The organism is Desulfofustis glycolicus DSM 9705, assembly GCF_900130015.1.
Lineage (GTDB): Bacteria > Desulfobacterota > Desulfobulbia > Desulfobulbales > Desulfocapsaceae > Desulfofustis > Desulfofustis glycolicus.
The window spans coordinates 1-49000 of record NZ_FQXS01000031.1 but is presented as its reverse complement, the minus strand read 5'-3'; the positions used below and the strand labels follow the sequence as shown (position 1 = coordinate 49000).

The window sequence follows — 49000 nt, the reverse complement described above, 5'->3', positions numbered from 1 at the left end:
GCGGATATTGTTTACGATAGGCAACGATCCTCTGTTCAATTGTCTCTGGGGTCTTATTTGGTTGAACGTGCGGTGCACGATTCAACTCGTATAACCCCTCAATTCCTTTTTCCTGGAATCGATTAATGTATTTGTATGCTGTCGTTCGGGATATACCGAATGCTCTGCACAACTCGGTGATGGCGAATTGTCCTGAACGCCATTCGGTAATGAATTCAATTTTCTGCTCCATCGCTGTCGTTTCCTTCCAGGGCATGGCCACCTCCTTGGTTAGCGGATGACCATATCCTAAAAGTGTCAGCGATGTGACGCTACAACTGTAAGCGATGTCCTGCTACTGTACCTTTGAATACATAACGTGGCCTTCACCGGTGGCAATGTAGCGCAGCGGAATTGCCATCCGAGTGAAAGGCATGGTTACATGGTCCTATCTAATTTTTCGTAGAAGATACTTAACAATCTCATCAGCAAAATGAAATACTGGTATCACATGATGCTCATCCATGAACGGCTTTGCTTGGGTTTGGATCATAGGGCTATTTTCTGCCTCAATATCAACAACTTCAACTTGGCCTGTCTTCACATTAAGCCGTTTTACTTTCTGTGCCACCACATTTTTAGTGATCTTTTTAATATTGAAATGATTGTAAGGGTTACGGATCGTCGTCCTAAAGGAATGGAGCCTCTTCGCCAATTTTGAATCCAACAAACCAGCCCTTTTGGCGCGGTTGATGGCAGGTGAAAGTTCCATTTCCTCAAATTCATCCCATTTATCGGGCTCAGCACCGCTATGCCCGCCGGACTCCTTGATATGTGTTGCATATTTGATTGCGTATTCGATTAAAATTGAGGACATCGTGATAGCGGCCCCATTTAATCCGAAAAATATACATTCTCTTATTTCTTGATATAGCGCCTGGATAGATGGTGGCAAACCTTCAGGCAGAGTTGGCAACCGAGGGGCATTTTCTTTCGCTTTAATTCTTCGTTGTTCAAACAATTCATCTATTGTTGGAGAGGGAACAACATCGAATGGAATCCCTTGATTTTTTAGCTCTTCAAGCGTTTCTGGATTGACAATGATTCTGTCAGAGCCTTTAGCAAGTTCCTCCATTATTTTTTCGATATCATTCTTCATGCTTTTTGGGATGCCTGTATTTTTAGATTGCCATGTAACGTTAATTAGGCGAATTCGCGGTTAGTACTTATCTGGCATTGATTTCGTTTTCTTGGCCACCAATCAAATGTTCATTCTTGCCATACGTGATCTTCGTCAAAGGACAATCTCTTCCTAGGGTCAATCAATATTCATCTGAAATTAAACGATAAATGTTCGTTCTGTTTCGTTGTTGGATTCGGCGCAACGATCATTTGTGCCATCTGTTATGTGCCAATGATTACAAAATAACTGCTTATGCGTCAGTCGTATAATACGCAAAATCTCTTATTTCCATGGCTAGATCAGGAAGCCCTCGGTTATCGTTAACGCGATGATCTCTTAAGATTTTAGTCCGCGATTCTTCCTTTCTCTTAGTTTATAGCAGTACTCTCGTCATGCTGTTATGTCTGTGTTGTCTTTTACGTGCTGCATCGATCGGTAATTGATCTGGCTTCAGGATAGGTGTTTTGATAACAACGCAGAGGATTCGTCATTGTGAGAACCGGGGGAATGGCATGAAACGGTGGACAAGTGGCAGATGCCTGCCAAGATATTAGACAGTGTGCCAAATGATTGTAGTTCCGTCAAGAATATCTTGTGAGGTGTCGCGGTAGATGAGTAGTTTGCGGTTTGGTGGGTGGGGCGATCAACGAGCATCTGCCCTCGCTGGCAGGTCCCGCGGTAATGGTTATTGTTGTCAGGATAAGGGGCCGCGGGAGTATTGTTGTGCTGCTGGCCTTGACCGATCGGGCGATGGTCTTCCCGTTTTCGGGTTCACTTATTTGCGGGCTTGAATGGCAGGGATTGTTGTCGGGTCACAGTGGGATATGAGAGGTTTGCTGATGATATTTGTGAGACGTATTCTTTTATCTGTTGTTCTTATTGTGATGACGGGCATCCTTTCCGTTTCGGTGCAGGTTTCATCGGGCCGGGAGTTTGGCGGGGCTGATGGGATGTCGACCAATGACGCCTTGTATGTGCGGGGCCTGATCAGTTTTGTCTCCGTGCCCGAGATGCGGATAGGGATTCGGCCGGTGAAGGGTGAACGGGTCGATGTGAGCATCGGTCCGGATACCGAGCTTGAAGGGTTCGGGGTCCTTGATGAACTGGCCCGGAGGCAACAGGTCGAAGTCTGGTATATCGTTGACGGCGATGAAAAACGGGCGCTCCGGATCGTGCAGATGATGGAGCTTGGCTGCTGACGGAGGAACGGATATGACGGCGATGATTCGTTGTGCTGTGCTTTGTGTCTTTGTTTTTGGTGGTATGGTGTCGGCCGAGGCGGCACAGTTTGATAATGCCAGGGCGCTGTCCGGGGTCGACCGGGTCGGCATCTATTTTGACGTCAATGTCGCTGATGGTGATCGGTTGGCGCTGCGCATGCGCCTGATAGAGCAAACGATTGACCAAGTGAAGGAAGCAGGGATCGAAACGGATGTGGTTATTGGAATCCGCGGCGGAGCAACCTCGTTTATGACCAGGGATGATCATTATGTACTGGATGACGAGGTCGCTGCAAAACAAGTGATCCGGGAACACCTCAGGGCCTTTACGGCCGGTGGCGCGGTGATCGAGCAGTGCGCGATTGCCGCCGAGCTTAAAGATATTCCGCCTGCCGATTTCGTCGACGAGGTGACTTTTGTCGCCAATGGTTATGTCTCGCTGGTCGGCTATCAGGCCCGGGGCTATGCCGTCGTGCCGATGGATTGAGTCGCCGGTTCCCTATTTCCCCGTTGTTTAAAATGTTTCGTTGAACAGCCAGACGGTTGTGTGGTTACCGGCGTGGACTTCGCAGAGCTGCTCGGGCACTTCGATCAGACAGTTCGCCTCGGCGATTGCCTGCAGCCGGGGACGGGTGGTCAGCGGCCGGGCCACGAGAGAGGATTTTGCGTCAAGGCAGCCGGCATATCCGTAGATGAATTGCGTCCAGCCGGCAGGGCCGCTGATGGTTTCGGTGACGGGGGCGGTGATTCTCCCCGGAAACGGATTGTCGCAGCCGAGACGCCTGCGGATGCCTGGCAGGGCCAGTTGCCGGAAGGCCACGTGGTTTGAGGGCGGGCCGCCCGGCAGATTGAAGACCAGAGTATCGCCGGCCAGCGCCATCGAGATGCCCTTGCCCGGTCCGATCCGCACCCGGTGAAAGAGTTGGCGCACACCGCAGCGCTGCATGGCGCGCAGGGTCAAGTCCTTGTCGCCGTCCAGCACGCCGCCGCAGGTGAGCAGAATGTCGTAGTTTTGCAGTGCGCTGCTGAATACCTCTTCCAGGTTGTCGAGGTTATCGCGCAACAGGGCGGTGTCGACCGGCAGGCCAAGCGATTTGAGCTCGGCCTCGACGGTGATCATATTGCTGGCCGCGACCTGGCCGGGGCCGATCGGCTCGCCGGGTGCAACCAGCTCGCTGCCAGTGGCGATCACCATGATCGATGGCCGTCGATAGATTTGGACTGCGGTGACGCCGGCAGCCGCGAGCAGACCGAGATGGCCGGCGCCGAGGCGGACGCCCGGCTCGATGATAATGGCGCCGGCGGTGATATCGGCGCCCCGGCGCAGCACGTTGCGGCCGCAATGGGCGTCGGCCCGGGCCTGGACGGTGGTTGTCCGCTCTTCGGCAAACTCCGAGGCGAGTACCGCATCGGCCCCGGCCGGCAAGGTGCCGCCGGTCATGATGCGGACCGCCGTGCCCGGCAGCACCGCGGTTTGGTCAGAGCCGCCCGCGACCACGGTGCCGGCAAGTTGGAGGGTGACCGGGGTGGTGCGGCCGGCACCGGCGACATCGGTGCTGCGTACGGCGTAGCCGTCCTTGAGGGAGGAGTCGATGGTCGGACAGTTCGCCGCCGCGAGCACCGGCCCGGCAGTAATGGTCCCGAGGGCTCCGGACAGAGGAACGTGCTCGACCGGCAGCGGGGGAAGGGCGCCGACAATGGCTCTCGCCTCGCTGAACGAGATAAGGTGGGTACGGTGTGTTTTCACCGGGTGCTCCGCAATGGTAAATGACGCCGGTCTGACGCGGATCGGCGTATATCGGCAGAAAATTAGCTTACTCCGCCGGTCATCTTCCTTCAAGCGTTCAGTTGAGTGGTTCGTTGTTTATGCCTGTTATTTCGAGCCTTCCGGCCGCGGCGAACCGGGTTGAGCGGTTGTTTGACGCCGGGGTGGCGGTGGGCGACGAGGTGTTGGCCGGTGCCGAGCTGAGTTTTTTCGTGTTTATTTCGTTGCAGAACGCGAAGAAGCGTATTATCTTCCAGTTTTACTTATGTAGGAGGAGAAACCTTCATTTCCTTATGCCCGCGTTTTTTCTATCGTATTTATCGTCGATGAAGTGTCTGCTCCCCACCTGGATCAATCACCCGGAATCCACATCGACTATATAATCATTTAAAATAGGTAACCGATTACCAGTGCGATCAGCCTCCGCTGCAGGCCCGCGGCCGTTTGTCGGTCGGGCGCCGCCGGATAACAGGCGCATCGTATCTGGTTATTAAGAGGTCCGGTCGAAACATCACATGATGCCTCGGCTCTACCACAAAAGGGGTTCACGAAAGAACCCTGCAAAAAGGAGTAATTCAACATGGCTGAAGGCACAGTAAAGTGGTTTAACGATGCGAAAGGTTTTGGTTTTATCGAGCAGGATGGCGGCAAGGATGTGTTCGTGCACCATTCGGCCATCCAGGCTCAGGGCTTCAAGTCCCTGACCGAGGGTGCTCGCGTATCCTTTGACGTTGTCGACGGCCCGAAAGGACCGGCGGCAGCCAACGTCGTCCAGCTCTAAGAGCCGGATACGGTTGTTGTGGACCCCGCACCCTGGGTGCGGGGTTTTCTTTTTCAGCAGTTAGCAACAGAGAAGGGGTGACCTTGGCTCGAACAAACTATTCATTCGAAAAGCGTCAGAAAGAGTTGGCAAAGAAAAAAAAGAAAGAAGAAAAACTCCAGCGCAAACGCGAGAAGCAGGAAGCGCAGATCGATAAAACAGAAGACCAGGCGCCGGCACTACCGGAAGAAGAGTAGTAGCACGCCGTTGACCGCCGACCAGAGCAGTACCCCGCCGGTGACAATAATGCAGAGAGTCCCCAGGAATTTGTGCCTGATCGTTTCCGCTATTCGCTCCTGGTAGCCCAGAGCGGCACCGATGGCCGCGCCGGCGAGCATCCCCCCGCCATGTCCCCAGTTATTGATGCCGGGGATCAGCAGTCCGAAGATAAAGATTCCCACCGCCCAGCCGCCGATCTGGCGGTAAACGGCATGCCCATACGTTCCGCCGCGGCTTTTCCCATAATACAGGGCGGCGCCGATCAGGCCACAGACGGCGGCTGAAGCACCAATGGTCAGCCGCACGCCGAACAGCGCCGAGATGAGGTATCCGCCGATGCCGCTCACCGTATAGATGACGATCGTCCTACTCACCCCGTATTCACGGATGATCAGGGGGCCGAGCTGGTGCAGTGCGATCATGTTGAAGACGATGTGAATCAGGCTGCCGTGCAGATAGCTCGCCGAAATCAGCGACCACCAGTTCTGGTAGTGGAAGAGCGGTACGCTGCCGGTGGCGCCGAGTACCAGCAGGCTGCCGTTGCTCGGTGTGAGAAAGCCGAACGGGTGGCCGGAAAATGATGTGGCCCGCGGATCGATCGCCAGCGACAGCACGAACATGACGATGTTGGCGATCAGGATCAGTCGCAGGATCGATGTGTCGTCACCGCTGACTCGGGTGAAAATATTATCCTTCCAGATAGATCCTGGTTTCTTCAGCCCGCAATAGGGGCAAGCCGGTGCCGAGCGGCTGACCAGTCGTCGGCAATTGGGGCAGAGCAGGGAGTTTCGCTTCTGAGGTGCGTTCATGTGGGCGGGCCGTTGCGTAGCGCCGGCCGGCCGGTACTGGCTCCTGCTGAACATCACCCGGCGGTGATGTTTAGCAGGAGCCGGATCGGGCCGGGCGGCAATAAACCGATGTTCCTGCAGCCGTGCCGGGAGTAGCTGGAATTTCCTGCTGCCGGGAACGGTGCGCTATATCGATGTCGTCGCCGTCAGGAGTCCTTCCTCGTCCATCAGGGCGATGCCGTAATCAATGGCGACAGCATACGAGATATTGGTGTTTGAAGCAACCGTGCGACTGCCGTCGGTATATTCCTTTGCCGCTTCCTGCGGATCGAACCGACCGTTGATGATGCCGACGACCACCCCCTCGTCGACGCTGACCAGTGGTCCGCCTCGGTCGCCGTCGTGGACCATGGAGTCGAAGAGCAGCAGTTTGCTGTCATTGTGGGAGAGGACCCGGGCGCTGACGATGGCGTTCATGGCCACCAGCGCATGCAGTGCCTGGTGCCCGAAGGCGTAGCCGAGCGCCATCACCCTGCTGCCGATATGAACGTTTTCCGCTGTGCCGAGGAAGTAGTCGGGCAGGCGCATGTCCACCGGTTGCATCATTTTCAGCAGGGCGATGTCCCGATCCTTGTTGCGCCGGGCGACGGTGACCGGGATCGAGGTCACCGTTTCCTGGCTGACCGGGGTGAATTCGTTGCTCATCGACTCGCCGGGCACGACGACCAGATCCCCTTCGCTCGGCAGGACGTGGGATACGCTCAGCAGGTAGCCGCTGTCATGAACGAGAAAGGCCGTGCCGAGGAATTGTACTGTCTCGCCTTCGCGGCGGAAGACCATCAGGCAGCCGTTATTGAATTTGTTGAAAACCGATTCGGCCATGGGTCTGCTTGCTCCTGTGTTGTGGTGACGTGCGCTGTCCGTTTACTCGCCTTCTGCCAGCCACTGCCGGACACGGTCGGGGTGGTTGCGCAGCCAGCGCCGGGCCTTTTCGTATGGATAGAGCCCGTGGTCATTCTCGTTCCAGATCATGAATAAGGATGCCTCTTCCGGCGTCCAGCTGAATCGATCGAGTACGGCATAGACCGCCGGCATGTCGTCGTGCAGGCCGGGGCGCACCATGGTGTGAATCCGCTCGGTGGTGCCGAACACCCCTTGTGGATCGTCGAGAAATTTCAGATTCCAGCGGGCGAACATCCAGTGCGGCGTCCAGCCGGTGATGACGACCTGGCGTTTGTACCGGATGGCCTGGGCCAACAATTCGGTCATCGTTTGCTCACTGCCCTCGATCAGCCGGAAGTCGTCCAGGTCGTAGCTGGCCATTGCCTCCCTGGTGCGGGCCATGATTCCGGCCTCGGGGTCGATGCCGATGATGTTGCGGTGAAAGACATCGGCATGGCGGGGGAGATCGCTGATCGATTCGAGCGTGATCGGCGAGCGGGCTCGCTTTCCCTGGGCTCCGACCTGGCGACCGGAAGCGATATCGGGGACGACCAGTCCGATGCGGGCGCCGATGAGGTTGGGGCCGAGGTCTTCCAGCCGGTCCCGGTAGGTCTGCAGGTAGTGCTCATGGGTCGTCGGCAGCCAGGCCGACAGCATTGCATCGGCCGTGCCGTCGGCGACGAGTTGCCACATCTCCTCGGCATCGGTGAGGATCATCTCGACATGATAACCAAGTTCTTCCTGCAGCACCGCTTGCATGACATGGGCGCCGGCGATCGATGAAGACCAGTTTGTATAGGCGATTTTCACCGTTTCCCGGGACGTTGCGTCGGTAACCGCCGCCGTCGCCAGAACGGCAACCAACAAAACCATGAGGAGAGCCTGTTTCACGAGTTTTTTCATATCGTATCTCCCAAGAGTTCAGGTTGGCACCACTGCCTACCAGAAGCGACGTCGACCGAACGTCGGCAGTTTCACCGAGGGCCTCGGGCGCAGCTCCCTGGTCTTGGTGTCGCCGATGTTCAATTCGAATGATTGCCCCTCTTTGTATTCGGCGAGCCCCTTGTGTAGGGCGAAACACATCCCGAGCAAGACCAGTGAAAAGGGCAGGCCGGTGGTAATGGCTGCAGTCTGCAGCGCCACCAGGCCGCCGCCAATCAGCAGTACCGCGGCGACCACCCCCTCGAGAATGGCCCAGAACAAACGCTGCAGCACCGGCGGATCGGGATTGCCGCCGGCGGTAATGATGTCGATGACCAGCGAGCCGGAGTCCGAGGAGGTGACAAAGAAGGTGACGACCACGACGATGGCCAGTATCGATGTCAGCGACTGCAGGGGGTAGTGCTCGAGCAGTTTGAACAGGGAGACCGGGACGTTTTCCTGAACGGCCCGGGCGATCCCGCCGGCTCCGAACATCTCCAGGTTGATAGCGCTGTTGCCGAAGACGGTGATCCAGGCGAAGGTGATAAAGGTCGGCACCAGCAGGACTCCCTTGATGAATTCACCGATGGTCCGGCCATAGGAGACTCGGGCGATGAACATGCCGACGAACGGCGACCAGGAGATCCACCAGCCCCAGTAGAAAATGGTCCACGATTGCTGCCAGTCAGTGGCCTCGTAGGTCTCGTTCCAGGTAGCCAGTTGCGGCAGGTTCTGCAGATAGAAGCCGATATTTTCCATCAGCGCTTTCATGATGAACAGTGTTGGTCCGAGCAGCAGGACGAAGAGCATCAGGCCGCCGGCCAGGTAGACGTTGATCTGGCTGAGCAGTTTGATACCGGCACTGATCCCGCGGACCACCGACCAGGTCGCGATGGCGGTGATACCGCCGATCAGCAGGACCTGGATCAGGGTCGATTGCGGGACGCCGAACAGGTGGTTGAGACCGGCGTTGACCTGCTGGACGCCGAGTCCCAGTGAGGTGGCCACGCCGAACAGGGTGGCTACGGTGGCCATGATGTCGATCAGGTTACCGATGGGGCCGTAGATCTTTTCGCCGAGCAGTGGATAAAAGACCGACCGGATCGACAGCGGCAACCCTTTATTGAACGAGAAAAACGCCAGCGACAGGCCGACGATGGCATAGATCGCCCAGGGGTGAAGCCCCCAGTGGAGAAAGGACAGGTCCATCGCCACTCTGGCGGCCTCGGCGGTGCCCGGTTCGACGAGCGGGGAGGCGACAAAGTGAAACATCGGTTCGGCCACCCCGTAGAAAAGCAGGCCGATGCCCATGCCGGCCGAAAACAGCATGGAAAACCAGCCCAGGGTAGTAAATTCCGGAGTCGCCTCGGCACCTCCCAGCCTGATGCCGGAAAAGCGCCCGAGCAGCAGCGATATCACGTAGACGAGAATAATGTTCATCGTCCAGACGAAAAACCAGCCGGTATACGTGCCGATCAGCGTTTGCAGCGTGGAGAAGAAATTGTCCACCTTGGCCTGGAAAATCAGGGTCATCGCGACGAAGAGCAGGATCAGGCCGGCGGAGATGAAAAAAACGTACGGGTGGACATCGAGATGGAACCAGCTGCGATTCTCCGGCTGCACAGGGGTGTTGTTTTCCATACAATACCTCCGGGATAAAGGGAGAGAACGACTCGCGGACGGTTTTACGGCGGCGGGTGCACCGAAATGGAGGCACACCATGACTCAGGCGGGGCCGTTGCCGTTCCCGAGCAGTTCTGAAAATCACTACGCAAGAGATGGGATTCGGCTGTGGCTCTATTCTAGCACCATCAGCGCGGGAAAAGCAACCGGGGGAGGCGCTGACGTCGGAGGAGAAGCACCGGCAACTCGGTAACCACGGAGCCAACGGCCCGTTACCGCGGACATGGCAGCGGCAACGGCGGTGGGATTAAGGGCGGAATCGCCGTCAGATCATACAGGTGCTCATGACCTGTTTGACATCGGTCTTGCCGGCAAAGATGAGGTGGATTCCTTCCTGCAGCAGGACCGTCATGCCGTCGTCGATCGCCTCGATCTTGATGTCCTCGGCGGGCGCTTTTTCGATGATCAAACTCTTGATCTTTTTGTTGGCCATCAATAGCTCGAACAGGCCTTGGCGGCCTTTGTAACCGCTGTCGTTGCAGTTTTCGCAGCCGCGGGCGCGAAACAGCGTGAGATCTTTGGAGTAGGGGATGTTCAGGTGTTCAAAAAACATTACACCGTAGTGATGGACCAGGTTGTCGTATTCTTTCTGCGTCGGGTTGTAGGGCTCCTTGCACTCTTCGCAGAGGGTACGCACCAGCCGCTGGGCGAGGACGCCGAGCAGCGAATCGGAGAAGTTAAACGGGTCCATGCCCATTTCGATCAGTCGAACAATGGTTTCCGCGGCCGAGTTGGTGTGCAGGGTGCTGAAGACAACATGCCCGGTGAGCGAGGCCTCGATGGCCATCTTGGCGGTTTCCTGGTCACGCATCTCGCCGATCATGATGATATCCGGGTCGGCCCGGAGAAAGGCCCGCATGGCCGCGGCGAAGGTATAGCCGATATGCGGCTTGACCTGTACCTGGCGCAGACGGTACTGGGTGATCTCCACCGGGTCTTCGGCGGTCCAGATTTTTTTTTCCGGGGTGTTGATATAGTTGAGCACCGAGTGCAGGGTGGTTGTCTTACCGGAACCGGTCGGTCCGACCACCAGGAACATGCCGTAGGGTTTGGTGATGCAGGGGATGAGCCGGTTGAGAATGCGTTCCGGGGCCAGTTTGTAGAGCGGGATCGGCTTGCTGTCGGCGAGAATTCGGAGCACCACATCTTCGTTGCCGTCGGCGGTCGGCAGGGTGGCAACGCGCAGTTCGACGATGTCGGCGCTCATTGTCGTGAACTTGATTTTGCCGTCCTGGGGTTTGCGGCGCTCGGAGATGTCCAGGTCGGCAAGCACCTTGATGCGGGCGATAATCGATTTGACGTTGGCCCTCGGGATGTTCAGTATATTGGAGCAGGAGCCGTCGACACGAAACCGGACTTCGGCATCCTGTCTGGTGCCGTAGGGCTCGATGTGGATATCGGAAGCGCCGGCCTTAACCGCATCTTCGATCATTTTGTTGACCAGCTGCACGGCCGGGGTATTGTCGACCTCGACATCGGCCGGCTGATCTTCGATCTTCTGATAGATTTCGGGGATGTAATTCTCTTCATCGGGGACTTCTTCAGCCCCGTTCATGGCCGTGATGTCTTCGGCCGGAGGGGGCACGATAGAGTTGATCAGTTCCCGGATATCGTCGCCGAAGGCGAGCATCACGCTGATGCGCGGTGCCTTGAAAAAGTTCTTGACCTCCATGATGCCGCTCTGGTTGGCTGGGTTTTTGGCGGCCAGGACCATCTCGCCACGTTTTTTCTCGAGCGGTACGATCAGGTGCTTGCGCAACAGCTCGACGGTGTTCGGGGTAACAAACGAATCGGCGGAGAAGCGCTCGGCCGCGAGATCGACAAACCCGGTCTTATAGACAAAGGCTAGAGCGTCGCCAAGATCGGCCTTGGGGATCATGTAGTTTTCCATCAGCACGGTCTCAACCTCTTTCTCCTGCTGCGTGGCGATAACCATGGCCCGTTCCATTTCCTGCGGTGAGATGATCTCCCGGTTGACCAGCTCTTCATAGCGCATCGGGATTTTTTTGCCGCTCTTGTAGTGATTGAACAGCGCTATGGCAAGCGTGTCGGCCAATTCCTTGAGGCGGCTTTCGTCTGTCGGGTTGAAATCGGCGCTGTTTCGTTTGTTGATCAACTCGATAACGCCCATCAGGTTGGCATTGTGGACCACCGGTGTTGCGAGCACCTGCCGGGTTTTATGACCGGTTTTCTGATCCCATGACGAGTCGAAGGCCAGCGACGGATCGATGCCATGCAATTCGTCGGTGTCGTAGACGTTCATGATGTTCAGCGTTTGCCGGGTTTCCGCAACGAATCCGGTAATGCTGGAGCGGTTGATGTCCATCCGGATCTTGCTCAGCGAGTCGCCGGGCAGAAGCACCCAGGACACGAGCTTGTTGTGTTTTGCGTCGATCAGGAAGATGGTCGCCATCTCGACGTTGTAGATATTGAGAATCTTGTTGCGCAGCCCGACCATGATCGCGTTTGGCGACGAGGCCGAGTGGATCTCGTTGACCAGTTTTTTGAAGCGTTCGTCGTAGACGCGCTGGGAGGCTGTTTGTTCGGCGGATGTGGTTGCTGATGCGGTCATGGCTGTCGATGATTTCGGTTGATGGGATGGAGGGGCGGCGTCAACCGGTAACCGAAGACCGATCAAGACCGTTTTCCGTCATGCGCTGACAAAAAACATCGAAAGTATAGCATGCTATGATGGTGATGGGAATGGCTAATTGTCTGATAAGTCCTTTTTTTCTTTCCGGATAATTGTTTGATGCCGCAGGGATTCTGAGGGGCGATGTCATCGCCGTTTTGCGGCAGGCGGCCGATCATAATCATTCTTCCGGTTCGGTGAAGCCAAAGGTTCGCACCATGTGGTCGTGGTGCGAGCCGCGCCAGTAAAGACGACCGCAGCTGCCGCATTGGTGGAAACGATGATAGTAACGAATGGTCAGCGGTTCGAGACGATCCAGGATGTCGGCTTTGTCCACAGGATGCAGGACGCCGTTGCAGGCCATGCAGCGGGAAAACGGATGGTAGAGGGAAGGAAGGTTGAAAAGGTGGCTGACTTCTATGAATTGCCGGGTCGGGTCCTGGCTTCGGATCAGCCGGCCGAAGACCACCGAACGAAGCTTGAGCAGGTCCCTGTTGCGACTGAGCAGAATTCGCCCATCGGTTGCACCGTCGGCGGCGATGGCTTTGATCGACTGATTCTCGAGTGCTGCAGTCGCGTCCAGGCCGGCCATACGGAGTAATCTGACCAGCTTTCCGACGTTGACATCGACCAGAAAGCGGATTTCGTTAAGGGACTCGGGGCGTAGTGTCGAGGGCCTGGTCGGCGGGTACAGCGGCGAAAGGGGTTCTACCAGCAGCCGTTCGCTGCCGGCGGGTACAAATGAAAAATCCAGCTCCTTCCGGTTGTACGAGAGCCGGCCGATCTCGGTATGCGGAATACCGAGCGATTCGACAATGTCTTTGATCGATGCCCGGCGCAGCAAGGGGTAGTGATAGACGTACGACGAGCCGCCGCTGTCTTTGAAAAAGTCGAGCAGGTCGCCGGAAAAGACAAGGGTTACGGCAGGTATGCTGCTGTCAGGAATGGCATCGTTCATGCTGCAGCCGGGCAGGGCCCCTGTCGGCGGGCTCGGGGATGAGCCCGCCGGCAAGGTTGGTTTGGCTACGGCTCAGGCAACGGTTTCAAAGACCTTGCCGAGAGCGCCGCAGATCGGGCACTTCTCAGGCGCGGAACCAAGCTCGATATAGCCGCAGATAGGGCACAGATAAAAGTCGCTGACATCCATATCGACGCCCTTTTCCACCGCTTCCAGCGCCCTGGCATAGATTTCCGCATGGACCTTCTCGGCACCGAGAGCAAACCGGAACATGGTCTTTGCTTTGTGCCCCTCGGTGTTTGCCAACTCGGCCATCGGTGGATACATTTCGGTATATTCGTAGGTTTCGCCTTTGATGGCGGACTTGAGATTGTCGGCTGTGGAGGCGATCAGGTCAAGGGCCTTGAGGTGTCCTTCGGCATGGATCTTTTCTGCCTCGGCTGTAGTCTTGAACAGCTTGGCGATATTGACGAAGCCGTCCCGTTCGGCTTTCTTGGCAAAAGCGCTGTATTTCTGAAAGGCCTGGCTCTCGCCGGAAAACGCGTCGTGCAGATTGTCGATGGTCGAAGACATGGGGTTCCTCCTGATTGTCGGTGTGCTGAACGGTGGGCCCTGTGCTCAATGCCTGTATTGGGCACAGAACAGTATGGTGGTCAAGGTGATGCAAAACGGTAACGGAAGGCGACGTAGCGCGATCCCGCCTTACTGTTGACTATACCCGATGACGGGTAAAGTGAAAACAGGGAAGCGGCTGTTGCCGGGTTCTGCACGGCACAGGAAAAAAATCATGCCCGACCGCCCGCCGGTATGCTAGAAAGTGGTGTAACCAAAACGCAACGGCAGACGGACAGGGGAACAATAATACAAGGAGAGACCATGAAAAGGGGCTGTGCGATAACGATGGTGGTGGCCGGGGTCTTCTGCTGGTTTGCCCAAGGAGCCGGAGCGGAGGAGTTCGAGCGTTTCAAAGGCGGAGTCGGCCTAGGGCTGATGGCTTTTGATCGGGCCGATAACCTGGATCCGGATGGCTCGAAACGACATATCGACAGCCTGGATGAAAAGGCAGAGCGTGAGTTGACGGTCATTCCTGTACTGGCGCCCTTTTTCAGCTATGACGTCGGGGCTCCCGGCGGCGGCGTCGTGCAATTCATGGTGCGGCCGCCGATCGAGGAGGCCGGAGGCCTGGTGGTCAACCTAGGCGCCACCTATTATCTGCCCGCAGGGGGGGCAGTCGAGTTGAACGGATTGGTCGCGCCGCTGGAAGAGGTGTGGGAGAACCCCTATCTGGTCGGGGAGCGGCGCTCTACCACCGACAGTCCGAAGTATGGCCTGCACCTGGCCTGGAAAGAGATCGGCACCACCGGGCTGTCGCTTCATGTCGTCTACCTCCAAGACGATGTGGACAACGACCGGATCGGCGAATTGATGCCCCAACTGGCCAGGGATGGGTCGGTTTACGCGCTGGCCGCGGAATATCGGCTGCCGGTTTCCAAGGCTTTTGAACTCAAGACCAGAGCGAGCTATGTGCAGGGAGATTACGACGGGGAGAGCTCCTCGTTTTCCCGGTATCGGATCAGGGTGCAGGCAAGTTATCGACTCGGTGCGGTGACTCTGAAACCGGAAATCTCCTATCGGCATACCAGCTACGACGAGATCGATCCGGTGTTCGGTAAGACCAGGGAGGAGGATGCCTACGGCATCGACCTGACGGTCCAGTACCAGGCGCCGTTCGGGTGGCAAGGTTGGGCCTTGCAGGGCATGGCGGGCTATGGCCGAGGTGATGACGACATCACCTTTTACGAGACCGAGACAGTGCGTTTCGGGTCGTTGCTTACCTATTTTTTCTAACCCACATGACAGAAAGACACAATGAACAATGAAAATCGGCGTCATGGTCGGAGGAGCTGAACTGCCCTGCCTCCGGCTGCCGCAGGCGGTTTTATTTTACCCCACAACGATAAGGAGTTGTCCTTTGGGAGATATCGAGATGGAAGCTAACTGGCTCTACCCGTATCGAACGGTGCGGCAACCGGTGCTGGCCGCAAACGTGGTGGCCACGTCCCAGCCCCTGGCCGCCCAGGCCGGTCTGTGCATGTTGCAGGAAGGCGGTAACGCCGTGGATGCGGCGCTGGCGGCGGCCATCACACTGACCGTGGTCGAGCCGACCGGCAACGGTATCGGCGGCGACGGTTTCGCCCAGGTCTGGGATGGCAGGCAGTTGCACGGCATCAATGGTTCGGGCCGCTCGCCGGCCGCTTGGTCTCCCGAGCGGTTTGCCGACGGTGAAAGCATGCCGCTCTTTGGCTGGGACGCGATCACGGTTCCCGGTGCGGTATCGGTCTGGGCGGCGCTGTCGCAGCGTTTCGGCGTGCTGCCGTTTGCCACGTTGTTTCGGGCGGCCATCGGCTATGCCCGCCACGGCTTCCCGGTGGCTCCGATAACTGCAACGCGGTGGCGGGAGATGGCCGATAGTTTTCGCGGATTTCCGGAATTCTGCCGGGTCTTTCTGCCCGGCGGCCAGCCACCGTTGCCCGGCACGGTGGTCCGTTTTCCGGAGATGGCCGAAACGCTGGAGGAACTGGCGGCCACTGACGGCGAGTCGTTGTATCGCGGTTCACTGGCGCAGCGGATCAGCAGGTGCGCCGAGCAACAGGGAGGATTGCTGAGCAGCGATGATCTGGCCGCTCACCGGCCCCTCTGGGTGTCGCCGCTAGCCGTCAATTATCGCGGCTACACACTGCACGAGCTGCCGCCCAACGGCCAGGGGCTGGCAGCTTTGTTGGCGCTCGGCATCCTCGAGCGGTTCGATCTGGCTGCAGAACCGGTCGACTCGGTGGGGTCCGTTCATCTGCAGGCCGAGGCGCTGAAGCTGGCCTTTGCCGATGTCTTCCGCCACCTGGCCGATCCGGAGGTGATGCGCATCGACGGTTCGAGGCTGCTCGATCCCGCTTATCTGGACGAGCGGGCCCGCTTGATCGACCGACGAAAGGCGTCATTTCCGGGGCCGGGACCGATGGCCGAACCGGGTACGGTCTATCTGGCTGCGGCCGATAACTCGGGCATGATGGTCTCCCTGATTCAATCCAATTACTTCGGGTTCGGTTCCGGTGTCGTCGTGCCGGGCACCGGTATCAGCTTGCACAACCGCGGTGCCGGTTTCAGTCTCGAATCCGGACATCCCAACCAGGTGGCAGGCGGCAAGCGGCCGTTTCATACTATTATCCCGGCCTTCGTCACGAAAGACGGGCAACCCGCCATGGCTTTTGGCGTCATGGGTGCGCATATGCAGGCCCAGGGGCACGTGCAGATGATGACCCGTGTTTTCGACTACGGGCAACATCCCCAGGCGGCTTCCGACGCACCGCGCTGGCAGGTTAATCATGACCAGTCGCTCAGCATCGAGGATGGCTTTTCTCCGGATACGGCCGGGCAATTGGCTCGGCTCGGCCATCGCATCGTCAGCGGAGTGCCGACCCATGTTTTTGGCGGCGCCCAATTGATCCGCAAAACGGCGGACGGCTGCTATCTGGCCGGCTCGGATCACCGCAAGGACGGACAGGCGGCGGGATTCTGAGATGGAGCAGTCGCTGCCTGTCATACCGCGCCACGCAGAAACCGCCGAGACCTATAGCCGGTTGCTCGTCGATGGCGTGCCGCTGATCGATGTCCGGGCGCCGGTCGAGTTTGCAGCCGGGGCGGTGCCTGGGGCGGTCAACCTGCCGCTGTTGACGGATGATGAACGGCATCGCGTCGGTTTGTGCTACCGGCAGCAGGGAAGTGATGCGGCCCACGCCCTCGGTCGTCGACTGCTCCGTGGTCAGCGACGAGAGGAGGCGCTGGTCGCCTGGCTCGATCATCTTGAAAAGTTTCCCGAAGCCCGTCTCTATTGCGCCCGCGGCGGGAGTCGTTCGGCCATTGCCGCGCAGTGGATTGGAGCGGCGACCGGTCGACTACCGCCCCGTCTGGTTGGCGGATACAAGGCTTTCCGCGCGTTTCTACTCGGCCAACTCGTCCCCGCGGCCATTGACGCCGTGCCGATCGTCCTCGGCGGCCGGACCGGTTCGGGAAAGACGTTGCTGCTGCGTCGCCTGGCCAACACCATCGATCTCGAAGCTCTGGCCAATCACCGCGGCTCGTCCTTCGGGCAGTTCCTGACGGTGCAGCCCAGTCAGGCAGACTTTGAGAACCGCTTGGCCGCCGCGCTGGCCATTCATCGTTTCCACCGGTATGCCACCCTGGTCGTTGAGGACGAGGGGCGACACATCGGCAAGCGGTTTCTGCCCAAAGAGCTGGCCGACATATTCGCCGGTGGTGTATTGATCGTGCTGGAAGCGCCGCTAGCCGAGCGCATTAATACTATTTCGGCTGAATATGTCGATGAAGCCCAGGCAGTTTATCGCAGCTCGTTCGGCGACGAGGCCGGACCGGTCCGCTGGCTGGCCGATATGGAGGCGAGCGCCGATCGATTGGCCAAACGGCTTGGCGCCGCCCGGCTGGTACGGGTCAAACAGCTGCTGAACCGCGCCTGGCAGCGCCAGCGTACGGAGGGAGACCACCATGGCCACCGGGACTGGATTAAGATCCTGCTGCAGGAGTATTACGACCCGATGTACGATTACCAGATCGACAAAAAAAAAGAACGGGTCGTCTTTCGCGGTGGGGTGGAAGAGGTGCTTTCCTATCTTCGGGAGCGGGAGGAAACCGGTGAGACGACCGGCAGGGCCGCCCCTGCCGGTCTTTCGTAGCCGAAAACGGCGGGTTGTTTACCAGCCGATGGTCAGATAATCGTGGATTGAGTCGGCGGCCTGCCGCCCGGCACCCATGGCCAGGATAACGGTGGCGGCGCCGGTGACGATGTCGCCGCCGGCCCAGACCCCTTTCTTTGTAGTCTTGCCGGTTTTCTCCTCGGTGACGACGTAGCCCCACCTGTTCAACTGCATGTCCGGTGTTTCACTGGTGAGCAGCGGATTGGCGCCGGAACCGACGGCGACGATACACAGGTCGCAGTCGATGGTGAATTCGGAGCCCTTTATCGGCACCGGACGCCGTCTGCCGGAGTCGTCGGGTTCGCCCAGTTCCATGCGCAGACATTCCATGCCGATCAGCCGGCCGTTGTCGTTGCCCAGGTAACGGGTCGGATTGGTCAGCAGGAACATCTCGATGCCTTCTTCTTCGGCGTGGTGGATTTCCGCCTTGCGGGCCGGCATTTCTTCGCGGGACCGCCGATAGACGATCTTGACGTTGTCCGCCCCGAGACGCATCGCGGTGCGGGCCGCATCCATGGCCACGTTGCCGGCGCCGAGCACCACTACCTGCTTGCCGATTGGAATCGGCGTGTCCACTTTCGGGAATTGATAGGCCTTCATCAGGTTGGCCCGGGTCAGGTACTCGTTGGCCGACAGGATACCGACCAGGTTCTCGCCGGGGATGTTCATAAAGCGCGGCAACCCGGCGCCGACGCCGACGTAAACGGCGTCGAATCCCTGTTCGAACAGCTCATCCAGGGATACGGTCCGGCCGACGACGGCGTTGACCTCGATCTTGACGCCGAGCCGTTCGAGAAAGTTTATTTCCTGGGCGACAATCGCCTTGGGCAGCCGGAATTCGGGAATGCCGTAGATCAGCACGCCGCCGGCCTTGTGGAAGGCCTCGAAGATGGTGACATCGTGGCCTTTGACGATCAAGTCGCCGGCCACGGTCAGACCGGATGGCCCGGAACCGACCACCGCGACTTTCTTGCCGGTCGGTTTCTGTTTCGGCGGCAGTTCGCCGGTGCCGTGCTCGCGCTCGTAGTCGGCGCAGAACCGCTCCAGGTTACCGATGGCCACCGGTTGACCTTTTTTGCCGACGATGCACTTGCCTTCGCATTGGATCTCCTGTGGGCAGACACGGCCACAAACGGCCGGCAAGGCGTTTTTAGACCATAGGTTACGGACTGCCCCGGTCAGATCGCCTTTGCTGAGCAGGCTGATGAAACCGGGAATGTCCACGCCCACCGGGCAGCCTTCGACACAGCCGGGTTTCTTGCACTGCAGGCAGCGGGCCGCTTCTTCCTGCGCCATCGCAACGGTATATCCGGTGGGAACTTCGAGAAAATTTCGAGCCCTGACCTGCGGGTCCTGTTCGGGCATCGGCATGCGAGTGCGTTTTTCTGGTTTGTCGGCCATTATTTCCTCCGTTGAATTCGCCGAATTCAGTCTGGTGAATGGGAGCGACGCATGGTCTGTCAGCGTCGTTGTCCGTCAGCGGGCATCACGAATGGTGCAATATGATTCGTGGCACTTTTTTTCGTCTTCCTGATAGGCCCTGAGCCGCATCATCAATTCATCGTAATCGACCTGGTGACCGTCGAACTCCGGGCCGTCGACGCAGGCGAATTTGGTGGCGCCGCCGACGGACACCCGGCAGCCGCCGCACATGCCGGTGCCGTCGACCATGATCGGGTTGAGGCTGACCATGGTCGGGACGTCGTAGGTCTTGGTGATGGCGCTGACCGCCTTCATCATCGGTACCGGACCGATAGCCACCACCTGTTTGACATCGCCCTGCTCGAGAATTTCCTTGAGGACCTCGGTGACGAACCCGTGATGGCCGTACGAGCCGTCATCGGTGCAGATCCGCAGGTCATGGGAGGCATTTTTCATTTGCTCTTCAAGGATCAACAGGTCTTTCGTCCGGGCGCCGATGATGCAGGTGACGTCGTTGCCGATTTCCTTGAGGGCCCGGGTTATCGGGTGGAGTACCGCGACGCCGGTGCCGCCGCCGACGCAGACCACCTTGCCGACCTTTTCCAGATGCGTGGCTTTGCCGAGCGGGCCGATCACGTCCTGGTAGCCGTCGCCGACTTTGAGGTCGCGAAACAGGGCGGTGGATTTGCCGACCACCATATAGATGATGGTGATGGTGCCCTTCTCGGGGTCGGTCTCAGCCATGGTCAGCGGTATTCGTTCACCCTCTTCATTGGCCTTCAGGATCACGAATTGCCCCGGCCGGGCTTTCCTGGCGATCTGCGGTGCCTCAATCTCGTTGAGAATCACCGTTCCGCCAGCCATTTCTTCACGACGTACGATTGTAAACATGTTTTCCTCCGGACATAAAAAAGACCATTAGGTGAACAGGTGGACCGAACTCCGGCACCGTGCGTCAACCGGGACGCAGGATGCCTTCGAGGACCGCCGTCGGGTCGGGTCGGAACATGCCGGGCGGCTGTCTCGGCAACCGAGCCGGCAACAGGACGAGGGTACCTTTTTTAAGTATTCTTTTCAACGAACATTTCCCGGTGTTGCCGGCAGCGCTCAGTGGTTGGAACGGCGGCCCGAAACAGCCGTCGATGCTGCCGGCAGCGGTCCTGGGCCGCTTGCGGCGGTCGAGTTACAGTGATCCGAGCAGGGCGTCGAGTCCCGCCTGGGCCACTTCCTCATCCTGGCCGGGGCTACCGGAACTGCAGCCGATACCGCCGACCGGCTGATCATCGATGAAGATCGGCAGGCCGCCGGCAAAGATCATGAAACGGCCGCCGATACTGGTGTTGATGCCGAATGCCGGTTGGCCCGGCCCGCTGACCTCGCCGTAGGCACGTGTCGATTTGCGCGCAGCAGCGGCGGTGAAGGCCTTGTCGATGGCGATGGTGATGCTGGTGATACGGGCGTTGTCCATCCGTTGAAAGAGCAGCAGGTGGCCGCCGTCGTCGACGATGGCGATGTCCATGTCAACACCGATCTCGACGGCTTTCTTCTCGGCGGCGGTCATCATCAGCCGGGCGTCTTCCAGGGTGAGCTTGGGAGCGATTTTCATGGCGGTTCTCCTTCTGGCGAGATGGAAATTAGTATTTCCGGGTTGGTCGGTTGCGCCGGTTCCTTCATTGTGGACTTGCTGTGCCGCGTATAGTATAGCCACAAAATAGCAGGTGAGGCCACCTTGATTTGACAGAAACACGCGTGAACCGATCGCCCGGAAGCATAGTGGCGTGGTGTCCGCACAGTCAGGAGAGAACAATGCAGATGGTCAGCGAACTAACTGATTTCATGGGTTTTCAGGATTTGCTGGAAGATGAGGAAAAACTGGTCAGAGAGACGGCCCGGGCCTTTGTCAACGAACAGGTCATGCCGATTATCGACGAGCATGCCCAGCAGGAGACGTTTCCCCACCACCTGGTGCCGGCCATGGGACGGCTCGGCTTCTTCGGGCCGACCCTGCCCGAGGAATACGGCTGCGCCGAATTGTCGTATGTTGCCTACGGCCTGCTGATGTATGAACTGGAGCGGGGCGATTCGGCGTTGCGCTCCATGGCGTCAGTCCAGGGCTCGTTGGTCATGTACCCGATTTTTTCCTATGGCAGCGAGGAGCAGAAGCGCTTCTGGCTGCCGAAGATGGCCGCCGGCGAGGCGATTGGCTGCTTTGGTCTGACCGAGCCCGATTTCGGCTCCAACCCGGGTGGCATGCGGACCCGGGCCCGGCGGGAAGCGGGCGGCAGGTGGCGCATCAACGGAGCAAAGATGTGGATCACCAACGGCAGCATCGCCGACGTGGCGCTGGTCTGGGCGATGACCGATGAAGGCGTGCGCGGTTTTCTCGTGGAAAAAGGGACGGCGGGCTTTTCCGCTCCACAGATGAAAAACAAATGGAGCTTGCGCGCCTCGGTGACCTCGGAACTGGTTTTTGACAACGTCGTGGTCGACGAAGAACGGAGCCTATTACCAGGAGTCCTGGGCCTGAAGGGCCCGCTCAGTTGTCTGACGCAAGCCCGCTACGGGATTGCCTGGGGGGTGCTCGGCGCCGCCGACAATTGCTACCAGACGGCGCTCGATTATGCGCAGCACCGAGTACAGTTCGACCGGCCGATTGCCGGTTTCCAACTCCAGCAGAAAAAACTGGCGGAGATGGTTACCGAGTTGACCAAGGCGCAATTGCTCGCGCTGCATCTTGGGCGCCGTAAAGACCGGGGGGCGGCGACGCCGCAGCAGGTATCAATGGCCAAGATGAACAATGTGCACTGCGCCCGGGAGATTTGTCATTCCGCCCGGACCATACTCGGCGCCAACGGCATCATGGGAGAGTATCCGATCATGCGTCATGCCGCCAATCTCGAATCGGTCTACACCTACGAAGGCACCCATGACATTCACACGCTGATTATCGGTGAGCAGGTGACCGGCCTGGCCGCCTATCGCTAAATCACAAATAACGGCGGGACAATCACAACCAACGGGGGACAGGTTTCAACCTGTCCCCCGCTCACTATGGATGATTCCCGCTCACGACTGGAATGAAAAGGCGACCCCGGCGGCGTGTGATTTATTCACGCCAATCCGATTCGTATGGTAATGGCCCGTCTTGCTCTTTGAAGGGAGCGGTGGCATCGCCGTGGATAGAGTCGAGCAGCGCCTGCGGGTTGTGCTGGAAATTGTGTTTGACGGTGTCGTCGAAGTGGAATCGGTCGTCAAATGACGTGATCAGGTTCTGCTGGCTCCAGCGCTGCAGATAGTACCTGAGGATGACCGGCAGCCTGGAGTAGACGGTTTCTTCCGGAAACGGATCGACAAAGCTCGATTCAGCCAGACGGCGGCAGGAGAGGGTCTGGGTCCGATAAAAAGCACCGAGAAACATCAATTCCGGCGGCAGCGTCGCCTTCATGCCCAGCCGGGTCAGCAACCGAAGAATCACCCGCACACTGTTTTTCCCGGTCTTGGCCAGAGCATACGGAACGAAGATCTTTTTCGGCCGTTTCAGGTGCAGCTGATTTCTGATGGTCAGGATGAGGTCGGCCAACTCCACCGGCTGCGGATCGACGAAATGCAGGGTCCTGCCGCTGAATTCCGCGCGGTTTTCCAGCATGTGCTGGACCAGATACGGCAATTTGCGGACATTGGAGTAGGAATGTCTGGCACCTCTGGTGGTGAAGAGGCATGGCATCGATTCGTCGGCGACGGAAAAAAGCAGCCGATGAAAGCCCTGGATCTTATGGTCGTGCCGCCCGTAAACGATGGACAACCTGATGCAGGAGTAATCGAGTCCCTCGTGCTGGTGCATGTAGGCCAGTGTTTTTTCCGCCATCAATTTGGACTTGGCGTAATTGCTCAGAGAGGCGGAAATCTCCACCTGATTCTCTTCCCGCAAGTTGTTGCCCTCGGGCAGCGTTGCTGCGGAACTAAAGAAGATATAGGGGATTTTCAGTCCGGCCGCCGCCCGGGCGATGTTGATCGCCCCGACATAGTTGACCTCGAAGGTGAGCTGGCTGCCGGCGTCGATATTGGTGATACCGGCGTTGATGATAAAATCCGGCCGGATGCTCATCAGGTAGTTGCGGATGTCGACGCAATTGCCAAGTGAAACCTTTTTCGAACTGGGTGCCAGGATCTCCGCCAGGCCGGGGCGTCGCTGCTTGTAAAAATTGACCATGGTGCCGCCGACCAGGCCGGAGCCGCCGAAGACCACACCGATCTTTCGCGCCCGTTCTTTGGTGAGGAATTCGGTCATTATCCGTGTCCCGTCAGATGGTTAACTGGTCTGCCGCGCCGATTTTCAGCAACAACAGGCCGTTCGCACTTATGGCTATTCGCTCGCCGGCCGGCAACTGGCAAGCAATAGTGCCGGTAACCGTAAGCTGCCCAACGCGTCGAATGTTTCCTACTACCGAGCCATTTGTAAAACAATCTTTTCGCCCAAACTCTGCGTTATGCTCAAAAATTTTATCCTCGGAATATCAACTATATGCCTGTGGTAAAATTTTTCGCATGCCTTGATTTTGAACGAAAATCTAAGTTTTGCAAAAGGCTCTACCGTTAAAATATATCAAATTTTTTAATCAATGCCAAAAGGCCAGATGATGCGCCGTGTTCTCTTTTGATTTTTCACGGTTTTTCGTGGAACTGTCGGAAGTGACGAAAAATAAGTCGGAAATAATTTGAATTTGGTGGTGGGAAAACATAGACTGCAAAGAAACTGCCTTGCCACCCGGACGTTGATGGGCCGTGTAGCAGGAAGACACTAAAAAGAGAGGAGTAACTTCATGTTTTCACGATTCACTCGGGTCCGGTTTACGACCAAGCTCTTTGTGGCAATGATCGGGGTAGTGGTTTTGTCGATCCTGATTACCTCCGGCAACGCAATCAGGATGTCGAAGAACGGGCTGTATGAACTTGGTGAAGGGGCGGTACAGGATATTCACCAGTCGCTCTACAATTCGCTTGCCGCCATCGATGATAATATCCGCCAAAAATTGGATGGCGACCTGCTGATCCTGGATAAGGAGTTGCGATTGACCGGCGGACTGCTGCTTGACGACAGCACCATGGAGGAGGAGACTCTGGTCAACCAGGAAACCGGTGAGTCGGTGACCATGGAGATCCCGAAATTCCAGGCCGGTATTCAATACGTCAATCACAAGTTCGATATCGTCGATCGAGTCGAGTCCATTACCGGGGCCTCGGCAACGATCTTTCAGCTGGTCGACGACAAGCTGCTGCGTATCTCCACCACGGTGAAGAAGACCGATGGGGAGCGTGCCGTCGGCACCTATATCCCGTCAGATAGCCCGGTATTTCAGACCATTATGAACGGCGAAGAGTTTCGCGGCAAGGCCTATGTCGTCAATGACTGGTACCTGACGGCCTACCAGCCGGTGCGCGACCTGGAAAATAAGATAATCGGCGCCGTCTACGTCGGTCAATTGATGCTCTCCGAGCAGGTCAGAAAACTCGTCGGCGAGACAAAGATCGGTCCCGGCTACTTCTTCATCTACGACGAGAGCGGTTCCCCGCTCGTCCACCCGACGCTGACGCCTGATAATAACGTTTACGAATTGTATCCGATCTTCAAGGGGCACCCGGACGGCTTTGTCGATTATGAATATCAGGGAGCCCAGAAGGTCACTTACAAGAAATTTATCGACGAGTGGGGCCTTACGCTGGCCGTCGGTATCGACCGCCAGGATATCGTTGCCGGACTCGATGTGCAGATGCTGCGCAACAACCTGCTGGTCGGTCTGCTGGTGGTCGCCGGCGGTATCGTGCTGACGGTATTTCTCGTTCGCTCGATCAACAACCCGCTCAAAGAGTTGGCCGAGAAAGCGGTCAAGGTCGGCGAGGGCGACTACACTATCGCCTTTTCCTCCCAGGTCGATGACGCCATCGGCCAGTTGACCAATTCGCTCGGCGTCATGGTGGAAAAGGGCAAGGAGATGATGCGCGATATCGTCTCTTCGTCCCAGTCGCTGTCGGCATCGTCGACCGAACTGGCGACCATCTCCGACCAGATGGTCGGCAATGCCGAGTCGACCACCGATATTGCCGATCAGGCCTCGGGCAACGCCCAGGAAGTCACCGCCAACATGCAATCGGTTTCCGCCGCAATGGAGCAGTCGGCGGTCAACCTGGACATGATCGCTTCGGCCTCCGAGGAAATGGGCACGACGATCAAGGAGATTGCCGAAAACAGCGCCCGGGCACGGCAGACCACCGAGGAAGCGGTGGCCAACACCAAGCGCTCGCACCAGACCATTGTTGAACTCGGCGAAGCGGCTCGGGCCATCGGTTCGATCACCGAGACCATTACCGAGATCTCCGAACAGACCAACCTGCTCGCCTTAAATGCCACCATCGAGGCGGCCCGGGCCGGTGAAGCCGGTAAAGGCTTTGCCGTAGTCGCCAATGAGATCAAAGAGCTGGCCAAGGAAACGGCTGAGGCGACCGGCAAGATCAAGGAGGCGATCTCCGGCATCCAGGGCAAGACCGGTGACACGGTCAAGGATATCGAGGCGATCACGAGTGTCATCAACGATGTCAACGAGATCGTCAACGGCATCGTGACTGCGGTCGAGGAGCAGTCGATCACGACCAACGAGATCGTCAACAACGTCAGCCAGGCGTCGCAGGGAATCACCGAGATTAACGAGAATGTTGCCAGCAGCAACCAGATGACCCAGCAGATGAACGAGGCGGTTGGTCTGGTCAAAGAGCGCTCGGTTGAGGTCAAGCAGAGCAGCCAGCATGTCCGTACCTCTGCCGACGAGCTGTCACGGCTCTCAGAAAAGCTGACTGAACTCGTCTCGAAGTACAAAATTTAACGTCGTGTCCGGCATATGATCACCTATCTTTACTGGTTTGCCGTCATCGCTTTGATCGGCGGCGTGATTTTCGGTCTCGGGGTCAAGGCGCAGCAGTGGAAGGCTGCCCTGGCCCTGGCCCTGGTTTTGGCCCTGGTAGCCTGGGGCACCTATTACTTCCGGTTGCAGCAGGTGTTCGTCAAGCGCTACGGCGGGGTGATGACCATCTCCGTGCCCGAGGGACAGCGCCACTTGGCGGCGACCTGGAAGGACGATAACCTGTGGGTCGAAAATTACGATCCGCAGACGAATACCTGCATCTTCAGCGAATACTCGAAGGGCAATCTGTTGCAGGGCAGGGTCACTATCAAAAACTGCAATCCCTGGTCAGCCGCACGCTAGGGCGCGGCTGACGACCGCTCCTCCCGGCCCTCCTTGCTCCGCCGGTGTGCTCCTCGGCAGTCACGGGCCTCGGTCAGATCCGCACCCGTCCTCCGGGATCTTTCGTCCGTGATCGGCACCCGCCGGCATCCTCCCCGAAATCGAGGCTGCAACTAAACGCCTGACGCGCTTTATCTGTCAAAAATCCCGTTTCACCACGTTGGCGGCTCCATCGGCCGCGTTTCAATGAACAGAAAATCTTCGGTTGCTTAGCAGCGCGGCCAAGGGTTATTTTACGTAAAGATGATAGCGAATTGAAAACGTGCATATCGCTGCAAGAGATGAGTGTTCTTGCGGTTTGAGAAAAATTTTCATTTGCTGTAAATATCTTTATATCAAGTATATAGTATTAAGTAAGCGGCTTTTCCAACAGGCTTTAGGGGCGTAGCCAAGAGGTTTTGTCAGGCGTCGTATTTTGTTTCAGGTTGACTTAAACGTAAGGGTGAGGTATACAGAGATTTCTATCGGAACTCGTTATCGATGGAGACCAACAGGTTCTATCCATTCACTTCTTTGCGAGGGGATTAATCATGGATTTCCTGTCCCACCAGTCCATACCGGCGATTCTCAAAGTAAATGCCCGGCAGTTCGCCAAGAAAACGGCAGTCAGTTTCAAGAAGCAGGGAGTCTTTCTCTCCCTGACGTATGAAGAGTTCTACGAACGGGTGCTGATGCTGGCCCGGGGATTGGTCAAGGTTGGCTTGAAGCCGGAAGATCCGGTCTGTATCTTTTCCGAGAACCGGCTCGGTTGGGCGATTTCCGATTTCGGTATCCAGAGCGCCCGGGGCATCCCGGTGCCCATTTATGCCACCAATACCGGCAAGCAGGCGGCGTATATCATCAACCACTGTGGGGCGAAGATCGTCTTCGTCTCGACCAAGGCGCAATACGAGAAGCTGCTGGAAGTCCGCGACGAGATCCCCGGTGTCGAGCTGGTCATTTCCTACGAGCGTTTTATCGGCGACCGTTCGTTCCCGGTCTATACCCAATATCAGCTCTCCGAGGCAGGCGAACCGCTGCTCCCGGAAGAGAAGGTTGAGATCGAAAGGATGATCGATCAGATTGCCCAGCAGGATCTCATCACGATCATCTATACCTCCGGCACCACCGGGGTCCCCAAGGGTGTCATGCTCACCCAGTACAATATCATGAGCAACGCCCAGATCGGGCTGAAACAGCTGGGCGCCCTGAAAGACCAGGAAACCTTTCTCAGTTTCCTGCCGCTCAGCCATGTGCTTGAACGTACGGCCGGTTATTACGCGACCCTGCTCAGCGGCCAGCACGTCGCTTTTGCCGAGGATGTCAAAAAAGTCATGGAAAACATGGTGGAAGTGCAACCGACCTGGATGGTCAGTGTGCCGCGTTTGTTCGAGAAGATCTATTCCCGAGTTCATGAAAACGCCCATCAGCTCAGTCCGCTGAGGAGAAGCATCTTCCACCGGGCCCTGCAGGTCGGCAGGGACTATGCCAACAAGAAGTATGTCGACGGCCAGGTGGATGGACTGCTGGCGATGCAGTACCGTCTCTACGACCGTCTCGTCTTCAGGAAGATCCGTGATCGGTTCGGCGGCAGGCTGCGCGGTTTCATCTGCGGCGGCGCGCCGCTTGACCGGACGATCAACGAGTTCATGTGGGCGATCGGTCTGCCGGTCTTCAACGGCTACGGCTTGACCGAAACGAGCCCGGCGCTGACTTTGTGCAATCTCGGCGCGGTCCGCTTCGATTCGGTGGGCAAACCGCTCGCCATGACCGAACTCAAGCTCGCCGAGGACGGTGAATTGCTGGTCAAGGGGCCACAGGTGATGCGCGGTTATTACAAGAGCGAGGAGAAGACCGCCGAGATCTTTAGCGACGGCTGGCTCAAGACCGGCGATATTGCCCGGATCGACGAGAACGGATTCGTATACATCGTCGATCGGAAGAAAGAAATCATCGTCACCGCCGGTGGCAAGAATATTGCCCCGCAACCGATCGAAAACGAACTCAAGCTCGACAAGTACATCTCCCAAGCCATCGTTTTCGGAGACCGCAAACCATACCTGGTGGCACTGCTGAATCCCAATCTGGAGCGTCTTATCGACTGGAGCCGGGAGGAGGAACTCGACTATCTCGATACCGACGAGTTGGTAAAGAGTAACCGTGTCAGAGCACTCTATACCGAGCGCATCGCCGAGTTGAACAAGAACCTGCCGCCGTATGCGACGATCAAGGAGTTTGTCTTGATCCCCGGAGAGTTCACCATCGAGGGAGGCGAGCTGACGCCGACATTGAAACTGAAGCGTAAAGAAATCTATAACAAGTACAAGGAAATGGTCGACCAGATGTACATGAAGAAAGGAAACGGGCTGGTTTTCCAGACCACATCCACAGATGGAGAGAAAAAATGAGGCAGATCAATCGAGTAGCCGTTTTGGGCGCCGGTGTCATGGGAGCCACCATCGCGGCTCACCTGGCCAACGCCGGGCTGGAGGTCCTGATGCTCGACATCGTTCCCCGGGAACTGACCGAGCAGGAAGCGTCGTGCGGATTGACCCTAGACAGTCCCGAGGTACGCAATCGTATCGCCCGGGCGGGATTGGCGGGGTTGGCCCGGATGAAGCCGGCGCCGTTTTATCTCAAGGAATATGGTGCCCTGATCGAAACGGGCAACTTCGAGGATGACCTGGAAAAGCTGAAGGATTGCGACTGGGTTATCGAAGTTGTGGTCGAGAATATGAAGATCAAGCGGAGCCTGTTCGAGCGTATTGCTCCCCATCTCGGTCCGAATGCGGTGTTGACCACCAATACCAGCGGCCTTTCGGTCAACGAGATGGCCCGGGATCTGCCGGCCGAATTGCGCAGCCGTTTTCTGGTGACCCATTTCTTCAACCCGCCGCGCTATATGCGCCTGATGGAAATTGTTCCCTGCACGGACACCGATGGGCAGGTGGTCGCCGAAATGGCCGAATTCATCGAACGGAGACTCGGCAAGGGTGTCGTTTACGCGAAGGATACGGCGAATTTTATCGCCAACCGCATCGGTGTCTACGCGATCTACAAAGGTATCCAGCACATGGTCGAGATGGGCCTGACCGTGGAAGAAGTCGATTCGGTTGCCGGCCCGGCCACTGCACGGCCCAAGAGTGCCGCTTTTCGGACCGCCGATCTGGTCGGTCTCGACACCCTGGCCCATGTCGGAACCAACTCGTACGATGCACTGCCCGACGATGAGGAGCGGGATGTCTTCAAGCTGCCCGCTTTCATGGACGCGATGATCAAGCAGGGATTGCTCGGCAACAAAAGCGGCAAGGGCTTCTACAAGAAAGAGAAAGTCGACGGCAAACGGCAGATCTCCTACTACGATTATCAGACCGGTGACTACCGGTCGTTGCAGAAACCGAAATTCGCCTCGGTGCAGATGGTCAAGCAGATCGACGATCCGCGGCGTAAGATCGCCGCCGTCGTCAATGGTGCCGATCAGGGTGCCAAGTATGCCTGGCGCAGCCTGCGCGACACACTGATTTATACGGTCAACCGGATCGGTGAGATCGCCGACGACGTGGTCAATATCGATAACGCGATGAAGTGGGGCTTTAACTGGGAACTCGGGCCGTTCGAGATGCTCGATGCGATCGGTGTGTCGGCCTTCGTCAAGCGTGCCCAGAAGGACGGCGTGGCGATCCCCGAATCCCTGAAGAATGTTGATTCCTTCTATCGGTATACCGAGGATGGACAATTTGAATTCTACGACGTGCTCGGCGCCGGTTATCAGCCGGTCCCGCAGCCCGCCGGGCAGATCAACCTGGAGATTCTCAAGCGTGGCGGCCGTGAGGTCGAGAAGAACGGTGGTGCTTCGATCATCGATCTTGGTGACGGGGTCTATTGTCTCGAATTTCATTCCAAGATGAACGCCATCAGCGGCGATATCCTGAGCCTGGTGCACAAGGCGATCCGGCGGGCCGAGCAGGACGGCGTCGGCCTGGTGATCGGCAATCGCGGCGCCAACTTCTCGGTGGGTGCCAACCTGATGCTGCTTGCCGTGGCCCTGGCCGAGGGCGCCTGGGAAGATGTCGACATGGTGCTCAGGGCCTTCCAGAAGGCCACCATGGCGGTAAAATACGCGAAAGTACCGGTAGTTGCCGCGCCGTTCGGGATGACCCTGGGCGGCGGCTGCGAATTCTGCCTGCACGCCGATGCGATCAATCCCTCGGCCGAGACCTATATGGGGTTGGTCGAGATCGGGGTCGGCCTGTTGCCGGGCGGCGGCGGTACCAAAGAGATGTGCATTCGCGCCGTGGACCTGGCCCGTCGCTACGACACCGACGTCCAGCCGTTCATCTTCAAACATTTCCGGCAGATTGCGATGGCTCAGGTGTCGATGGGCGCTGCCGAATTGGCCGGTATGGGCTATATGCGAAACGGCGATGCGATTACCATGAATATCGATCGGCTGATCGGCGACGCCAAACAGAAGGTGCTGGCCCTGGCCGTCAATTACCGGCCGCCGCGGCCATTGACCGATATACCGGTGCCGGGCCGAAGCGTGGCGGCCAGTATCAAGAGCCAGTTGTGGAATATGAAAATGGGCTCTCATATCACCGAATATGAAGAAAAGATGGGCGGCATCATCGCCGATGTCATCTGCGGTGGAGACGTCAATCCGGGCACGCCGGTCACCGAGGAGTATCTGCTCAAGCTGGAACGCGAGAACTTCCTGAAGCTCTGCGGCAACAAACAGACGTCCGAACGCATCCAGCACATGCTCAAGACCGGCAAGCCGCTGCGCAACTAGGGCGGCGCTCACCATTCAGTCAAAGATTCAGGAGATTACGATATGAAAACAGCCTATATTCTGGCCAGTTACCGGACGCCAGGCTGCCGGGCCAACAAGGGTAAATTCAAGGATATGCGCCCCGATGACCTGGCAGCGACGGCCATCAAGGGGCTTGTCGAGCGGACCGGCATCGAGCCGGCAACCGTCGACGACATCTATCTCGGGTGTGCCTTCCCGGAGGCCGAGCAGGGCATGAATCTGGGGAGAATGGCCGGACTGAAAGCCGGTCTGCCCATCGAGGTTCCCGGACAGACCATCAACCGTTTCTGTTGTTCCGGCGTGCAGACTATTTCGATGGCCGCGGAGCGGGTCATGCTCGGCCTGGCCGACTGCATCGTCGCCGGCGGTACCGAGTCGATGTCCTGCGTACCGCTCGGCGGGTTGAAATACAGCGCCAACCCGTCGTTGGTCGAAGACTGGCCGGAGGCCTATTCGTCCATGGGCATCACCGCCGAACTGGTGGCCGAGCGCTACGGCATCGATCGACAGGCCATGGACGAATTCGCCGTCGACAGCCATGCCAGGGCCGCGGCCGCTATCGAAGCCGGTCGATTTACCGATGAGATCATCCCGGTCACCGTCGAGAAGACGCAACTGGTAAAAGGGAAGATCAAGCGGACTACTGAAGAGGTAGTGGTTGACGACGGGGTGCGGCCCGGGACCACGATTGAGACACTGAGCAAGTTGCGCCCCGCTTTCAAACTCGGCGGAACGGTTACCGCCGGCAACTCTTCGCAGATGACCGACGGCGCCGCATTTTCGCTGGTGGTTTCGGAAGACTACCTGAAACGGCTCGGTGGTGAGCCGATGGCCCGTTTCATCGCTTACGCGGTTCGCGGGGTGGCGCCCGAAGTAATGGGCATCGGTCCGATTGCAGCGATACCGGCGGTACTCGAGATGGCCGATATGAAACTCAGCGACATTGGACTGATCGAGCTTAACGAGGCCTTTGCCGCCCAGGCCCTGGCGGTAGTCAAAGAGCTGGGAATTGATCGTTCCATCCTCAATGTCAACGGTGGAGCCATTGCACTGGGGCATCCACTCGGTTGCACCGGCGCCAAGATTACTGCCACCCTGCTCCATGAGATGGGGCGTCGAAAGGCGCGTTACGGTCTGGTTACCATGTGTATCGGCGGCGGTATGGGCGCTGCTGGAATCTTCGAGAGATTGTAATTAAGAGGTGAAAAGATGGCTGATATGATATTGAAGGGCGGCGAATACCTGATCGCCGATGTTGCCTGTGAGTCGGTGTTTACCCCGGAAGATTTCAGCGACGAGCAGAAACAGTTCGCCGAGACCACCGAGCAGTTCGTGATGAACGAGATCGTCCCGAAGATGGAGGAGATCGATCAGCAGAACTTCGAGTTGGTCGTTGAAGGGATGAAAAAGTGCGGTGACCTCGGCCTGCTGATGATGGATACCCCGGAAGAGTATGGCGGCCTGGACCTGGACAAGGCCTCGAGCATGCTGGTGGCGGAAAAGATTTCCTACGGCGGCTCGTTCTCCGTGGCTTTTTCCGCACATACCGGCATCGGCACGCTGCCGCTGGTCTATTACGGCACGCCGGAGCAGAAAGAAAAATATCTCGGCCGGATCATCTCCGGCGAGTGGTGCGCCGCCTATTGCCTGACCGAACCCGGCTCTGGGAGCGACGCGCTCGGCGCCCAGGCGACGGCGGTGCTGTCCGAAGACGGCGGCCACTATGTGCTTAACGGCACCAAACAATTCATTACCAATGGTGGGTTCGCCCAGATTTTCACGATTTTTGCCAAGGTGGACAAGCAGCATTTCACTGCCTTTCTCGTCGAGCGCGATTTTCCCGGCCTGGTGGTCGGGGCCGAAGAGAAGAAAATGGGCATCAAGGGCAGTTCGACCACCCAGATCATCCTCGACAATTGCAAAGTGCCGGAGGAAAATGTCCTCGGTGAAATCGGTAAGGGCCACAAAATCGCCTTCAACGTGCTCAATGTCGGTCGTTTCAAGCTCGGCGCCGCGGTCACCGGTGCGTCCAAAATGGCCCTGGTTACCGGCATCAAGTACGCCAATGAACGAGTTCAGTTCAAGAAGAAGATCAGTAGCTTCGGCGCTATCGGCGAAAAAATCGCTGACCTGACCGCCGCCATCTTCGCCTCGGAGTCACTGGTCTACCGGTTGGCCGGCCTGCTCGATGAGAAACTGGCCACCATCGACAAGGACATCGACAATTACTATGTCGAATATCTCAAGGGCATCGAGGAGTATGCCTCGGAGTGCGGCATTTCCAAGGTCTTCTGCAGCGAGGTTCTGGCCCAGACCGTCGACGAGGTGGTGCAGATCTTCGGCGGTTACGGGTTCGTCAGCGACTATCCGGCCGAGCGCTATTACCGAGATGAGCGGATCAACCGGATCTTCGAAGGCACCAACGAGATCAACCGGCTGCTGATCCCCGGCATGATTCTGCGCAAGGCGATGAAGGGCGAATTGCCGCTGCAGGCGGAGGCGATGAAGGCCTTTGAATCGCTGATGACCCCGAGTTTCGAGGAACTTGATGAGTCCATCCCGTTTGTTGCCGAGAAGGTCTTGTTGAAAAATCTCAAGACGCTCTTTCTGATCCTGGCCGGTACCGGGGTGCAGAAGTTCATGGACAAGATTGCCGATGAACAGGAGATCTTGATGGCGGCGGCCGACATCGCCATCCAGATCTTCGCGCTGGAAAGCGCCGTCCTGCGAGCCGAAAAGGCCCTGCCCCGTTTCAGTGAGCGCAAGCAGGGGCTGGTCCGGGCAGCGGTCAAGGTGTTCGCTTTCAGTGCGTCGGAGACCGCAGGCTCAGCGGCCCGCAAGGGTGCCTTTTATATCGAGGAGGGCGACACGCTGACCATGATTCTGGCCGGCGTCAGGCGTTTTACCAAGTATGACGCGACCGGCCTGCTGGCCGCCAAGCGGCTTCTCGCCGAAGCGGCCTGCGAGGAGGAACGATATCTGTTTGGTTAACGGGAACCGTGGCCCCCGCTTCCGGCTCCCTGTTGCCGGAAGCGGGGGCCTTTGTCTTCCCGGCCTGACAGCACGCTCTGGGAGCGCGCCATGATTCCGATTCAGCACACCGTAGACACCCCCTATATGGTCGGCCCGGTGCACTGTTACAGCGGCGAGCATGACGGTGAGTTGGTGTTGTTCGACACCGGGCCGCCGACTGATACCGGCAGGGCGTTTCTGCAGGACAACCTCGATCTGTGCCGCCTTCGGCACGTGCTCGTCAGTCACTGCCATATCGATCATTACGGGCAGAGCGCCTGGCTCGCCGCAACCAGCGGGGCGACGATCTATCTACCGTATCGCGATGTGCAGAAGATCATACATCACGACGAGCGGATGCGGCGCATGTACGAGTTGCTCGCCGGCATGGGGTTTGGCCGGGATTACCTGGAAAAACTCAGCCAGGCTTTTCGCCGGGGCGGATTGTTGCCGCCGGTTCCGGAACAGTACCTGATCGCCGAACGAGACCTGCCGGCGTACCTCGGTATTTCGGTGTTGCCGTGCCCGGGGCACTCCCAGAGTGATCTTGTCTATCATGGGGACGACTGGGCGATCACCGGCGACACGCTGCTGCGCGGGATTTTTCAGTCGCCGCTGCTCGATATCGATCTGGAGAGCGGCGGCCGCTTCAACAATTACCGGGCCTATTGCGACAGCATCGTCAAACTGGCCGGCCTGCAGGGCAAGACCATCCTGCCCGGGCACCGGCAGTCCATCGACAGCGTCGATTCGGCTATCTCTTTCTATATAACCAAGGCGCTGCAGCGGGTGCTCCAACTCAAGCCGCACATCGGCCGCAACTCGGTGGCGGGTATTATCGAACAGGTCTTTCCGGAGATGAAAGACCCCTTTCATGTCTATCTGAAATCATCGGAGATCATTTTCATGCAGGATTTTCTCGAAAATCCTGAGCCGTTGCGCGCCTCACTGGAGCAAGCCGGCCTGTTCGCCCGGGTGGAGGAGGGGTATCATGCTGCGGTTGGCACATAGCGCGGCGCTGCCACGCGGCGGCGAACGAAGGGAAGAGCCGGGGGAACGAAAATGATACAGCATCTGCCGAAACTGATCGAGCGGGCCCGAAACTCGCCGCGCTGGCTGCTGGTACTCAACCTGCTGCTCAGCCGAGTTATCCCGTTCAACCGGCCGCACGGGTTCCGGATCGTCGCCATCACCGAGGAGATGGTCCGATCCGCCGCCACCTACCGCCAGATCAACCGCAACCATGTGCGCGGCATCCATGCCTGCGCCATTGCTACCGTCGCCGAGATGTCGGCCGGGTTCCTGCTGTTGTCACGGCTTGATCCACAGCTTTATCGTCTGATCATGGGACGCCTTGAAGTGGATTACCATTACCAGGCCAAGGAAGGCATCGTCTCCGAGAGCTTTCTGCCGAACCAGCGACTGGAAAACGAGATCATCGGCCCACTGCGTGAGCAGGACGCGGTCACCATCTGTATGAAGAGTCTGGTTACCGACCAATCCGGCAATCGGATTGCAGAAGGCCGGACGACCTGGCAGATCAAACGTTGGGATCGGGTGCGGACTAAACTTTGATCGCGCCTGGACCGGCTAATGACTGATCTGCAGAACCATGAAGTAGAGCAGCGGCAGGAAGATGCCGGGCAGCAGATTGCCGACCCGGATAGACGTGATTTTTAGCATGTTCAGGCCGATGGCCAGGATCAGCAAGCCCCCCACCGAGGTCATCTGAGCGATAGTCGCGGGCACCAGGAAACTCTTCATAAAGACGGCGGTCAGGGTGATCACCCCCTGGTAGAAGAAGACGGCCAGGCTGGAGAATATGACGCCGAGCCCCATTGCCGATGCGAAGATGATCGAGGTAACGCCATCAAGGATCGACTTGGCGAACAGGGTCTGGTGATTGCCGGTCAGACCGCTCTCCAGTGAGCCGACAATGGCCATCGAGCCGACGCAGAACACCAGGCTGGCGGTCACAAACCCCCGGGCAAACGAGCTTGAATCGCTCGACTTGGCGGTCACTTTTTTCTCAAGAAAGGTGCCGAACGATTCCAGGCGCTTCTCTATTTCTAGAAATTCACCGATCACCGCACCGATAATCACCGAGAAGATCACCACCATCAGGTCGTCGGAACTCAGCGCGCTCCTGATGCCGATCAAGACCACCGACAACCCGACGCCGCTCAGGATGATTTCCTTGTAGCGGTCGGCGATCCCTTTACTGAAGAGCAAGCCAAGCAGGCTACCGGCGATGATGGCCAGGGCGTTGACGATGGTTCCGAGCATGACGATGCATCCTGAAAGCGCATGGTTGACGATTTGCCGCAGTCGACAAATGTGCCCTTATACCATTCCGCCGGTCATCCGTCACGGGGAAGATGTCCGAGCGTCGGCGCTGCGTTGTTCCGCTGTAGTTTCGACGGGTGACGCGCGCCTGCCAATTTTTTGCAGTCGGCGATTTGCATTTTGACCTGCTGCTGACCTATACTCATTGTACTCGGTTTTTAAAGCTGCTCTTAGGGGCGATACATGAACGTTTATCGGGGGGTTGAGGATGAAAGTAACGTCAATCAGATTCAAGCTGCTCGCGGGAGGAATCGTCCTGGTCCTGCTGCCGTTGATCATCGTCGGTTTCATCTCGGTGATCAAGTCGACCAACGCGTTGAACCAGCTCGGTATGGAAGGGGCGGAGGATGTGGCCGCCGATCTGGCACGGCTGGTCGACAATATCCTGGTGGAGGAAAAGAAAATCGCTGGGGTCTTCGCCGCCAATCGGGCAGTCGTTGAGGTGGCCGAGAAAGTCAAACAGGCCGGTATCGACGGGTCGGCCGCCGAGATCGGACAGCTGTTTGGTGATTTGACCAGGCAGTTCGGGAGGCTCGGCGATAAATACCAGGGAATCTTCGTCACCGATGCGGCCGGCGTCGTCTATACCGGCGTGCTGGACAGCGGCAAGGAGTACACGGGGGCGAACATTGGGCAGAGCGCCTACTTCCAGAAGGTAAAAAGCTCCGGCACGCCGGTCGTTGGCGAGGTTGTCCGCTCCCAGGCGACCAACAAGCTGGTCAGCGCCGTCTGTGCCCCGATCAAATCGGGATCGTCGGAGTTTCTCGGAGCCTTCGGCCTGGTCATGAAAGTCGATTTTCTCGTTGAACTGGTGGCTGGAAGAAAGATCGGTGAGACGGGGTACGGTTTCATGACGGATCAAACCGGTCTCATCCTTGCTCATCCGAAGCCGGAGCATATCCTCACTCTCAATCCGGCGACCCTTGAGGACATGGAAGGGTTCATGCAGTCGATGCTGGCCGGTAAACGAGATGTCGAAACCTATGTTTTCCAGGGGACCCCCAAGGTCGCCGGGTATGCGCCGCTGAGCGAGGTCGACTGGTTTATTGCCGCCACCCAGGATACCGACGAGTTCCTGGCGGCAGCGCACTCGATCCGCAACCTGATCTTGCTGGTCGGCGTGATCGCGCTGATCGTGACCGTGCTGCTGGTATTCTTTGCGGCGCTGGCCATCGTCAAGCCGATCAACGATGCGGTAGCCGGCCTCAAGGATATCGCCGAGGGCGAGGGTGATTTGACCATGCGGTTGCAGGTCAAGTCAAAGGATGAAGTCGGCGAGATGGCCCGCTGGTTCAACACCTTTATCGAAAAACTGCAGGGAATCATCAAGCGCATCACCGAGAACTCCTCGGTGGTCGGCTCCTCTTCGGTCGAATTGTCCTCGATCGCCGGTGAATTGTCCAGCGGCGCCGACGATACCTCGCAACGGGCGCGCAATGTCGCCACCGCCGCCGAGGAGATGAGTGCCAACCTGAACAATGTCGCGGCCGCCATGGAGCAGTCGGCGACCAACACCAATATGGTCGCAGCGGCGGCCGAGGAAATGACCTCGACCATCAACGAGATCGCCGAAAACGCCGAGAAGGCGCGAAGTGTCTCCACAGACGCGGTGCACCAGGCGGAAAATGCAGCCGGCAAGATGAGCGAATTGGGCCAGGCGGCGGAGAAGATCGGCCGGGTGACCGAGACGATTACCGAGATTTCCGAGCAGACTAACCTGCTGGCGCTCAACGCCACCATCGAGGCAGCCCGGGCCGGTGAGGCGGGCAAAGGGTTTGCCGTCGTCGCCAACGAGATCAAGGAACTGGCTAAGCAGACTGCCGAGGCAACCCTTGATATCAAGAACCTGATCGATGAGGTCCAGCGGACCACCCAGTCAACCGGTGTCGAAATCGACCAGATTTCCACGGTGATCAGCGGCGTCAACGACATCGTGGCGACTATTGCCACCGCGGTCGAGGAACAGACCGCGGCAACCCAGGAAATCGCCAACAATATCAACCAGGCCAGCCAGGGCATCCAGGAGGTCAACGAGAACGTCAGCCAGAGTTCCACCGTGGCCACCGATATCTCAAAGGACATCTCGGAAGTCAACGCGTCGGCGGAATCGATCAACCGGAGCAGCAAACAACTCGAAACGAGTTCCGCCAACCTGCAGCAAATGGCCAAGGAACTCAACAGCATCGTCGGCGCCTTCAAGGTCTAGGCGCCAGTCACGCGGCACAACACGCGGTTGGTATACGGCCGGGAGCTCAAAACACCGATTCCCGGCCGTCTCCGTTTGCGCCTCAGTCCGGGCTGTGCGGTTTCCCGGATCCTGCCCTTTCATTCTTGTCGATAGTGAAGTAAACAAAGAGTCTGGACGGCCCGGCCCGACCAGGAGCCCCAGCGTGCAGATTCGGGGAGGGCCGGCAGAGGAGGTACTCCAATGAAGCTGACTATCGGTTGTGCGCAACTCACCTCTGGAGACGACCAGGGGACAAACCTGAATGCCGCCGAACGGGCGATTCACGAGCTTGCCGAACGCGGTGCGCGACTGATCATGCTGCCCGAGCATTTCCCGTTTATCGGGCCCGATCATCTACGCCAGAAGTATGCCGAACCGCTGGCTTCGGCTTTCTGGTTGCCGCGGATCAGGGAATTGTGCCGGCGGCTCGATGTGTATGTCCACATCGGCAGTTTCCTCGAACGGTGCGAGCGCCGGATCCATAACACCGGTGTCGTCGTCGACCCGGACGGTGACATCATATCGGTATATCGCAAGATTCATTTGTTCGACGTGGAAATCCCGGGCGGCTTGACGTATCGGGAATCCGCCGTGATTACCGCCGGTAGCGAGGTGGTCACCTTTGCCATCGACGATTTTATTTTCGGCATGACCACCTGTTACGATCTGCGTTTTCCCGAACTGTTTCGTCGGTTGACGGCTCGGGGCGCCACTGTCCTGCTGGTGCCGGCGGCCTTCACGCTGCAGACCGGCCGGGATCATTGGGAGGTGTTGCTGCGGGCCAGGGCCATCGAGAATCTCTGCTGGGTGGCCGCTGCCGGCCAGTGGGGGGCGGCGCCGCCGCAGCACCTGCTCTATGGCCGGAGCATGATCGTCAATCCATGGGGACTGGTCGTCGCCCAGGCCCCGGACGGGTCCGGCGGTGATTACCGCCGACCTCGACCTGCAGGCCCTGCGGGATATCCGCACCAGATTCCCGGCCCTGAATCACCGTCGTCCGGATCTGTTTTCGGATGGTTGAACTGTTATCAACGACAGATTGATGATGAGCACTACAGCAGAAGGCGTCAGTAAATTTACCCTGCAGTTTGTTGAGCAGGAATGCATCGATGACGCGATGATCAGAGAGGTCGAGGCGTGGCGGCAGATCCTCTGGCGTCTGGGGCTGATCGGCCGGTCTCCGGAGCGCTATGATGGCACCGGCTATGGCAATATCAGCGTGCGGATCAGTGGCGATAATTTTGCCGGGTTTCTCGTCTCCGGCACCCAGACCGGCGGGCTGCCGGCCCTGTCGGCAAAGCATTATGCCTGGGTGACCGACTGGGACCCGGCCGGCAACACGGTCACGGCCCGGGGCCTGACCGCACCGTCCTCAGAGGCGCTGACCCACGGACAGATCTACGGTCTCGATGATGCCGTGCAGTGTGTCGTGCATGCCCATTGTCCGGAGATCTGGCTGCAGGCGGATCGGCTGCACCTGCCATGCACCGATCCGGCGGCGTCGTACGGGACACCGGAGATGGCGCGCGAGGTCCAGCGGATCTTTGCCGATTGTCGCCGATCCGGGCAACGGCTGCTGGTCATGGGAGGACATCTCGACGGGGTGATCAGTTTCGGTGAGAATCCGGCAGGGGCAGTGGGTGTCATGATCGAGATGCTGGCACTGTCGTTGGCTCAGGGCGGCCCGGAGGATGGGCCATGATCGATTTCCACAGTGCCGGACTGGTCTGCAATGGCACCTCCCTTTCGATCCTCGATCAAAGTCTGCTGCCCCAGCGTGAGGTGTGGCTGCGCTGCGGCGATGTCGATACGCTGATCGAGCTGATGCGTCGGCTGGCCATTCGCGGGGCGCCGGCCATCGGGGTCGCGGCCGGATTGCTGCTCGCCCTGCTGGCCCGGCGAGGCAGTCATCCCGAAGAATTGATTGTGGACGCTGCACGTCTGCGTCGGGCTCGGCCGACCGCCGTCAACCTGATGAATACCATCGACCGGTTGGTGCCGTTGATGGGCGGGCCGGAGTATCCCGCCTCATTGATTGAAGAGGCGCTGCAGATCTGCCGGGAAGATGTACAGCAGTGCGACCGGATGGCCCATTACGGAGCACAACTGGTCGGGGAGCGGGAGATGATCCTGACCCACTGTAATACCGGCGGTCTGGCAACAGCCGGCATCGGCACCGCTTTTGGGGTTATCCTGACAGCTCACCGACAGGGGAAGCGACCCTTTGTCTGGGTGGACGAGACCCGGCCGTTGCTCCAGGGCGGTCGCCTGACCGCCTGGGAATGTCTGCAGCATGGCATCGATCACCGCATCATCTGTGATAATGCCGCGGCTCAGCTGATGCGGCGCGGCGAGGTGCAGCGCATTTTCGTCGGTAGTGACCGGATTGGTGTCAACGGTGATTTTGCCAACAAGATCGGCACCTATTCGCTGGCTGTTCTGGCCCATTATCATCGGGTTCCCTTCTATGTCGTGGCGCCGTGCAGCACTATCGATCCATCCTGTCCAAATGGTCGAGCTATTCCGATCGAGCAACGCGATGCTGCGGAAGTCCGCGGGGTCAGCGGTTCATTCGGCAGCTGCCGCTGGGCTCCGGAGCAGAGTCCGGCGGAAAATCCGGCCTTCGACGTGACGCCGGCCGAATTGGTGACGGCATGGATCCTGGACACCGGGGTGTTCGGCCGGGAATCGATCGGTGCCGCCGGTTGGTGGGAAAAAGACGGGAAGAGAGATGAATAAAAAAACGGGGCAGATTTTCGTCTGCCCCGTTCTGCGGAATGTATGGTCAGTCATTCCGAACTGTTTCTGCGCCGATCGGGGCAGGAGCGCAGGCCCGCCGCCCCGGGATCGTATGGGTGTGCTGTCCGTCAGGCTTTCTGGACGTTTTTTGCAGCCGGTCCTTTCGCACCGTCGACAATTTCGAATCTGACCCGCTCTCCCTCGGCGAGGGTTCGGAATCCTTCTGACTGAATAGCGGAATGATGCACAAAGACATCCTGACCTCCATCTTGCTCGATAAAGCCAAAACCCTTTGCATCATTAAACCATTTCACTGTTCCTTCTGACATTACTGATACTCCTGTTGGTGTGGGCGATTATAAGCCCGTTGGTCATGCGCCGCTTACCGCCGTGCGATCTGCGGCATCGGTCCGTTGTTGGCCGGACCGACGGTTTGTAACGATTCTCCGTCGCCAGAGGCGATCCTGTAGCGCGGTCTGGCCATACAGGCCGGCAACCGATGTGACAGGGTCTGCGTAATGCAGGGAAGCGCCGCCGACGAAGAATCAACGTGTAGTGGTTCCCAGCTTTATCGATCAGCCAGAATCCTTGTCGGTAACGAGACTGCAGAAAACTGCATGACAGGTGACGAAAGACACCAAATCTGATCTGATTTTCGTTAGGAACACGCAAAACCTATAACGCAGATGCATCGGAAAAACAAGAGAAATGTGCGAAAATCAACCAGTTCGGTCAAAAAAACCACGGCCGGCATTATTCGGTGCAGCGGATGCTTGACGGTCCGGCAGAGTTGCGGCGAGCGAAACGAAACGCTTCGTCTTTAGGAGTCTCTCGCCGTGCTTTTCAACTGCAGAGAGGTGCGACAGAATGTTGATCGTTAGCAGTACCGTGTGATCGGGAGTTGATCCCCGTCTGCTGTCAGGCTGGCTTCCCGTTTTCGAGCAAGTCCATGATGCGTACGCGATAGTTGACGATATCGTTGCGCAACGAGGAGAGTTTGGCTATTTTATCGTCCACCTTGGCAATATGGTGGTCGAGGATGGCAATCAGTTTCGGGGTGATGGTGGTGAAGTCCTGATCGTTGATGTCGAAGATATCGGAAAGCTCCTGGATTTCCTTGAGCGATACGCCCATGGCCTTCATTTTCAGGATGAACTTCAGGCGCAGGATATCATCTTTGTTGTACATCCTGGTGCTGCCGCCGAGTCGGTCGTTCTTGCCCATCAGACCGATTTCCTCGTAGTAGCGGATGGTTCGGGTGGTGATACCGAGTTGCCTGGCCAACTCGCCGATTTGTACAGGTTTTGTTGCTTTCCTGGTCATAGTCATTCCTTGCTTTCGGCAGGTCGATAACGTGTTTTCGCGCCGTCTCTTGTGCCGATGGCAGCAAGCAGGCAAAACAGCCTCTGGTGCGGCAGGTGAGGCGGAAGTGGCGGACCGTGCCGCCTGTCCCGTCACGCACTCTGTGCCTGGTGGCAGGAGGAGCGGGCTGGACGGATCGATCCACTTTACCTTTACGTAACTTTCAACACCACCATAGCACGGTGGCAGCTCGACTGTCAAACAAAAAAGTGTTTGCCAAGGCCCGCCAATGGAGGGCAAGAGACGAGAAGCCTGGGGAATGTTTATTTTGTCTTGACCTTAACGTAAACAACATTTATAAAGGGACAAGCGGTTTCCGGTCGATTCGACAACGGAGTCAAGGTCCATTGACAACGGAGAAAAGCATGGAATTCACCCGGGAGATTTATTGGAATGTCGGACACGGCGCCCTGACTCTGGTGCCGATGTATCTGCTGGCCCTGGCCGCCGTGGCGATCATGGTGCGGGCCTTTTTGCAGCGCCGCGTCGTTTATCGGCAGGGACGGTCGCTGGACCGGCTGGACCGGATCGGCGAACGGGTCGGTGAGATGCTGGGCGCTGTACTGTCGCAGAAAAAAGTCCTCCGCGTCGCCTGGCCGGGGCTGTTTCACGCGCTCTTTTTCTGGGGTTTTCTGCTCCTGGTCATCGGTACCACCCTGGTCTTCATCCAGGCTGATTTCACCGACCCACTCTTTGGTTTGGTCTTCCTGAAGGGAAGTTTTTACGCTTGGTTTTCACTGGTTCTCGATCTGGCCGGCTTGGTTGCGATCATCATGCTCGGCGGACTGTTCGTTCGCCGCTATGTCATGCGGCCGGAAGGGCTGACCACCGGGCCTGACGATGCCCTGATGCATGGGCTGCTCTTCATCATCCTGGTCACCGGTTTCGTCATCGAGGGCGCACGGATGGCGGTAACCGAGCTTGGCACGCCGCTGGCTGCCTGGTCGCCGGTCGGCCTGCTCTTTGCCAAGTCCCTGGCAGGCATCGGCGAAGAAGATCTGCGCAGCCTGCACAAGCTGCTCTGGTGGCTGCATCTGCTGCTTGCCGTCGGTTTTATCGTCAGTATTCCGTATACCAAATTTCGCCATATCTTCACCACCAGCGCCAACTACCTGTTCGCCGACCGTGGCCCGAAGGGCAAACTGGTCACACTCGACCTGGAGGATGAGGAGAGCGAGAAATTCGGTGCGACGGTTGTTGCCGACCTGAGCTGGAAAGACATCTTCGACGCTGACGCCTGCACCCTGTGCAAGCGCTGCCAGGACCGTTGCCCGGCCTGGAGCACCGCCAAGCCGCTGTCGCCGATGAAGCTGGTCAACCAGATCGGTGAAGTTGCTTTCGGTAAGCCGGACAGCGACCTGATCGATACTATCGGCAGAGATGTTCTCTGGGCCTGTACCACCTGTCGGGCCTGCCAGGAAATCTGTCCGGCGGCTATCGAGCATGTTCCCAAGATCATCGAGATGCGCCGTTCGCTCGTGTTGATGGAAGGGGAGTTCCCCGGCGATGAGGTGATGACCGCGATGGAACAGACCGAAGTCAACGGCAATCCGCTCGGCAGCGGCTACGCTGCGCGCGGTGACTGGGCGGAAGGACTTGATGTCGAGATTATCGGCAGCGGTGGAGAAGTCGATATTCTTTATTTTGTCGGTTGTTACGCATCGTTCGACAAACGTAATATCGCGGTGGCCCGCAGTTTCGTCAAGCTCTGCCGGGCGGCGGGCATCCGGGTCGGCATCCTCGGCAAGGAGGAGAAGTGCTGTGGCGAGCCGATGCGCAAGATGGGCAACGAATACCTCTATCAGACCCTGGCCGTGGAAAATATCGAAAAGATCGATGCCAGCGGGGCAGCGAAGGTGGTGACCAGTTGTCCGCACTGCTACAACACCCTGACCAAGGATTATCGCGATCTCGGCCTGGCGATCGAGGTCGAATCGTACACGGTGTTTCTTGAGAGACTCATCTCTTCCGGCCGCTTGAAGATCAATGGCGCCGATTTCTCCTGCACCTATCACGATTCCTGCTATCTTGGCCGACACAACGACATCTATGAGGCGCCCCGGGCGCTGATTCGAGCAGCCGGCGGGCGGATTGTGGAGATGGAGAAGAATCGCTCCGAAGCATTTTGCTGCAGCGCCGGTGGCGGCCGGATCCTGGCCGAGGAAAATATCGGTGAGAGGATCAGTGTCAAGCGGGTGCGGATGGCCGTCGCCACCGGTGCCCCGCAATTGTTGTCCAACTGTCCGTTCTGTCTGACCATGTTTGAAGACGGCGTCAAGGGAGCCGACGCCGATGGATCGTTAAAACCAAAGGATATCGCCGAAGTGCTGGCGGATTGTTTGCCGGAAGGCAGATCTTGAAAGGAGGGAGCCATGAAGATTCTCGTGTGTATCAAACAGGTTCCGGATATGGAATCAAAATTTAAAGTGGCCGCCGACAGTCGCTGGTACGACACCGCCGACCTGGCCTGGCGGATGAACGAATATGACGAGTTTGCCGTCGAGCAGGCGGTGCTGGTCAAGGAGCAGGTTGGTGACGCCGATATCACCGTGTTGTCGATCGGTCCCGACAAGGTCAAGGAGACCATCAAAAAGGCGCTGGCCATGGGGTGCGACCGGGGTGTTCATATCGCCGACGACGAAGTCAGCAGCCGGGAGCCGTTCCAGATCGCCGGCATGATCGCCGAGTATGCCAGGGACAAGAACTTCGATCTGATCCTGACCGGCATGCAGTCCCAGGATCGCGGCAGCGGCCAGGTCGGCATTCTCGTTGCCGAGTTGCTCGATCTGCCCGGTGTTTCCACGGTGGTCGCATTCTCGCTGGCCGACGGTCGGCTCGAACTGAGGCGCGAACTCGAGGGCGGTGTCAAGGCCCGCGTCGCCACCGGCCTGCCGGCCGTGGTTACCTGCCAGCTCGGATTGAACAATCCCCGCTATCCGACCCTGCCCAATATCATGAAGGCCAAGAAGAAGGAGCTGATCACGGTTGGCGTCGCCGACGTACTAAAAGTCGAAGCGCGTCAGCAGACGGCGAAGCTGTACTTTCCGGAAAAGAAAGGCGGTGGCCTGATTCTCGAGGGAGAGCCCGCCGAAGTCGCCGATCGCCTGATCACCATTCTCAAGGAAAAGACCGCCGTGTTGGCGTAGGAGGAAGACGATGAAAGTATTGCTCGTTGCGGAATATCGAGATGGCAAGGTGCTCGGTTCGATCAGTGACCTACTTGGTTTTGCCGCCCGGACCGGAGCCGATCACGCGATGTTCGTCGTTGGTTCCGAGGCTGCCCTGCCGGCTTACGGTGGTACCCTGTATTTGGCTGACGCCGAAACCTACGGCGAATATCGACCAGCCGTCCATAAACAATTGCTGCTGGCTGCCATTGACAAGGTCAAGCCCGATCTGGTGGTCTTCAGCCACTCCAGCTATGGCTGGGATCTGGCGCCGCGAGTGGCTTGCGCCCTGGGCCTGGCCCAGGTCTCGGAGGTGGTCGATTACGTCGATGGCACGCTGGTGGTGCCGGTCTGTAATGCCAAGCTGCGGCGCACCGTGGAGATCAAGACCGGCGGTGCGGTCGTTACCTTGCAGGCCGGTGCTTTTGGAGGCAGCGAGCCGGAGACCGCCGCTCCGAGTCTCGAGCGGGTTGCCGTCGAGACGACGGACCGGGTGGAGTTTCTCGGGTATGAAGCCGCCGAGGCCGGCGGCATCGATCTGAGCAAGGCCGAAGTGATCGTCAGTGCCGGCCGCGGTATCGGCAAACCGGAAAACATCTCTCTGATTGCCGATCTGGCCAAGGCCTTCGGCGGCGAGTACGGGGCCAGTCGTCCGGTCGTCGATGCGGAATGGGCGGAGCATGCCCGGCAGGTGGGTACCACCGGACAGTCGGTTGCCCCCAAACTCTATATCGCCTGCGGTATCTCCGGTGCCATTCAGCATCTGGCCGGCATGAAGAAATCCGATTTTATCGTGGCCATCAATACCGATCGGGACGCCCCGATCGGCGATGTTGCCGATGTGCTGGCCGTAGCCGACCTGACCAAGTTGGTTCCGGTGTTGATCGAAAAGCTTACTGCCAGCTGATGGAGCCGTTATGATCGTACAGATATTTGCCACGTTGCCGGGGTCATTTGTCGCCGGAGTGGTGACGACTCCGACCAGCTACTATTTTTCTCTGGAAAACAGTAAGAAGACGGTCTTCGTGGCTGCCGATCACTGTCGTGTCGAAGACGGGCGCACCGTCGAAAACGCCGATTGCGTCTGTAAAACCAGCGCGGAGTTTTTCCTGAAAATCTGGCAGGAAGACTATCGGCCGGGGCTGGGAGACTTTCTTTCCGGCAAGATTAAGTCTAATAATCCTGATTCATTGAAAAATTTTCTGAAAGCGTTCGGGAAATCGGACTGAGCGGGATGATGACGATGCTAACGCGGCCGTTCGGGTGCGCCCCGGACGGTCTGATCGGCATTTTTCAAGAGATGGTGCCAATACATGGATTATCTGACTGAAATCAAGGTACGCGGTTATCATGCCGATTTTTACGGCCATGTCAACAATGCCCGCTATCTCGAATTTTTTGAAGAAGATCGGTGGGCTCAGCTCGAATCGAAAATCGATCTCGAACAGTGGGCACGGAGTGGCCGGGTTTTCCTGGTGGTAAATATCAATGTCAATTACCGCAAAGCAGTTGGTGTGGGAGAGCATCTGCTGGTGTCCACCGTTTTGGAGAAAGTCGGCAACAAGAGTGCGGTGCTGCGCCAGGAAATCGTATTGAAGCAGAGCCGGGAAGTAGTTGCCGATGCCCTGGTGACCTTCGTTGTTCGGGATGCAAGTGGTAGGGCCATGGTTATGGAGGGGGAACTGCTTGCAGATCTGGGAAAAATCGGCATGGCAGCCGACGGATCATAGAGGAGAAAGGATGGGATAAGGGGAGCCTGCCGGTAACAAGATACGGTCAGGTCGACAGTCAACGAGTTGAAAAGGAGAGGATGGCATGAAAAAGACAATGTCTCTGGTGGCTTTGGCCTCGGTGTTTGCGGTGAGTTCGGCCTATGCGTCGGGGTATCGGATCCCGGAACAGTCGGCGGATTCGGTGGCCAAGGCCGGTGCCCACATCGCCTCGGCAAAGGGCGCCGACGCGAGCTATTTCAATCCGGCAAACATGTCTTTCGCCGAGGACGGCTGGCTGACCGAGATCGACTTCACCTATATCCACCTGACCGAGATCGACTATACCGACGCTCGGTCGCCGCTGATGAACGGCACCTCGGATACCGAGAACTTCCTGTTGCCGACGGTATTCATGATCTCGCCCGATTTCTACAACTTCCGCTTCGGCTTTTCGGTAACGGCGCCGTTTGGCCTGGCCAAGCGCTGGGAGGACCCGTTCCCGGCCACCTATGCACGCAAGTTTTCACTGCAAGTCTTCGACATCAACCCGACGGTATCCTACGCGGTAACCGACTACCTGTCGATCAGCGGCGGCGTGCGGTTGCTGATGGCCAAAGCGATAGCCCGCAACGGCGGCAGAACGGCGGAAGGGATCGGATTCGATCGTGATCTGGAAGGAGACTGGGAAGCCGACTACGGCTACAACCTGGCGGTGGCGGTGCAGCCGATGGAGGCGTTGAACCTGTCGGTGACCTATCGTTCGCACGTCGATCTCGACCTGACCGGCGACGCGACGCTGAACACCAACTATCCGGCCCCGTATGTCTTCGAGTCGACCGGCAACGTGACGCTGCCGGCGCCGGCGGTATTGACGATAGCCGGTGCCTATACCTGGGAGAACCTGACGGTCGAGCTGGCCTGGGACCGGACCTTCTGGTCGGAGTACGAGGAGTTGGACATCCAGTATTCGACGCCGCTGCGTCACCCGGTGCTGGCCCAGATATTCGGCCCGCCGGTAGCGAAGAACTGGGATGATACCGATGCCTTCCG

General features: G+C 58.0%; 44 protein-coding genes. 27 read left to right on the top strand and 17 right to left on the bottom strand.

The genetic code is table 11. The features are described from left to right. Both BUC26_RS18975 and BUC26_RS18970 read right to left on the bottom strand, forming a co-directional pair. Window positions 1-256 (bottom strand): helix-turn-helix domain-containing protein (locus BUC26_RS18975; RefSeq protein WP_143166074.1); only part of this gene is annotated, 256 nt, incomplete at its 3' end. 171 nt (window positions 257-427) lie between these two features. After that, window positions 428-1138, bottom strand: coding sequence for a hypothetical protein (locus tag BUC26_RS18970; protein WP_073378628.1), 711 nt, complete (start codon window positions 1136-1138; stop codon window positions 428-430). Window positions 1139-2112: 974 nt separating this feature from the next. On the opposite strand from BUC26_RS18970, the gene BUC26_RS18965 reads away from it, so the two are divergent. Together BUC26_RS18965 and BUC26_RS18960 are read left to right on the top strand one after the other, a co-directional pair. Continuing rightward, window positions 2113-2361, top strand: coding sequence for a hypothetical protein (locus BUC26_RS18965; protein ID WP_073378627.1), 249 nt, complete (start codon window positions 2113-2115; stop codon window positions 2359-2361). A gap of 13 nt (window positions 2362-2374) precedes the next feature. Further along, entirely contained in the window at window positions 2375-2869 is a 495-nt protein-coding gene (locus BUC26_RS18960; RefSeq protein WP_073378625.1) for a DsrE family protein, read from the top strand. A 27-nt stretch (window positions 2870-2896) separates the two neighbouring features. Here the strand turns inward: BUC26_RS18960 and BUC26_RS18955 are convergent, their stop codons facing one another. Then, window positions 2897-4129: a molybdopterin molybdotransferase MoeA gene (locus tag BUC26_RS18955; RefSeq protein WP_073378623.1), complete on the bottom strand. Its 1233-nt coding sequence runs from the start codon at window positions 4127-4129 to the stop codon at window positions 2897-2899. A 598-nt stretch (window positions 4130-4727) separates the two neighbouring features. On the opposite strand from BUC26_RS18955, the gene BUC26_RS18945 reads away from it, so the two are divergent. Both BUC26_RS18945 and BUC26_RS23810 read left to right on the top strand, forming a co-directional pair. After that, window positions 4728-4928, top strand: a complete 201-nt coding sequence (locus BUC26_RS18945; RefSeq protein ID WP_073378619.1) for a cold-shock protein — start codon at window positions 4728-4730, stop codon at window positions 4926-4928. Window positions 4929-5011: 83 nt separating this feature from the next. Then, complete coding sequence (locus BUC26_RS23810; protein WP_167369268.1) at window positions 5012-5164, top strand: hypothetical protein; 153 nt, start codon at window positions 5012-5014, stop codon at window positions 5162-5164. Here the strand turns inward: BUC26_RS23810 and BUC26_RS18940 are convergent. The 7 genes from BUC26_RS18940 to BUC26_RS18910 form a co-directional block, all read right to left on the bottom strand. Beyond that, a complete protein-coding gene (locus BUC26_RS18940; protein ID WP_073378617.1) occupies window positions 5147-5995 on the bottom strand; it encodes a rhomboid family intramembrane serine protease in 849 nt (282 codons plus the stop codon). The two genes, BUC26_RS23810 and BUC26_RS18940, sit on opposite strands and share 18 nt — an antisense overlap. Before the next feature lie 165 nt (window positions 5996-6160). Continuing rightward, window positions 6161-6856 carry a S1 family peptidase gene (locus BUC26_RS18935; protein WP_073378615.1) on the bottom strand — a complete coding sequence of 232 codons (696 nt, stop codon included), beginning with the start codon at window positions 6854-6856 and terminating at the stop codon, window positions 6161-6163. Window positions 6857-6898: 42 nt separating this feature from the next. Then, window positions 6899-7819, bottom strand: coding sequence for a glycine betaine ABC transporter substrate-binding protein (locus tag BUC26_RS18930; protein ID WP_073378613.1), 921 nt, complete (start codon window positions 7817-7819; stop codon window positions 6899-6901). Between the two features lie 36 nt (window positions 7820-7855). Further along, window positions 7856-9478, bottom strand: a complete 1623-nt coding sequence (locus BUC26_RS18925; protein ID WP_073378611.1) for a BCCT family transporter — start codon at window positions 9476-9478, stop codon at window positions 7856-7858. 307 nt (window positions 9479-9785) lie between these two features. Beyond that, the gene (locus BUC26_RS18920) at window positions 9786-12092 is read right to left on the bottom strand and encodes a GspE/PulE family protein (protein WP_073378609.1); all 2307 of its coding nucleotides are present in this window, start codon (window positions 12090-12092) and stop codon (window positions 9786-9788) included. A gap of 241 nt (window positions 12093-12333) precedes the next feature. After that, complete coding sequence (locus BUC26_RS18915; protein WP_073378607.1) at window positions 12334-13110, bottom strand: Mut7-C RNAse domain-containing protein; 777 nt, start codon at window positions 13108-13110, stop codon at window positions 12334-12336. 72 nt (window positions 13111-13182) lie between these two features. Further along, a complete protein-coding gene (locus BUC26_RS18910) occupies window positions 13183-13683 on the bottom strand; it encodes a rubrerythrin family protein (RefSeq protein ID WP_073378605.1) in 501 nt (166 codons plus the stop codon). 303 nt (window positions 13684-13986) lie between these two features. Here BUC26_RS18910 and BUC26_RS18905 point away from each other — a divergent pair, with 303 nt between their 5' ends. The 3 genes from BUC26_RS18905 to mnmH all read left to right on the top strand — a co-directional run bounded on the left by BUC26_RS18905 (window position 13987) and on the right by mnmH (window position 17855). After that, complete coding sequence (locus BUC26_RS18905) at window positions 13987-14958, top strand: DUF2860 family protein (protein ID WP_161949884.1); 972 nt, start codon at window positions 13987-13989, stop codon at window positions 14956-14958. Between the two features lie 139 nt (window positions 14959-15097). After that, the gene (locus BUC26_RS18900) at window positions 15098-16684 is read left to right on the top strand and encodes a gamma-glutamyltransferase family protein (RefSeq protein ID WP_073378632.1); all 1587 of its coding nucleotides are present in this window, start codon (window positions 15098-15100) and stop codon (window positions 16682-16684) included. A gap of 1 nt (window position 16685) precedes the next feature. Continuing rightward, window positions 16686-17855, top strand: a complete 1170-nt coding sequence (gene mnmH, locus BUC26_RS18895) for a tRNA 2-selenouridine(34) synthase MnmH (RefSeq protein ID WP_073378602.1) — start codon at window positions 16686-16688, stop codon at window positions 17853-17855. A gap of 18 nt (window positions 17856-17873) precedes the next feature. Here the strand turns inward: mnmH and gltA are convergent, their stop codons facing one another. Both gltA and BUC26_RS18885 read right to left on the bottom strand, forming a co-directional pair. Next, on the bottom strand, window positions 17874-19277 hold the full coding sequence (gene gltA / locus BUC26_RS18890) for an NADPH-dependent glutamate synthase (RefSeq protein ID WP_073378600.1): 1404 nt from the start codon (window positions 19275-19277) through the stop codon (window positions 17874-17876). Window positions 19278-19352: 75 nt separating this feature from the next. After that, window positions 19353-20189: a sulfide/dihydroorotate dehydrogenase-like FAD/NAD-binding protein gene (locus BUC26_RS18885; protein WP_073378598.1), complete on the bottom strand. Its 837-nt coding sequence runs from the start codon at window positions 20187-20189 to the stop codon at window positions 19353-19355. A 31-nt stretch (window positions 20190-20220) separates the two neighbouring features. Between BUC26_RS18885 and BUC26_RS18880 the strand changes: the two genes are divergently transcribed. Further along, window positions 20221-20490 carry a hypothetical protein gene (locus BUC26_RS18880; protein ID WP_073378596.1) on the top strand — a complete coding sequence of 90 codons (270 nt, stop codon included), beginning with the start codon at window positions 20221-20223 and terminating at the stop codon, window positions 20488-20490. Here the strand turns inward: BUC26_RS18880 and BUC26_RS18875 are convergent. Further along, window positions 20482-20904, bottom strand: coding sequence for a GlcG/HbpS family heme-binding protein (locus tag BUC26_RS18875; RefSeq protein ID WP_073378594.1), 423 nt, complete (start codon window positions 20902-20904; stop codon window positions 20482-20484). The genes BUC26_RS18880 and BUC26_RS18875 overlap by 9 nt on opposite strands. A 200-nt stretch (window positions 20905-21104) precedes the next feature. Between BUC26_RS18875 and BUC26_RS18870 the strand changes: the two genes are divergently transcribed. Next, window positions 21105-22283, top strand: a complete 1179-nt coding sequence (locus BUC26_RS18870; protein WP_073378592.1) for an acyl-CoA dehydrogenase family protein — start codon at window positions 21105-21107, stop codon at window positions 22281-22283. Between the two features lie 121 nt (window positions 22284-22404). Here BUC26_RS18870 and BUC26_RS18865 read toward each other — a convergent pair whose 3' ends face one another. Continuing rightward, the gene (locus BUC26_RS18865; protein ID WP_073378590.1) at window positions 22405-23586 is read right to left on the bottom strand and encodes an NAD-dependent epimerase/dehydratase family protein; all 1182 of its coding nucleotides are present in this window, start codon (window positions 23584-23586) and stop codon (window positions 22405-22407) included. Between the two features lie 532 nt (window positions 23587-24118). On the opposite strand from BUC26_RS18865, the gene BUC26_RS18860 reads away from it, so the two are divergent. The 8 genes from BUC26_RS18860 to BUC26_RS18825 all read left to right on the top strand — a co-directional run bounded on the left by BUC26_RS18860 (window position 24119) and on the right by BUC26_RS18825 (window position 35972). Continuing rightward, on the top strand, window positions 24119-26173 hold the full coding sequence (locus tag BUC26_RS18860) for a methyl-accepting chemotaxis protein (RefSeq protein ID WP_073378588.1): 2055 nt from the start codon (window positions 24119-24121) through the stop codon (window positions 26171-26173). 15 nt (window positions 26174-26188) lie between these two features. Further along, window positions 26189-26554 (top strand): hypothetical protein, encoded by a 366-nt coding sequence (locus BUC26_RS18855; RefSeq protein ID WP_073378585.1) that lies wholly within the window; start codon window positions 26189-26191, stop codon window positions 26552-26554. A 569-nt stretch (window positions 26555-27123) separates the two neighbouring features. Beyond that, complete coding sequence (locus BUC26_RS18850; protein ID WP_073378583.1) at window positions 27124-28980, top strand: AMP-dependent synthetase/ligase; 1857 nt, start codon at window positions 27124-27126, stop codon at window positions 28978-28980. Continuing rightward, on the top strand, window positions 28977-31364 hold the full coding sequence (locus BUC26_RS18845; protein ID WP_073378581.1) for a 3-hydroxyacyl-CoA dehydrogenase/enoyl-CoA hydratase family protein: 2388 nt from the start codon (window positions 28977-28979) through the stop codon (window positions 31362-31364). Before BUC26_RS18850 ends, BUC26_RS18845 begins: the two co-directional genes overlap by 4 nt. A gap of 42 nt (window positions 31365-31406) precedes the next feature. Continuing rightward, complete coding sequence (locus BUC26_RS18840) at window positions 31407-32579, top strand: thiolase family protein (RefSeq protein ID WP_073378579.1); 1173 nt, start codon at window positions 31407-31409, stop codon at window positions 32577-32579. 15 nt (window positions 32580-32594) lie between these two features. Continuing rightward, window positions 32595-34376 carry an acyl-CoA dehydrogenase family protein gene (locus BUC26_RS18835; RefSeq protein WP_073378577.1) on the top strand — a complete coding sequence of 594 codons (1782 nt, stop codon included), beginning with the start codon at window positions 32595-32597 and terminating at the stop codon, window positions 34374-34376. A gap of 90 nt (window positions 34377-34466) precedes the next feature. Continuing rightward, a complete protein-coding gene (locus tag BUC26_RS18830; RefSeq protein ID WP_073378630.1) occupies window positions 34467-35408 on the top strand; it encodes an MBL fold metallo-hydrolase in 942 nt (313 codons plus the stop codon). Window positions 35409-35459: 51 nt separating this feature from the next. Then, window positions 35460-35972 carry a PaaI family thioesterase gene (locus BUC26_RS18825; RefSeq protein WP_073378575.1) on the top strand — a complete coding sequence of 171 codons (513 nt, stop codon included), beginning with the start codon at window positions 35460-35462 and terminating at the stop codon, window positions 35970-35972. Window positions 35973-35987: 15 nt separating this feature from the next. On the opposite strand, the gene BUC26_RS18820 is transcribed toward BUC26_RS18825, so the two are convergent. Beyond that, the gene (locus BUC26_RS18820) at window positions 35988-36683 is read right to left on the bottom strand and encodes a DUF554 domain-containing protein (RefSeq protein ID WP_073378573.1); all 696 of its coding nucleotides are present in this window, start codon (window positions 36681-36683) and stop codon (window positions 35988-35990) included. 268 nt (window positions 36684-36951) lie between these two features. Between BUC26_RS18820 and BUC26_RS18815 the strand changes: the two genes are divergently transcribed. From BUC26_RS18815 to mtnA, 4 genes are all read left to right on the top strand, one after another. Next, complete coding sequence (locus BUC26_RS18815; protein ID WP_073378571.1) at window positions 36952-38949, top strand: methyl-accepting chemotaxis protein; 1998 nt, start codon at window positions 36952-36954, stop codon at window positions 38947-38949. A 222-nt stretch (window positions 38950-39171) separates the two neighbouring features. Then, window positions 39172-40044, top strand: coding sequence for a carbon-nitrogen hydrolase family protein (locus BUC26_RS18810; protein ID WP_208609836.1), 873 nt, complete (start codon window positions 39172-39174; stop codon window positions 40042-40044). Further along, window positions 40013-40672 carry a class II aldolase/adducin family protein gene (locus BUC26_RS18805; RefSeq protein WP_073378570.1) on the top strand — a complete coding sequence of 220 codons (660 nt, stop codon included), beginning with the start codon at window positions 40013-40015 and terminating at the stop codon, window positions 40670-40672. Before BUC26_RS18810 ends, BUC26_RS18805 begins: the two co-directional genes overlap by 32 nt. Then, window positions 40669-41709: an S-methyl-5-thioribose-1-phosphate isomerase gene (mtnA, locus tag BUC26_RS18800; protein ID WP_073378568.1), complete on the top strand. Its 1041-nt coding sequence runs from the start codon at window positions 40669-40671 to the stop codon at window positions 41707-41709. The genes BUC26_RS18805 and mtnA overlap by 4 nt, the downstream gene beginning before the upstream one ends. A 128-nt stretch (window positions 41710-41837) precedes the next feature. Here the strand turns inward: mtnA and BUC26_RS18795 are convergent, their stop codons facing one another. Both BUC26_RS18795 and BUC26_RS18790 read right to left on the bottom strand, forming a co-directional pair. Then, window positions 41838-42038, bottom strand: a complete 201-nt coding sequence (locus BUC26_RS18795) for a cold-shock protein (RefSeq protein ID WP_073378566.1) — start codon at window positions 42036-42038, stop codon at window positions 41838-41840. Window positions 42039-42627: 589 nt separating this feature from the next. After that, window positions 42628-43032, bottom strand: a complete 405-nt coding sequence (locus BUC26_RS18790) for a helix-turn-helix domain-containing protein (RefSeq protein ID WP_084540769.1) — start codon at window positions 43030-43032, stop codon at window positions 42628-42630. Window positions 43033-43436: 404 nt separating this feature from the next. Between BUC26_RS18790 and BUC26_RS18785 the strand changes: the two genes are divergently transcribed. The 6 genes from BUC26_RS18785 to BUC26_RS18760 form a co-directional block, all read left to right on the top strand. Continuing rightward, entirely contained in the window at window positions 43437-45431 is a 1995-nt protein-coding gene (locus BUC26_RS18785) for a heterodisulfide reductase-related iron-sulfur binding cluster (RefSeq protein WP_073378562.1), read from the top strand. 12 nt (window positions 45432-45443) lie between these two features. Continuing rightward, window positions 45444-46217 (top strand): electron transfer flavoprotein subunit beta/FixA family protein, encoded by a 774-nt coding sequence (locus tag BUC26_RS18780; RefSeq protein WP_073378560.1) that lies wholly within the window; start codon window positions 45444-45446, stop codon window positions 46215-46217. A gap of 10 nt (window positions 46218-46227) precedes the next feature. Further along, the gene (locus tag BUC26_RS18775; RefSeq protein ID WP_073378558.1) at window positions 46228-47145 is read left to right on the top strand and encodes an electron transfer flavoprotein subunit alpha/FixB family protein; all 918 of its coding nucleotides are present in this window, start codon (window positions 46228-46230) and stop codon (window positions 47143-47145) included. 10 nt (window positions 47146-47155) lie between these two features. Continuing rightward, the gene (locus BUC26_RS18770; protein WP_073378557.1) at window positions 47156-47467 is read left to right on the top strand and encodes a hypothetical protein; all 312 of its coding nucleotides are present in this window, start codon (window positions 47156-47158) and stop codon (window positions 47465-47467) included. Between the two features lie 84 nt (window positions 47468-47551). After that, window positions 47552-47968, top strand: a complete 417-nt coding sequence (locus BUC26_RS18765) for an acyl-CoA thioesterase (RefSeq protein ID WP_073378555.1) — start codon at window positions 47552-47554, stop codon at window positions 47966-47968. 85 nt (window positions 47969-48053) lie between these two features. After that, window positions 48054-49000 (top strand): OmpP1/FadL family transporter (locus BUC26_RS18760; protein WP_073378554.1); only part of this gene is annotated, 947 nt, incomplete at its 3' end.

What these genes read in the sequence shown, in the direction of transcription:
- BUC26_RS18960 (WP_073378625.1), top strand. Translation starts at nt 2,375, where the DNA reads ATGACGGCGATGATTCGTTGTGCTGTGCTTTGTGTCTTTGTTTTTGGT.
- BUC26_RS18945 (WP_073378619.1), top strand. Translation starts at nt 4,728, where the DNA reads ATGGCTGAAGGCACAGTAAAGTGGTTTAACGATGCGAAAGGTTTTGGT.
- BUC26_RS18875 (WP_073378594.1), bottom strand. Translation starts at nt 20,904, where the DNA reads ATGAAAATCGCTCCCAAGCTCACCCTGGAAGACGCCCGGCTGATGATG.
- BUC26_RS18860 (WP_073378588.1), top strand. Translation starts at nt 24,119, where the DNA reads ATGTTTTCACGATTCACTCGGGTCCGGTTTACGACCAAGCTCTTTGTG.
- mnmH (WP_073378602.1), top strand. Translation starts at nt 16,686, where the DNA reads ATGGAGCAGTCGCTGCCTGTCATACCGCGCCACGCAGAAACCGCCGAG.
- BUC26_RS18810 (WP_208609836.1), top strand. Translation starts at nt 39,172, where the DNA reads ATGAAGCTGACTATCGGTTGTGCGCAACTCACCTCTGGAGACGACCAG.
- BUC26_RS18910 (WP_073378605.1), bottom strand. Translation starts at nt 13,683, where the DNA reads ATGTCTTCGACCATCGACAATCTGCACGACGCGTTTTCCGGCGAGAGC.
- BUC26_RS18845 (WP_073378581.1), top strand. Translation starts at nt 28,977, where the DNA reads ATGAGGCAGATCAATCGAGTAGCCGTTTTGGGCGCCGGTGTCATGGGA.
- BUC26_RS18765 (WP_073378555.1), top strand. Translation starts at nt 47,552, where the DNA reads ATGGATTATCTGACTGAAATCAAGGTACGCGGTTATCATGCCGATTTT.
- BUC26_RS18935 (WP_073378615.1), bottom strand. Translation starts at nt 6,856, where the DNA reads ATGGCCGAATCGGTTTTCAACAAATTCAATAACGGCTGCCTGATGGTC.
- BUC26_RS18930 (WP_073378613.1), bottom strand. Translation starts at nt 7,819, where the DNA reads ATGAAAAAACTCGTGAAACAGGCTCTCCTCATGGTTTTGTTGGTTGCC.
- BUC26_RS18795 (WP_073378566.1), bottom strand. Translation starts at nt 42,038, where the DNA reads ATGTCAGAAGGAACAGTGAAATGGTTTAATGATGCAAAGGGTTTTGGC.
- BUC26_RS18965 (WP_073378627.1), top strand. Translation starts at nt 2,113, where the DNA reads ATGTCGACCAATGACGCCTTGTATGTGCGGGGCCTGATCAGTTTTGTC.
- BUC26_RS18925 (WP_073378611.1), bottom strand. Translation starts at nt 9,478, where the DNA reads ATGGAAAACAACACCCCTGTGCAGCCGGAGAATCGCAGCTGGTTCCAT.
- BUC26_RS18785 (WP_073378562.1), top strand. Translation starts at nt 43,437, where the DNA reads ATGGAATTCACCCGGGAGATTTATTGGAATGTCGGACACGGCGCCCTG.
- BUC26_RS18865 (WP_073378590.1), bottom strand. Translation starts at nt 23,586, where the DNA reads ATGACCGAATTCCTCACCAAAGAACGGGCGCGAAAGATCGGTGTGGTC.
- BUC26_RS18915 (WP_073378607.1), bottom strand. Translation starts at nt 13,110, where the DNA reads ATGAACGATGCCATTCCTGACAGCAGCATACCTGCCGTAACCCTTGTC.
- BUC26_RS18815 (WP_073378571.1), top strand. Translation starts at nt 36,952, where the DNA reads ATGAAAGTAACGTCAATCAGATTCAAGCTGCTCGCGGGAGGAATCGTC.
- BUC26_RS18905 (WP_161949884.1), top strand. Translation starts at nt 13,987, where the DNA reads ATGAAAAGGGGCTGTGCGATAACGATGGTGGTGGCCGGGGTCTTCTGC.
- BUC26_RS18850 (WP_073378583.1), top strand. Translation starts at nt 27,124, where the DNA reads ATGGATTTCCTGTCCCACCAGTCCATACCGGCGATTCTCAAAGTAAAT.
- BUC26_RS18825 (WP_073378575.1), top strand. Translation starts at nt 35,460, where the DNA reads ATGATACAGCATCTGCCGAAACTGATCGAGCGGGCCCGAAACTCGCCG.
- BUC26_RS18770 (WP_073378557.1), top strand. Translation starts at nt 47,156, where the DNA reads ATGATCGTACAGATATTTGCCACGTTGCCGGGGTCATTTGTCGCCGGA.
- BUC26_RS18830 (WP_073378630.1), top strand. Translation starts at nt 34,467, where the DNA reads ATGATTCCGATTCAGCACACCGTAGACACCCCCTATATGGTCGGCCCG.
- BUC26_RS18835 (WP_073378577.1), top strand. Translation starts at nt 32,595, where the DNA reads ATGGCTGATATGATATTGAAGGGCGGCGAATACCTGATCGCCGATGTT.
- BUC26_RS18940 (WP_073378617.1), bottom strand. Translation starts at nt 5,995, where the DNA reads ATGAACGCACCTCAGAAGCGAAACTCCCTGCTCTGCCCCAATTGCCGA.
- BUC26_RS18790 (WP_084540769.1), bottom strand. Translation starts at nt 43,032, where the DNA reads ATGACCAGGAAAGCAACAAAACCTGTACAAATCGGCGAGTTGGCCAGG.
- mtnA (WP_073378568.1), top strand. Translation starts at nt 40,669, where the DNA reads ATGATCGATTTCCACAGTGCCGGACTGGTCTGCAATGGCACCTCCCTT.
- BUC26_RS18775 (WP_073378558.1), top strand. Translation starts at nt 46,228, where the DNA reads ATGAAAGTATTGCTCGTTGCGGAATATCGAGATGGCAAGGTGCTCGGT.
- BUC26_RS18920 (WP_073378609.1), bottom strand. Translation starts at nt 12,092, where the DNA reads ATGACCGCATCAGCAACCACATCCGCCGAACAAACAGCCTCCCAGCGC.
- BUC26_RS18780 (WP_073378560.1), top strand. Translation starts at nt 45,444, where the DNA reads ATGAAGATTCTCGTGTGTATCAAACAGGTTCCGGATATGGAATCAAAA.
- BUC26_RS18820 (WP_073378573.1), bottom strand. Translation starts at nt 36,683, where the DNA reads ATGCTCGGAACCATCGTCAACGCCCTGGCCATCATCGCCGGTAGCCTG.
- BUC26_RS18900 (WP_073378632.1), top strand. Translation starts at nt 15,098, where the DNA reads ATGGAAGCTAACTGGCTCTACCCGTATCGAACGGTGCGGCAACCGGTG.
- BUC26_RS18855 (WP_073378585.1), top strand. Translation starts at nt 26,189, where the DNA reads ATGATCACCTATCTTTACTGGTTTGCCGTCATCGCTTTGATCGGCGGC.
- BUC26_RS18805 (WP_073378570.1), top strand. Translation starts at nt 40,013, where the DNA reads ATGATGAGCACTACAGCAGAAGGCGTCAGTAAATTTACCCTGCAGTTT.
- BUC26_RS18870 (WP_073378592.1), top strand. Translation starts at nt 21,105, where the DNA reads ATGCAGATGGTCAGCGAACTAACTGATTTCATGGGTTTTCAGGATTTG.
- BUC26_RS18885 (WP_073378598.1), bottom strand. Translation starts at nt 20,189, where the DNA reads ATGTTTACAATCGTACGTCGTGAAGAAATGGCTGGCGGAACGGTGATT.
- BUC26_RS18840 (WP_073378579.1), top strand. Translation starts at nt 31,407, where the DNA reads ATGAAAACAGCCTATATTCTGGCCAGTTACCGGACGCCAGGCTGCCGG.
- BUC26_RS18970 (WP_073378628.1), bottom strand. Translation starts at nt 1,138, where the DNA reads ATGAAGAATGATATCGAAAAAATAATGGAGGAACTTGCTAAAGGCTCT.
- gltA (WP_073378600.1), bottom strand. Translation starts at nt 19,277, where the DNA reads ATGGCCGACAAACCAGAAAAACGCACTCGCATGCCGATGCCCGAACAG.